We start from the raw sequence: 55,240 nt of genomic DNA on the forward strand, positions 1-55,240 counted from the left end.
CCGTCTCGAAATTCCCATGCGGGACCGTGAGGCGGTATTCCATGCGGTCCTTGCCGATCTCCAGCGTCGCGGAGCCGTTCAGCGACATCGGCACGACGCGTTCCAGCGCCACGCTGCCGAAGCGCTTCTCATTGCGCGGCGCGGCGCCAACCACCTCCGTCCAGATCAGCAAAAGGTTGGGCGCGATTCCGTTTTCGGCCTCGAGCCTGGCGCGAACCTCGACATGGCCGTCCGGCCGGGACAGCGCGCCATAGCTCACGGAATTCACGGCCAGCTCATGCATCGCCAGGCCGATATGCAGGGCGGCATTGGGGTTGAGATAAGGATTTTCGCCCGCGAACCGCAGGCTCTGGGCCAGATCGCTGCTGTAGCGGCCGACCTGGCCGGATACGAGCTCCTGCAGCGCCGCTCCTCGCCAGTTGGAGGATGTGACCAGATCCTGCGAGGACGCGAGCGATTGCAGCCGGCCGCGAAATCGCGCCAGGAACTCACTGAGCGTCTCCGTATAGCGTCCGGTCTGGGTGGCGATGCTCTGGATGATGGCGAGGAGATTTTTCGATCGATGGCTGACTTCGCGCAGCAATGCCTTAAGCGTCTGCTCGCGGCGTTTCTGCTCCGTCGTTTCCACCATCGTCGTGACGACGCCGAGGACGTCGCCGGCGTCGCCACGGTCGGCATCGATCCAAAGCTGGAACCAGCGCACGCCCTGGCTTCCCGGAATGCTGAGCTCAAGCTGGTCCGCGTCGCCGGATTCGATTACCTTGAGTTTGGCGGCCCTTATGCGTTCGGCCTGCGCCGGCGAGAGCAAGTCCTTGCCGTCGGCGGTTTCGGCCGCCCAGGGCGCGTTCATGTTGCGCGCCCAGACCGTCTTCATCTGCCGATCCTGGTAGAGAACCGAAATCCCGGCATTGTGCAGGGCGTGAAGCAAGGCACGCCCGACCTGCATCCCGCTTTCGGAAGGATGCATCGCGATCACTTCACTGTTCTCCTTCTCAACCCTGTCCTTCGTGGGACCCTTGGAAGGCATTGGAAACATCCCCCACTCGGTCCTTGAACGGCTCAATCCGCAACTGGTTCCGCACGGTCACCACCCCGATTGCAGGGCTCTCCAAAAACGGTCCGCCGGACGGTGCTCTTTTGAAGCTCCGCCCGGCGGTGGCTGGAAACCGTTTGAGGGGTGCGGCTTCCAGTGTTGCGGTCAGGCTCTCCGGAAGAGGCCTGCGATGAGCGAAATCACCAGGAAGGCGAGGAAGATGAAGAACAGGATCTGCGCGATGCCCGCCGATGTGCCGGCAATGCCGCCGAACCCAAGCGCGCCGGCGATGATCGCAACTACTAGAAATACGAGCGCCCAGTACAGCATGATGCGTCTCCTTCTTACGTCGGGAAAAGAACGTGGTTCGGTGTCGTTTGTTCCACCATTTGCTGAAAAAGACGATCCCCTCGATGGGCTTTTCAGTCCGCAAACGGCCAAGCGTCACGCGCGGCGCGAAGGCCTAGCATGACGCTCGAAGTCCCAAGCTTCGGAAGGGATCAGGCGGCGGCTTTGGCCTGACGATCGAAGAACAGGGCCTGGCTGATCAGAGCCTTGACCATGTCGGGATTGAACGGCTTGGTGACCAGGAAGGCCGGCTCGGGCCGTTCGCCGGTCAGCAGGCGTTCCGGGAAGGCGGTGATGAAGATCACCGGTACCGGCGTCGAGGACAAGATCTCGTTGACGGCTTCGATGCCCGAGCTGCCGTCGGCGAGCTGGATGTCGGCCAGAACCATTTTCGGCCGCGTCTTGCCGAACACGGCCACGGCCTCGGCATGCGTGCGCGCCGTGCCGACCACACGGTGGCCGAGGCTTTCGACCATCTCCTCGATGTCCATGGCGATCAGCGGCTCGTCCTCGATGATCAGCACGTCGGTCGCGACCTGCCGGGAAATCTCGTTGCTCGCCTGGGCAAGCAGCTCCGAGAACTCATCCTCGTCGACATCGAGGATCTCCGCCGCCTCGTCCTCGCTGAAGCCCTCGACGGCAACCAGAAGGAAAGCCTGCCTCGGCAAGGGCGCGAGCGCGTTAAGATTGGCCGCGGCCCGCTGCTCCCAGGCTGTCTGCGCCTGTTCCTGCGGCACGCGGATGGCCACGGACGTGAACAGCCTGGCGAAAACCTTGTAAAGCGCGATGCGGTCGCTCGAGGCTTCGGGGAAGATATTGGTGTCGGCGATGATGGCTTCCAGCATCGCGGCGACCAGCGCGTCACCGCTCTCCTGCGATCCCGATACCGCCCGCGAGAAGCGGCGCAGGAACGGAAGATGCGGAGCGATGGTAGCGGACAAACCCATTGTTGACGTCTCCCTCAGATGACGTTGCACGTTCAAGGCCGCACTGATTGCAAGCCCCGGAAATCAAACGCCGGCTTTCGGAAAAAGTTCCGCCGGCTGTGGAACTAAATTAGCAGGCGGGCGTTTCGGGGGTCGGGATGGGCAACCAGACGAAGGTTCCGCTTGCGTTGTGGTTTGAAGTCGAAGAGCGGTTCAGGCGCTGGAAACTAGGGCTACTATGAAAGAAATGACAAAGAAACAGATGGCTGATGCCGCAAGCAGGCATTGGAACGGGGACGGCAATCCGCTGGGGGCAAACTCCGAGATAGCCCGCAAGCTCAAGCAGTATTATGACGAGTTGGTCTCGGACCATGTCCCGGACCGTTTCGCTCAGTTGCTCAGCCAACTGGAACAGACCGAACCTGCCCAGAAAAAGGACTGAGGCATGGCGGCGGTATCCCAGAGCTTCAAGACCGAGCTGCTCGGTGCGATCCCGAGCCTGCGGGCCTTTGCCGTGTCGCTGACGCAGAATGCCGACCGGGCCGACGATCTCGTCCAGGAAACGCTGGTCAAGGCGTGGGACAAGCATGAAAGCTTCCAGCCAGGCACCAATCTGAAGGCCTGGCTGTTCACCATCCTGCGCAACGAATTCTATTCGCAGATGCGCAAGCGCGGCCGCGAGGTGCAGGACAGCGACGGCATCATGACGGCCAGGCTTGCCGTTCATCCGGCTCAGCATGGCCAGCTCGACCTCAAGGATTTCCGCGGCGCGCTCGAGCAACTGCCCGAGGATCAGCGCGAGGCCATCATCCTGATCGGCGCTTCCGGCTTCTCCTATGAAGAAGCCGCCGAGATCTGCGGCTGCGCGGTCGGCACGATCAAGAGCCGCGTCAGCCGGGCGCGCGCCAGGCTGCAGGAGATCCTCAAGATTTCCGGAGAGGACGAGTTCGGCCCCGACGCGATCTCTGCGCAGGTGACAGGTTCGAACGCAGCCTAGAGCAATTCCAAGAAAAGTGCGCAGCGGTTTTCTGTCCAGAATTGCGCAAGGAGTGAGAGCAGTTCAGCGATTCTATCAAACGCTGAACTGCTCTAAGCCGATCGCCAACGCTACCGATTGCAAGGATGGCCTCAGGCCGGGGCGACGCGGCCGCAGGCGATCGCCACGGCTTCGATCAGATCGTCGCCCGAGTAGGGCTTGGTGACCAGCCGGATGTCCGGGAACGAGCCCTTGATCTCGTCCGAATCCGAATAGCCCGAGGCGAACACGAACGGCACGCCCTCGCTGCGCAGCCGCGCGGCGAAATCCAAGGTCGAGACGCCACCGAGCATCAGATCGACCACCGCCGCGTCGAAGTTCGCAGGCAGCGCCTGCCCATCGATCTCGCCGAGCTCGCGCATGATCGTCACATCCGCGGCGCCGTGGTCGCGGCAAAGCTGCTCGACATCCATCGCGATCAGGAACTCGTCTTCGAGGACGAGAATGCGCAATCCGTCAAGCAATGCTGTCACTATCGATGTCTCCTTGGCAGGGGCGCACTGATGCGCGGAATCCATCACGATGTCATTTAAAAAAGACATGGGCGTGACGCTCCGCGGAACCCCTGCCTCTCTCGAACGTTTCCATGCGCCCATAAGGGCAGGGATTTCGAAGAGGGGTCGAAATGTCCAGCCAAAGCGCACGTCCGGCTGCCAGTCGTCAATATCCTTGCGAGAAGTGCCCGCTGCGGCCGTTGCCTGCCTTTCGCGAGTTCGACAAGCAGGAGTTGTCATTTATCAGCACCTTCAAGCGTGGCGAGCTCGCCGTCGACAAAGGCGCGACAGTCCTCGTCGAAGGCAGCCACAGCGCGCATCTCTACACCGTGCTGTCGGGCTGGGCGTTCCGCTACAAGCTTTTGTCCGACGGACGCCGGCAGATCCTCAATTTTTCCATGCCTGGCGACCTCATTGGCCTGCAGGGAAGCCTGATGGGTGAGATGCAGCATTCGGTCGAGGCCTTGTCGCCGATGCTGCTATGCGTCTTTGAACGCGACCAGTTGCAGGAGCTCTATCGCAACCATCCCGGCCTTGCCTATGACATCACCTGGATCGCATCGCGCGAGGAACGCATGCTGGACGAGAACCTGCTCAGCATCGGCCGCCGCACCGCGCTCGAACGAGCGGCCTATCTCATCGCCTTCATCGCCAGCCGCGCGCGCAGCGCCGGGCTCAACGGCAAGACGCCGGTGCAGATCCCGATCACGCAACAGCACATCGCCGACACGCTCGGCCTTTCGCTGGTCCATACCAACAAGACGATCCGCAAGCTGATGGATCGCAAGCTTGTCATGTGGCGGGATGGCGGCTGCGAGGTGATCGACTATGACGGACTGAAGAAGCTTGCCCGATGGGAGGGGCTTGGTGAAGAACGCCGACCGCTGATCTAGGCCTGACCTGAATCCCAACATCCTCTACAGTGCTTGGGCGGCCAGGCCCGGAACCATGGCGCTGAACGGGCGTTGAAACCAACGCAAACGCAAGGAGTTAGAGAATGGCAACCGCCGCAGGCAAATCCGCAACGGACCAAGCAACCACCGCCGATCTCGAAGCCGATATCGAGCAGCTGAAGGCGGACATCCAGAAACTCACCGAGCAACTCGCCAGGACCGGTCAGCACGGCTATGGCGCAGCCCGTCGCGCCGCGCAGGACGGCGTCGAGCAATTGCGCGCGCAGGGCGAAGCCGCGTTCGAGAGCATGCGCGGAAGTGCCGAGGACATCGAAGCGCAGCTGATAGCCAAAGTGCGCGAGAAGCCGGTGACGTCGCTGGCGATCGCGGCCGGCGTCGGCTTCCTCTTCGCCCTGCTTTCGCGCCGCTAGCCGCAGATGGGGGCGCTTGTCTCGCTGATCTCGGCCCTCGTCTCCGGCGAGGCCATGGCCGCTGTGCACAGGGCTCGGACGACGGCAATCCTTTACGGACTTGCCGCCGTTTTTGCCCTGTGCGGTGTCGGCTTCCTCATCGGCGCCGCCTATATCTGGCTGGCGGCGCGTTATGGACCGCTGGCGACCAGTCTTGGCTTCGGCATCGGCTTCCTGGTGCTTGCCGGGCTCGTCCTTGTCATTCACAAGCTGACGACCAGCATGCGCAGCAGGCGGCGCGCGCGGCGGCGGCAGGCCGACATGACCGCGCTGGGCGTTACCGCGGCGCTTGCCCTGCTACCGGCGCTCGCCAAGAGCAAGGGCGGGTTGGGCGCCGCCGTCATCGCGCCCGCCCTGGCGGTCGTCGCCTACGCCATCTATCGCGAGAACACCAGGCCACCAAAGCCGGACCCGGAGGAGATGCCGTAAGCGGTTCGGTCACGCACGGACCGTCCACGTCAAGGACGGCTCCAGCGGCACCGACATCCCGGCGAAGACGCCGCCGGGATGGGAGAATTCGTGGCCGACATCGCGGTCGATGACCTCGGCGGGGCGGTGGTTCGGGATAGAGCCAAAGCACGATCGCCGCATGCTGCTTGAACGTGCTCCCCCGACGCGGAACCTTCCCGAACAGGGCCCGTTACCGCCATGTCGCAGCTGAAGCCCGCCGCCGTGCAGCATGGAGGCCTATCGTGACCAAGATCGTACCCGAAGACAAAGCACGCCAGGGACATTGGGGCTGGCATGCGCTCAGGATCCTCATCGCCGGGCTCCTGCTCGCCTTCATCGCGTGGGGGGCGGTCGAGATTTACGGCGAGCTGATCAAATCGCCGACGACGCAGCAGACCGTACCGCAAGCGCCGCCCGCGGCGCAGAAATCCGTCCAGGGCGGTTGATTTCCGCATCACGCCGCCTTTGCCTGCGCATTGCTTGACGGGACGAGCACCTTCAGCGCGCCCGGGTGAATCTCGATCGTGGTTTCGCGCTCCAGCCTGATCAGTTCGCCATCCAGCACCGCGCTGAATTTCCTGGTGGGCGAACGGATTTTCAGCACGACCTTGCCAGCCTGATGAACTTCGACATGCGCGCTCTGGCGCAGCCTGCCGCGCAGCATGTCCAGCAACAGCTTCGCCAGATGATGACGCCGGCGCGCGACGCTGACATAGATGCCGAGCACGCCGCCGGCCGGATTGTCGGCATAGGGCAGGTGGCCTTCGCCGAACAGATTATTGGAGATGCCGATGCCGGTCGTGCGGGTGACGATCTCGGCCTCTCCGACGCTGAGGCTTACCTTCAATGCCGGCGGGTTCTTGATCGCCGCCCATGCCGCGCGCACGGATGCCTGCATCTTCCCAAGGCGCGAGCCGAAATCCATTTTCTCGCGCAACTGAACCATCTTGGCATGCATACCGACGGAGAACTGATGCACGAAGGGCCGGCCGTTGGCGCTGGCCATATCGACGGCGATGACCTCGCCATCGGCGAAGGACTGCAGCGCCGCCTCGAGTGTCTGCGGAATGCCCAGGCCCCGCGCGAAAAGGTTCATCGTACCGGCGGGCAAGATGGCCAGGGCCTTCTTCTTGTTCATCAGGAGGGACGCCGCGGTGGAAATGGTGCCGTCGCCGCCTCCGGCAAGAACGACATCGATGTTTCGCCTGGCGATGGCCTTTTCCAGCGCCGCGGCGATGTCGCGGCCGGCAACGATATCGACCTCGACCGAATGTCCCGCCGCTTCGAGCGTCTGACGCAGCTGTTCGGAAAATGCCTCAACGTCGATGGTGCGGAGCGTGCCGCCGTCCTGGTTCAGCACCGCAGCAAACCGCATACGCCACTCCATATCACCTTCGGGCCGGTTGAGCCGACAGACCTCCTCAGCCGCAAGCCGGAACGAAGATGCCGCCGCAATGGTTCCACTACAGGGTCTAAACCAGGCACTCGTGAACGCGTCGTGGTCGGAACAACACTCCGGTCACAACGTTGTGAACCTGTCGATACTGCCGCTCCCGACCCGCCGATCAGAGGCTGGCCGAGGGAGCGTCATGCACACAGATCAGGCACGAGGAGAGACCATGATGATCCGCACTCTTTTTGCAACGACCGCGATCGCGACGCTGCTCGCGACCGGCGCTTTTGCACAGACGACGCCCGCTCCGGCTCAACAGGCCCCGGCAGCCGAAAATCCGGCTCCGGTCATGCGCTCGGACGGCGCGCTCATGACCAACATCATCGGCGAGTCCGTCTACAACGGCACCGGCGACGACGCCCAGAACATCGGTAAGGTCGATGATGTCGTCTTCGATGCCGGCGGCAAGGCCAAGTCGGCCATAATCGGGGTCGGCGGGTTCCTTGGCGTCGGCAAGAAGGACGTCGCCTTCGATTACAGCAAGCTGGAATGGGCCGAGAAGAACGGCGACCGCTGGCTGGTCGCCAAGTCGACCAAAGACGAGTTGAGCGCTTTGCCGGCATTCGACCGCAAGCCGTATGATCCGGCACCGGCGCAGTCGGCCGACGCTACGCAGCCCGCCAACAACACGACGACAACCCAGGCCCCGGCGGCCGCACCGGTGAAGAAGGCGGATGGCAACCTCGCCAGCAACATCATGGGCGAGTCGGTCTATAACGGCACCGCTGACGACGCCCAGAAGATCGGCGACGTGAAGGATATCGTGCTCGCCAAGGACGGCAAGGCCGAGTCGCTGGTGATCGGCGTCGGCGGCTTCCTCGGCATCGGCACGAAGAACGTCGCCTACGACTTCGCCAAGGCCAAGTGGGCGGAGAAGAACGGCGACCGCTGGCTGGTGGCCGAGACGACGAAGGAGCAGTTGCAGGCCCAGCCCGAGTTCAACCGCAAGGCCTATGATCCAGCGCCGGGCTCGACGACGGCCGCGAACAACGCCCCCGCGGCGACCACGCCCGCGGTGGTGTCTTCGGATACGACCTCCGATAAGGGAGCGAAGCCGGCAGAGCCCGCCAAGTCGACGGCCGAGACCAAGCCTGCGGCGCCGGCTACGGCCACGGCTGAAAACAAGCCAGCCGACACCAGCGCCACCGACCAGACCAAGACCGCCTCCATCGACAAGTCGACGCTGACCGAGATGCCGATGGGCGATATTCGCGGCGGCGATTTGAAGGGCGCAACCGTCTATGGCGCGAATGACGCCAAGATCGGCGAGATCGGGGACGTGGTGCTGAAGGACAACAAGCCGGATGCGGTGATCATCGATGTCGGCGGCTTCCTCGGGATCGGCGCCAAGGAAGTGGCGCTCGGCATGGATAAGCTCAAATTCATGACCGACAAGAACGGCAAGAAATATCTCTACACCAACTTCACCAAGGAACAGCTGCAGGCGCAGACGGCCTATGACAAAGGCAGCTACGCCGAGAAGCGCGACCAGCAGAGGATGATTTTGAAATAGGGAGTGAGGGAGTAGGGGAGTAGGGGAGTAGGGGAGTAAGGAAGTATGGTTTGACGAGTGCCGTCGCGGCGCTTCGTCCCTACTCCCTACTCCCTACTCCCTACTCCCAGCGACATACCCGACCACGCCATCCTCCGTCAGCTCCGCCAATGCCAGCGACCGATCGAGATGCGCGGCGCGCCAGGCGAGCATGTCCTCGGCGAATTCGAGCCGCGTCGGCAGATAGGCCGGGTCGTTCGCCACGTTGTTCAGCTCTCCCGGGTCCTTCGACAGGTCGAAGAGAAGCGGCGGCAGGCCGCCGCCGAAATGGACATATTTGAAGTCCGCCGTGCGGATGACGGCGAGGTTGCAGGCGCTCGATCCGATACCGAAATGGCGTTCGGCTTCGCCTTTGGCGACCGTGCGGAAATCAAACTCCCAATGCGCGGCGTCGCGCCAGCTCTCCGGTCTCTTGCCCTCGATCCAGGGCGCGAGCGAACGGCCGTCGAGATGGCGCTGCGGCGCGGCGCCGATCAGGTCGAGCAAGGTCGGGAAGATGTCGACAGCCTCGGTGAAGCGGTCCACGGCCGCGCCAGCCGCGGCTCTGCGGCGCGGATCGCGGATGATCAGTGGGATATGATAGCTGGCGTCGAAGAAGCCGCCCTTGCCGAGCATGAAATGATCGCCCATCATCTCGGCGTGGTCGGAGGTCAACACGATCACGGTGTCGTCCCAGGCGCCCGCTGATTTGATCGCCTGCCAGATGCGGCCAAGTTGCGCGTCGACCTCGGAGATCATGCCGTAATAGATCGCGCGGATTAAGCGGAAGTTCTCCTCGCTCCAGTCCGGCACGTTGCCTTCGATGCCGGGAACGAATTTTGTGCGCTTCTGCCGGTCGAGATCATAGGCGAGATAGGGGTGGCTTTCCGCTTCGGTCCGCCAGCTTGCAGCGCGCCGGAAGGCCGGACCGTCGCCTGGATCATACATGGTGTTGTAGGGTTCCGGCACGATGAAGGGCGGGTGCGGGCTGATGAAGGAGATATGCGCGAACCACGGCGCGCCTTTCTCCTGCTCGCCGAGCCAGCGGATGAATTCGCCAGCGAGGAAAGCGGTCGGCGTCTGCTCCTTCGAATAGACCGGCGGCGCGTTGGTCACGTCCCCTTCCGTCTGTCCCTTGGCCGGGCGATGGATGCCGGGGCTGCCGGCGCCGGTGTCAATGCCCTGTGCCTTGAGCCATGACAGCCATTGCTTCTGATGCTCGGGCAGGGCCTGCCTAACGGTGAAGCCCGGCAACACGCCCTCGTAGCTGCGCAGGCGCGGATCCTCGGCCACAAGCTGGCGCGGATCGAGCGAGACATCGGTGTAGCCGAACAGGGTGGGATCGTAGCCCGCCGCGCGTGCCGAAAGCGCGATGTTGCCATGGCGCGCATCGAGCGGCGTGCCATTGCCGCAGACGCGGTTGTTCATCTGGTAGAGCCCGGTATAGAGGCTCGCGCGGGCGGGAGAACAGGGTGCTGCCCCGCCATAGTGACGCCGGAAAAGCACGCCTTCGGCGGCTAAAGCGTCCACATTCGGCGTCTGCACCAGCGGATGGCCGGCCGCCGACAGGCAGTCGCCACGCCACTGGTCGCAGGTGATGAGGAGAACATTCGGGCGGCTCGTCGGATTGTCCAAGATCGTTTCCTTGTGGAAGCGCCCAGATGGAACGGAAATCACCGGCGTTGCAAGTCGATGCCTGTGATGGATTGGTGAACAAATTTTGAACAGTCGTTCACTTTTATGACACAGTCCATTCTGTGTTTGCCCGCTTTGCCGCGGGCCCGCCTATCCTCATATTGGCGTGGACAGCGGCGAGGGCCGCACAAGGACAAGGAAGGAGCAACATCATGCTCGATCAGATCAAGGGCCTGCATCACGTCACCTCTATGGCGAGCGACGCACGCCGCAACAATGAGTTCTTCACGAAGAAGCTCGGCCTGCGCCGGGTGAAGAAGACCGTCAATTTCGACGCGCCGGACGTCTACCATCTCTACTATGCCGACGAGGTCGGCACGCCGGGTTCGGTGATGACCTATTTTCCGTTCCCCGATATCGGCAAGGGCCGGCATGGCGTCGGCGAGGTCGGCACCACGGTGTTCTCGGTACCGGAAGGCACGCTGGCCTATTGGGAAAAGCGCTTCGCCGACGACGGCGTGGGCAATGTCGCCCGCACGGATAGCTTTGGCGAGAAGCGGCTTACCTTCACCGGTCCCGACGGCGACAGTTTCGCGCTGGTCGAGGACAAGGCCGACAAGAGAGCGCCCTGGGTCAAGGGCGGGGTTCCAGGCGACGAGGCGATCCGCGGCTTTCATTCGGTCTCGCTCCGGCTGAAGGACGGAGGCGCCACCGAGGAGCTGTTGAAGTTCATGGGCTATGAGGAGGTCGACAAGTCCGGCAACATCCGCCGGATGGCGATCAAGAACGGCAATGGCGCCGATGTCGTCGACATCGAATCGCTGCCGGGCGCCGGCTTTGCCAATCTCGGCGCCGGCTCGGTGCACCACGTCGCCTTCGCGGTCGAGGATCGCGCCAAGCAGCTCGAGGTGCGCAAGGCGCTGGTCGACACGGGTTACGGCGTGACGCCGGTCATCGATCGTGATTACTTCTGGGCGATCTATTTCCGCACGCCGGGCGGCGTGCTGTTCGAGGTGGCCACCAACGAGCCGGGCTTCGACCGCGACGAGGACACCGCGCATCTCGGCGAGGCGCTGAAGCTGCCGATGCAGCATCAGCATCTGAGGCCTTACCTCGAAGAGCACCTGCAGAAGCTGGAAGGCTGAAGCCATGAGCAAGGACGCTTACATCCACAAGGTGCTGCCCGGTTCGCCGGGCAGCCCGCTGCTCTTCGTCTTCCACGGCACCGGCGCGGATGAGAACCAGCTTCTCGGTTTCGGCCGCGAGCTTGTGCCTTCGGCGACGATCATCTCGCCGCGCGGCGATGTCTCGGAGCAAGGTGCTGCCCGTTTCTTCCGCCGCACCGGCGAGGGCGTCTACGACATGGATGACCTGGCGCGCGCGACATCGAAGATGGCGGGCTTCGTCAAGGCGCATGTCGAGGCGGCGAAGCCTTCGGCGGTGCTCGGCCTCGGCTATTCCAACGGCGCCAACATCCTGGCTTCGGTGGTGTTTGCCGAGCCCAGCCTGTTCGATGCCGCGGCGCTGATGCATCCGCTGATCCCGTTCGAACCCCGCGTCCAGGGCAGCCTTGCCGGCCGCCATATCCTGATCACGGCCGGCAGGCGCGACCCGATCTGTCCGCCCAATTTGACGTCGCGGCTAGAGGCTTATTTGCGCGCCGACGGCGCCGATGTCACTGTGGAATGGCACGACGGCGGGCATGAGGTTCGGCCGAATGAAATCGAAGCGGCGCGGCGGCTGTTCGCGCTCGCGCCCGCTGAAGGAGGCAAGAACAATGGCTGACCAACTGCCCGAGATCGAACTTGAAGACCGCGGCTCCAAAGGGCGCTACGTGCTGCGCGGACCTGGCGGCGCCGAGGCTGAGATGACCTTCACCAAGATCGGCGAGCACCAGCTCATCATCGATCACACCGAGGTGCCGGATGTCTTTCGCGGCCAGGGCGCCGGGCTTCGGCTCGTCACCCGCGCGGTCGAGGATGCGCGCGCCGCCGGCAAGAAGATCATCCCACTCTGCCCCTTCGCCAACGCCCAGTTCCGGCGTCATCCGGAATGGGCGGATGTGCTGAAGCAGTAGCGCAGCGCTCCCTTCTCCCCTTGCGGGAGAAGGTGGATTGGCGCGCAGCGCCAAGACGGTTGAGGGGTGCTCCAGCGGAGTGAGACGCCGGCTTTCCCTGGAACACCCCTCATCCGTCGCCTTCGGCGACACCTTCTCCCACAAGGGGAGAAGGAAAAGCGCGCCTCTGACATTTGCACCGCCCGGCCATCTTGCCTAAGTTGACAGTTCGCTCGGACGAAACCTGTCGTCCCGCCTGTCACCGATTTGAATGGCTTCCCTGATGACCGATACCGACCTGATCCCCGTTTTCGACGGACATAACGACACGCTGCTTCGACTTTACCAGTCGAAGGAAGCCGACGTCGAAAAGCTGTTCATCGAGGGGACGCCGGGCGGCCATATCGACCTGCCGCGCGCCAGGAAGGGCGGCTTTGCGGGCGGCATGTTCGCGATCTTTCCGCCGCCGGTCGAAAAGTCGAAGCGCAGCGCGGTGCCGCCGGCGCCGAGCGACAACGAGCCGCTGCCGCCGGAACTGCCGCAGGCCGAGGCGATCACCTCGACCATCGGCATGGCCTCGATCCTGTTCCGGCTGGAGGGCGCGGGTGCACTCACCGTCTGCCGCAGCGCAGGCGATGTGCGGAACGCGATGGCCAAGGGCTCGATCGCGGCCGTGTTCCACATCGAAGGTGTCGAGGCGATCGATCCCGGGCTTGCCATGCTCGACGTGCTTTATGCCGCCGGGCTGCGTTCGCTGGGCATCGTCTGGAGCCGTCCGAACGCCTTCGGCAATGGTGTGCCGTTCCGCTTTCCGTCGTCGCCCGACACCGGGCCTGGCCTCACCGATGCCGGCAAGGCGCTGGTCAAGGCGTGCAACCAACTCAGGATCATGATCGACCTCTCGCATCTCAACGAGAAGGGTTTTCGCGATGTGGCCGAGCTCAGCGATGCGCCGCTGGTCGCCACCCATTCCAACGTGCATGCGATCTGCGGCCATTCGCGCAACCTGACTGACTGGCAGCTCGGCGCGATCCGCGAGTCGGGCGGCGTGGTCGGCCTCAACTTCGCCACCGGCTTCCTGCGCGAGGACGGCCGCATGAATGCCGACACCAGCATCGACATCATGGTGCGCCACATCGATTCGCTGCTGCAGGCTCTGGGCGAAGACGGCGTGGGTCTCGGCTCCGATTTCGACGGCGCCACGATCCCGGCCCCCATCGGCGACGTCGCCGGCCTGCCGAAGCTCATCGACGCGCTAGCGGCGCGCGGTTTCGGACGCGCGCTGATCGAGAAGATCGCTTATCGGAATTGGTTGAGCGTGCTTGAACGCACGATAGGTTAAGCGCGACTACTGGCCATAGCCCATGCGCTTCAGCCATTCCTTGCCGATGCCGCGGTCGCGGATGATCGGCAAGGGATTTTCCGCGTCGAGCCGGGCGCAGATGCGGTAGACCTCCAGCGTCTCGGCATTCATCTCGCTGCGCTTGAAGAAATACATCGCCGCCGCGTAGCGGGTGCGGCCGGACCACATCTCGCCGAGCGGCGTGTTGACGAGCTGCCACTGCTCGGCGGCTTCCGTTTCCGGGTCTTCCGCTTCGCTTGCCATGTCAGAAATCCGCCGGCGGGTTGGCGGTGCGGCGGTCGAGCTTGATGAAGGGCCGCGGCACCACCTTCGCCTTCTTCATCAGCTTCTGGTACTGCAGCTCGCGCATGGCGTAGATCTCGACCCAGAGGTCGTCGACGACCGTGTCGCCATAAGGCCGCTGCAGCGAGGCGAGCGCGATGTTGCGCTTGGCCATGGGCGACCACATCGCCGCGCTGACCAATCCGACCTCCTGGGTCTTGCGATAATAAACGATGGCATGTTCCGCCGGGATGTTGCCTTCGATCTCCAGCCCGACCAGCACGTGGCGCAGCCTCTTCTTCGAGCGGGCTTCGAGGATCGCGCGGCGGCCGTTGAAATGCCCTTTGTCCGGGTCGATCATGAAACCGAGGCCGATCTCGTCCGGCATGCGCAGGCGGTCGGTGCGGATGGCGTGCTCGGCAGCAGTGAAGTCGGCATTGGCTACGATCAGGCCAGCTTCGAGCCGGGCCCGGTTCAATGCCGTGTAGCCGATGGCGCGGACGCCGCGCAGCTCACCCGCCGCCATCAGCCGGTCCCACAGGCTCAGCGCCTTGTCCGCTGGCACGAACAGTTCGTAGCCGAGATCGCCGGTGAAGCCGGTGCGCGAGATGGTGACTTTGCCAGTTCCTTGGGGAGCGCCGTCATGCGCGAATTCGGCAAGGTCGAAGATTTTCAGCCGTTCGACGCCGGCAAAGCCCGCGTCGCGCAGGATGGCGAAGGAGGTCGGGCCTTGCAGCGCCAGTCCGGCGATCGCTTCGGTCTCTTCCTCGACGCTCACCTCATAGCCGATCGCGCTGTCAAGCAGCCAGGGCAGATGCCGCTCCTGCGAGCACAGCCGGAAGCGCGTCGGCGAGAGCCGGAACAGTGTGCCGTCGTCGAGTACGAAACCGTCGTCGCCGCACCAGGCGGTGTAGTGGACGCGGCCGGGCTTCAGCCTGGTCACGTCGCGCAGCGTAACGCGATCGAGATAGGCTTCGGCGTCCGGGCCCTCGATCCGGTACTTGGTCATCGGCGAGATGTCGAACAGCGCCGCCTGGCTGCGGATGGCGAAATACTCAAGCTCCTCGTCCCACAGCGAATGCGGCGCGCGGTATCCGGCCCAGCTGTACCAGTCCTGCTTCAGCCCCAGCGCGTCGATGCGCGGCTGGAACGGCGTACCGAGCCGCAGCGTGCGGAAGTGGGATTGCGCGAGGGTGCGGGCTGCGTCGATTTTCACATGACGATTCATGACGGCGTTCCTTCGCGCCCCTCTCTGTCCTGCCGGACATCTCCCCCTCTAGGGGGGAGATTGGCCGTCGCCTCGGCTTTCGCCAATCGCCAACGTTGCAGGAGGTAAGCCGGGCGCGCGGACAGCTGATCTCCCCCCAAGAGGGGGAGATGCCCGGCAGGGCAGAGAGGGGCGCCGTAGAGCGCGGCTTCAGCGATCTGCAAAAACATCCCTAGGCCCTCATCGCGATGATGCGGCGCGCAGCGTTTAGGCCGGGCCCGCCGGAAATGCCGCCGCCGGGATGCGAGCCGGCGCCGGCAAGGAAAAGCCCTTCGAGCGGCGTGTCGTAGCCCGACCAGCCGGAGACCGGTCGCGACATCAGCATCTGGTCGGCCTGCAATTCGCCATGGTGCCAGTGGCCGCCGGGCATGCGGTAGCGCGCCTCGATGTCGGCCGGCGTCAAAAGCTCGGCGTGGCGGACCGTCGCGCCGATGCCTGGCGCATGGGTTTCGAGCTGCGCCATGATTGCCTTGAGGAATTGCGGCTTGCCAGTGGCCCAGCCCTCTCTCAGCCCGTAGGGCGCGTATTGCACCACTGCCGACAGCACGCAGGTGCCGGTAGGCGCAAGCGATGGGTCGACGAGGCTGGGCAGCGTGATCTCCATCACCGGCTCGGACGAGAACTCACCATATTTCGACGGGTTGAAGGCGCGCTCGACATGGTCGGGCGATGGCGCAATGACGAGGCGCCCCTTGTGGCCGGCGGCATCGACGTCAGTGAATTGCGGCGGCCGGTCGAGCGCCAGATGGAGTTTTGCTGCGTCACCCTTCATGCGGATGTTCTTCATCTTGCGCACGAAGCCGGTATCGACCTCGCGCGGGCCGACGAGATCGAGGATCGTCGTGGCTGGATTGATGGCGGAAACGACGGTCTTGGCGCGCAGCGTCTCGCCGCTCTGCGTAACGACGCCGACGGCGCGGCCTTTGTCGACGATGACCTTGGCGACCGGCGAAGCCGGGCGGATCGAAACGCCCGCTTTCTCGGCCGCCGCGCGGATGGCGGCGACGACGGCGCCCATGCCGCCTTTGGGTTGGATCTGCGCGCCGGCCAGCCCCCCGATCTCACCGGCAAGCCGATAGTAGAGGCCGAGCAGCGAGGTCGGCGAGCGCGGTCCCAGATGCGAGCCCAGCGTCGCGTCGAAGGCAAGCAGGCCCTTCAGCCGGTCGTCCGAAAGCTGCTCGTCGAGCAGGTCGTAGACATTCATCAGAAGCACGCGCAGGAAGTCGCGCATGTCTTCCTTGCCGAGCCGCTTCAGGGCCAGCGCGGTCTGGCCGAGCCCGGTCAAGTCGGCGAGCGACATGTTGCCGAGGTCCGGCGGCCGGCGCGACAGGAAAGGCTTCAGCACGCCGGCATAGCGCAGCAGCTGCGCGCGCAATTCTTTCCACGCGGACTGCTCCGCCGAAGTTGCACCGGTCAGCACCTCGCCATAGGCGCCATGCAGCACGAGCGGACCGTCCTTCGACAGCGCGACCGACGGCACGAAATCGCCGCGCTCGACCGTTAGCCCGTGCCGCTCCAGCTCCAGCGTCTCCACCACATCGGGGTGCAGGCGGTTCAGCAGATGCGCGACCGCGGAGACGCGGAAACCCGGCGCGAATTCCTCGGTGCGCGCGGCGCCGCCGACCTCGCTGCCGGCTTCGAGCAGCAGCACCTTGCGGCCTGACTTCGCCAGCGTGGCGGCGGCGACGAGGCCGTTATGGCCGCCGCCGATGACGATGACGTCCCAGTTCAAATCAGATGACGTCATGGGCCGGGCTCATATGCAGGGTTGGCTTGGCGAGGTCGCGCAGGATCTCGGCGGCGGCGTTGCGTCCGGGCGCGCCCATGACGCCGCCGCCCGGATGGGTGGAGGAGCCGCACATATAGAGGCCACCTATCGGCGAACGATATTGCGCGTAGCCCGGCACCGGGCGGTTGAAGAGCAACTGGTCGAAGGTGAGCTCACCCTGGAAGATGTTGCCTTCGGTGAGGCCTACCTCGGCCTCGATCTCGCGCGGCGTGCGCACTTCGATGTGGACGATGCGGTCGCGGAAACCGGGCGAATATTCGGCGATCTGGGAAATCACGCTTTCGGCGAAGCCGGCGCGGTCGGCGTCGGTCCAGTCGCGGCCATTTATCTTGGGCGGCGCATATTGCACGAAGCAGCTCATGAAATGCTTGCCCGGCGGCGCCATGGTCGGGTCGAGCGTGGTCGGGATCATCATGTCGAGGAAGGGGTCGGCCGACCAGCGCCCGGCCTTCCAGTCGTCATAGGCGCGCTCCATGCGCTCGATGGAATCGGTGAAGTGCATGTCGGCGCGGTAGACTGGCGAATCCTTGGGCAGAGCCGGGAACTCGGGCAGAGAATCCAGCGCAATGTTGACCTTGCCGGAGGAGCCGCGGATTTTGAAATTGCGGACACGGCGCAGGAAGATGTCGGGCAATTCCTTTTCCTCGACCAACTTCAGGAAGGTGCGCTTGACGTCGGCATTGGAGATGACGAGCTTGCTGTAGATCTCCTCGCCGCCGGCAAGCACGACGCCCTTGGCCTTGCCGTTCCTGATCAGCACATGGTCGACCTCGGCGCCGATGCGGATGGTGCCACCGCTAGCCTTGAAGGAGGCGGCAAGCGCCCTGGTGACGGCGCCCATGCCGCCGCGCGCATAACCCCAGGCGCCGACCGAGCCATCGACCTCGCCCATATAATGGTGCAGCAGCACATAGGCTGTGCCGGGCGACATCGGCCCAAGCGCCGTGCCGATGATGCCGGAAAGCGCGAAATTCGCCTTGATGACGTCGGTCTCGAAATACTCGTCGAGGAAGTCGGAGATCGACATCGTCCAGAAGCGCAGGGTCAGCGCCATCTCCTCGGCGGTTAAGCCGGCGAATTTCCTGCCGAGATAGAGCAGCTCGCCGAGGTCGCGCGGCTTGAGGCTGGTCGGGTCGGGCGCCGTGCGCATCAACAGCGGCTGGATGAAGCGGCACTGTCTGGTGACGTCGCGCGAATAGCGGTCATAGGCTTCGGCGTCGCGCTTCGAAAAGCGTGCGAACTCGCGGCGATGCGCGTCATGGTCGCGGTAGTTGGCGAGGTAGTCGCCGTCGCGCGTGAACACCGCGCCGCCTTCATAGGAGATCACCTGCAGGCCGAAGCGCGGCAGTTCCAGGTCGCGCATGATCTCGGGCCGGAACAGCGAGCAGACATAGGAGCAGTTCGAATAGAGGAAGCCCGGCGTCAACTCGCGACTGGTGGCCGCGCCGCCGACCCAGTCATTCTTCTCGACCACCAGCACATCCAGGCCAGCGCGCTGCAGATAGCAGGCGTTGACCAGGCCGTTATGGCCGCCGCCGATGACGATCGCGTCCCATGCCTTCATGCGCGCCGAACCTCCATCCGGTTGCCCTATCGTCTTGTTTCCACGCAATTCCGGACGGAAAGTTACGGCGAAGTGGCCGAACCTAACCGCTTCACGCTTTTTCCTGGGATTGCTCGGTGCTTTTTGTTCCCCGATTGCGCGAATTTGGCACGGATCACAGTTTTTTGTCCAGTCATATTGAATGAATGTTCAACAAATGGTGTTGCGTTTTCCCGTTGATGCGCTAGGCTTTGCCAGCATTCTGACTGATCCACGTCGGCATTTGGGGTTGAGGATCCGATGATCGGGACGGCTGACGCCGAGCCGGAATATGACGACACCGCCATCCGCTTCCTCGAAGCGCTGTGGGGCGAGGGCTACCTGTCGCCGGGCGGTCCGGACGAGGTCGACCGGGTGGTCGAAGGCCTCTCGCTCAAGGGCAAGACGATCCTCGATATCGGCTGCGGCGCCGGCGGCATCACGCTGCATCTGGCCGCGCGGCATGGTGCGGCCAGGGCCACTGGCTTCGACGTCGAGAGGCCGGTGATCGAGACGGCGAGGCGGGGGGCGGTCCGGCAAGGTCTCGAGAATCGCGTCAGCTTCGTCCAGGCGCCGCCGGGGCCGCTGCCCTTCGCGGACGCGTCCTTCGACGTCGTCTTCTCCAAGGACGCGCTGCTGCATGTGCCGGACAAGGACGCGCTGTTCGCCGAGATCTTTCGGGTGCTGAAGCCCGGCGGGGTGTTCGCGGCGTCGAACTGGATGATCGGGCATGACGGCGAACCGTCGCCTCAGATGAAGGCCTATGTCGCGGCCGAAGGTCTCTCCTTCGCCATGGCCTCGCCGGCGCGCTATGCCGAAGCCATGCGCCGCGCCGGCTTCAGCGAGATCACGGTGCGCGACCGCAATCCCTGGTACCGTGAGGTCGCGCGAGAAGAGCTCGCCCGCCTCAAGGGACCGCTTTACGCGCAGGCCGCGGCAGCGGTCGGCGCGGCCTATGTCGACAAGAACATCAAGACCTGGGAGGCGATGCAGAAGGTGCTTGACAGTGGCGAGCACCGCCCCACTCATCTGCGCGGTTGGAAGCCGGTTGGATAGCCGGCGATGCTGGAGACCGTCACCCTTATGAAGACAGCAGATGCCACCGACAACGTCGCTGAATCGGGACGAAAAGGCGACGCCGAAAAGCGCGGCCGCAAGGCCTCGAAAGAGGTCAGGCAGCTGCAGCTGATCGAGGCGACGATCGATTCACTGGCCAAGCGCGGCTATGCCGAAACGACGATGGCGGACGTGGCCGATGGCGCGGGCCTGTCGCGCGGCATCGTCAACTTCCATTTCGAGAGCAAGGAAAAACTGCTGATCGCCACGCTGCAGCACATGTATGACGAGTATTCGGCGCATTGGCGCACAGCCTTGCAGAAGGCGGGCAACGATCCGGCGCGTCAGCTGCAGCATCTGGTGTGGGCGGATTTCGACCGCTCGATCTGCAACAAGCGCAAGCTCGCCGCATGGCTTGCCTTCTGGGGCGAGGCCAAGTCGCGGCCGACCTACCAGGCGCTGAGCAGCTCGCGCGACGCCTATTACCAGCAGGTCTTCATCGACCTCTGCACGACGCTCAAACAGAGCGGCGGCTACGCCTACGACCCTCAGGTCATCGCCCTGGCGCTCAGCGCCATGCTCGAAGGCCTGTGGCTGCGGCTGATGATGGGAACGGAGGATACGACCCGCGAAACAGCCCTGCAGTCGGCCAACGCATTCTTGGCCGCCGCCTTTCCGAAACACTATGCTAGCAAAAGATGGGGCTAGCAAAAGATGGGGCTAGCAAAAGCCGGGGTTAGCAACAGCCGGCCAAACAAGACCGGCAAAAACCAAAAGAGGATGGAACAGAATGAAGAAACTCAGCCGACGCCTGACACTGACATTGGCGCTTGGGAGCGCGATCGCGGCTTCGGCAGCAGCGTTCGCCGTCGCTGCCGACAAGGACCTGATCGTGTTCGACTGGTCCGGTTATGAGGATCCGAGCTTCCATGGCAAATATGTCGAGAAGAACGGCGCCTCGCCGACCTTCGCCTTCTTCGGCGACGAGGACGAGGCGTTCGAGAAGATCCGCTCCGGCTTCAAGTCCGATCTCGGCCATCCTTGTTCGCAGAGCGTGGTGAAATGGCGCGAGGCCGGGTTGCTGCAGCCGCTCGACACCTCGAAGATCGCCGGCTGGAAGGACCTCAACCCCGGCATCATGGCGATGAAGGATCTCGCCACGACGCCCGACGGCAAGGCCTGGTTCATGCCGTGGGACTGGGGCGATACCCAGCTCACCTACAATTCCGACAAGATCGCCGAAAAGGACGTGCAGTCGCTGAAGGTGTTCGCCGATCCGAAATATAAGGGAAGGGTGTCGATCGGCGACAATGTCGATGACGCCTATGCGCTGGCCAGCCTCGCCATCGGGCTGAAGGACTGGACCAAGATGACGGACGAACAGTTCAAGCAGGCGTCCGACTTCCTGCGCCAGGTGCACAAGAATGTGCGCTCCTACTGGACCGATACCACCGACATCGTGCAGTTGCTCTCCGGCGGCGAGGTCGATCTCGCCTGGGCCTGGAACGACGCGACGGTGCAGTCGGTCAAGGCCGGCGTGCCGATCAAGTCCAAGAAGGACACCGAGGAGGGCATGTCGACCTGGGTATGCGGTTACGTGCTGTTCAAGGACGCGCCGGGCAATATCGACAAGGCCTATGACTATCTCAACGCGGTCAACGACCCCGAAGTCGCCAAGACGCTGGTCAAGGACTGGGGCTACGGCCAGGCCAACGCCAAGGGCATGGCCGGCGTCGATCCGGCTATCCTGAAGGAAAAGGGCTACGACAATGTGGAGAAATGGGTCGACAAGACACTGTTCCAGCAGCCGCTGCCCTCGGAGCTCAAGCTCAAGATGATCGCCGAGTTCGAGAAGATCAAAGCCGGCTATTGAGCCTTGTGTTGGCGGTTGGCCAGGGCCTCGTTCCAGAGGCGGAGTTGCCCGTGACCCGCCTGCATGCATCCTCTTCCCGTGTTCGCGACGGGGAGAGTCGGTGCCGAGTTCAGCCATGTGACTTCGAGTCGGGCTCGCCAACGGCTTTGAATCCTCCTACCTTCCGCCAGTATTCGTGAAGACCAAGGCCGGCTATTGAGCAGCATCATCGAAAGAACCGACGTCGTCATCGTCGGCGCCGGCTTCACAGGACTGTCGGCCGCGCTCGATCTTCGGCGCGCCGGCATCGATTTCCTCTTGCTGGAGGCGCGCGACCGCGTCGGCGGCAGGGTGGAGGCCGTCCGCAACGGGCTCGGCGAGCGTATCGACAGCGGCGGCCAGTTCCTGTGCGTGGACATGCCCGAAGTGATGGCGCTGGCCAAGGCCCACGGCAAGGCCTTCGTCGAGACCTATGTCGACGGCGAATTCATCACCCATCCGTCGTTGACGCCGGCGCGGGCGGAGCGCACCTACCATGTCTCGATGGCCATCCGCGAGCGTATGAACCGGATCGATCCGGACGATCCGGCCATTGCCGGGCTGACCGTTGCCGATTGGCTGGGGCGCCAGGACGATGAGCCCGATGCCAAGGCCGCTTTCCGTTCGCTGGTCGAGGGCCTGTGGTGCCTGGCGGCGGACAAGGTGCCGCTCTGGTACCTGATCGACAATGATCGCCGCATCACCAACGAGGTGTTCGAGCTGCAGTATTTTCTGGGCGACACCATGCAATCGCTGGCCGAGGACCTGGCCGGCGAACTCGGCGACCGGGTGCGGCTGAACGAAGCGGTGACGCGTGTCGAACGTGGGCCGCAAGGCGTCCGCATCAGCACTGTTGCCGGCGTGATCGAAGCGCGCGACGTCCTGGTCGCGCTGCCGCCGGCGACAGCCGCGAAGCTCGATTTCGCGCCTGCCCTGCCGGCAGAGCTCGCAGGCGCGCTCGGCGTCTGGGAAAGCGGCGCGGTGATCAAGATCCTGGTGCGCTACGCCGAGCCGTTCTGGCGCGAGCAGGGCCTGTGCGGCATGGTGATGTGGCGCGACCTGCCGGGGCTGTTCGCCTGCGACGGCAGCAAGGATGCCGACCATGCCGCGCTTGTCGTCTTTGTCGGCGGGCCGCTGGCGCTGCGCTGGCATCCGCTCGACGAGGCGGCGTTGCAGGCGGAAATCACTGCCAGGCTTGTTCAGGCGCTCGGCCCGCGGGCGGCCGACGTCGTCGATTTCAGCGCGCGCGACTGGACGCATGATCGTTGGAGCGGCGGTGCCTATAGCGACCTTATCGTCGACGTGACGGCACGCAATGCCGAGCGCGTCATCCTTGCCGGCGCGCCGCCGGTCTATTTCGCTGCTTCGGAAGTCTCGCCGTCTTTCCCGGGCTATGTCGAGGGCGCGATCGTCGCCGGCCGCATCGCGGCTGCGAAGATTCAGTCGGCCATCGCGACCAGCGCCTCGGGATCGTAGGCGAGGCGGATCGGCGCGCCGACCGGAATGTCGTCGGCGCCGAAATCGTTGGTCTCGGTCACCGAAAGCGGCTTTTCCAGTCCGGAGATCTCGACGATCAGATGCGTGATCTCACCGAAATAGTGACGCTCGACAACCTTGCCCGCGACCTCGAACTTCGCCGAGGCGTTGTCCCATAAAACACGCAGCCGCTCCGGCCGTATGCCAAGCGTGGCCGCGCCGCCATTGCGCACGAAAGCCCTCGGCTTATCGGTCTTGACGCGGCCGAAGCCCAGCGTGTCGAGCACCAGGGAAGCGCCGTTCTCCTCGACGATCTCGGCTTTGACGAAGTTCATGCCGCCGAGGAAATCGGCGACCTGGCGGTTGACCGGGCGCTGGTAGATTTCTTTCGGCGAGGCGACCTGCGCGATGCGGCCGCCGAACATGACGGCGATGCGGTCCGACATGGCGAGCGCCTCATACTGGTCGTGCGTGACCAGCACGAAGGTGATGCCGACCGCCTGCTGCAGGCGGCGCAGTTCGACCTGCATCTGCTCGCGCAGCTTCTTGTCCAGCGCCGAAAGCGGCTCGTCGAGCAGCAGCACCTTGGGCCGCATGACCAGCGCGCGGGCCAAAGCCACGCGCTGGCGCTGGCCGCCGGAAAGCTCGGTGGCGCGACGCTTGCCGAGGCCGGTCAGCGACACTTGCGCCAGCGCTTCCTCGACGCGGCGCTTCTCCTCGCCGGCGCCGAGCTTCAGTCGCTTCAGCCCATAGGCGACATTCTGCTCGACATCGAGATGCGGGAAGATCGCGTAGCTCTGGAAGACCATGTTGGTCGGCCGGCGGTTGGCGGGGATGCCGTCCATCGGCTGGCCGTCGACGGCGATGGAGCCGCTGGTCGGCGTGTCGAAGCCGGCGATCATGCGCAAAAGCGTGGTCTTGCCGCAACCGGAAGGCCCGAGCAGCGAGAAGAATTCGCCCTCCCTGATCGCCAGCGAGGCATTGTCCAGCGCTTTGAACGATCCGTAGCTGCGCGTGACGTCGCGGATCTCGATCATGGTGCGGTCCGATTGCGTGCGCTCGGATTGGACCCGCTCAAGCATAGAGGCCTTCCTCGTTCTGGGTGCGTCTCGCCGCGCGGCGGCGCAGGATTTCGGCAATCGTCATCAGCAGGAAGGACGCGAACAACAGCAAGGTGCCGAGCGCCAGCACGCCGGGAAGCTTGGCCGAGAAGCGCAGCTGGCCCCAGATGTAGATCGGCAGTGTCGCCTCGGTGCCGGTGAGGAAAAAGGCGATGATGAATTCATCCAGCGAGATGGTGAAGCAGACGAGCAGGCTGGAGATGATCGCCGGCGCCACCATCGGCAGAGTCACCCGCCGGAAGGTGCCGAAGGCGCTCTCGCCGAGATCGGCGGAGGCTTCCTCGAGGCTGCGGTCGAAACCTTCGAAGCCGGAGGTCAGCACGGTCATCGAATAGGGGATGCAGACCAGCACATGGCCGAGCACGACGGTGAACAGCGACAGGCTGAGGCCGAGCTGCAGCATGACCAGCAGCATCGAGATAGCGACGATCACTTCGGGAAGCACCAGCGGCGCCATGATCAGCCCGTTGATGGCACGGCGTCCCGGGTAACGGTAGCGGGTGATGGAGCGGGCGGCGAGGATGCCCAGCACCGTCGACAGGATCGAGGCGGAGACGCCGACGATCAGGCTGTTCCAGGTGGCGTCGATCAGCGCCGGTGTGCGCGGCAAGTCCTCATACCAGTGCAGCGTGACGCCCGAGAGCGGGAATTTCGGCGTCGCTGCCGTATTGATCGAGAAGATCGGCAGGAAGATCACCGGCAGATAGAGGAAAAGCAGATAGAGGATGGCGTAACTCGACAGCCAGCCGGGCAGGAAACGTCTTATCGCCGTCATCGTGCCAGCCTCTGCAGGGCGCGGAAGACCAGCACCGAGGCGCCGGCCATCAGCGAGACGATGATCATGGTGGTGACGGAGAGCGCGGCACCCAGGGGCCAGTTCGACGCCTTGCCAAACTGCGCCTGGATTGCGTTGGCGATCATCACGCCGTCCTTGCCGCCGACCAGCTTGGGCGTGACATAGTCGCCGACCGTCGGGATCATGACGATGAGCGCCGCCGAGATGACGCCGGGCGCCGACAGCGGCAGTGTGATGCGCAGGAAGGAGCGCAGCGGCCCGTCGCCGAGGTCGGTAGCCGCCTCGACCAGGGTACGGTCGACCTTCTCCAGCGAAACGAAGATCGGCAGGATGGCGAAGGTCGCCCAGGCATGCGTCAGCGTGATGATGACGGCGGTGGAATTGTAAAGCAGAGCCGTCGACGGCTCGTCGATGATGCCGAGGCCCATCAGGCCGGAATTGAGCACGCCATTATAGCCAAGGATCACCTTCCACGACATCACGCGCAGCAGATAGCTGGTCCAGAACGGGATGGTGATGAGGAACAGCCACAGGCTCTTGTGGCGGCCGCCATGGAAGGAAATGAAATAGGCGATCGGGTAGGCAAGCGCCACGGTCAGCAGGCTGACCGTCAGCGAGATGTAGAGCGAGCGCCAGAGCAGGTCGCGGTAGATCGGCTCGGTCAGCGCGATCCGGTAGTTCTCCAGCGTGAATGTGTGGTCGATGGTGAGATAGTTCTGCGTCCAGAAGGAATGCGCGATGACGACCAGGATCGGCAGGACGAGAAGAATAAGGGCATAAACGAAGGTCGGACTGATCAGGGCAAAGCCCTGGACGGCTTCCGATTGCAGAAGGGGACTTCGTCTCGATCCCGCCACGCGCAGCGGGGGCGACCTTTCCGCCGCCGCCGTCATTGCAGCGCTCCGGGCGTGATCTCAGTAGCTGGCTCGGACTGTCCCGCCATGCGGCCTTCCCATTCGCTCACGCCGACTGCCCGTTCCCATTTTATGCGTGGAGCGCGTGGCTCCGTAGGCTTGCCGGCTTTCTTTAATGAAGAGCGCATCCGCTGATTGAAATCAAGCGCTATTTCTGCAATATTGATTGAACGGATATTCAAAATGAAGTGATGAAAAGCCGAATTTCCACGGTTTTCCACGTCGTTTGATACCCGGCGAAAATTCAGCAATCCTGGCAATGCGAGGCGAAGATGGCGGCTCAAAGCAAGATCAAGGCAGGCGAACTCATCGAGCCCGGCGATAGCGATGTGGTCGAGCTCGCCAAGCGCCATCTCGTGCAGCCCTGGCCCTATGCCGGCTCGGTCGGCAACGAGGCGCGCGCGCTGATCGGCGAGGGCGACGGCATCTACATCACCGACGGTTCCGGCAAGCGCCTGATCGACGGCCCGGCCGGCATGTGGTGCATCAATCTCGGCCATCGCCGCGAGGAGCTGGCCAAGGTGATGTACGACCAGGCGATGGCGCTCTCCTACAACACGCCCTGGTACACGATGAACGCGCCCTCGGCCGAGCTTGCCCGGCGCATCGCCGATGCCGCACCCGGCGACCTCAGCCACACCTTCTTCACAACCGGCGGCTCTTCGGCGGTGGAGACGGCGCTGCGCTTCATGCAGTTCTACAACAATGTGCGCGGACGGCCGGAGAAGAAGCTTATCCTCAGCCGCGGCGGCGCCTATCACGGCTCGACCTATCTGTCGGCCTCGCTCAACGGGCGTCCGCGCGACCGCGACTGGATGGACGGCGCCGACGAGCTGGTGGTGAAGCTGTCCTCGCCCGATCCGTTCCGGCGCCCGAAAGGCATGAGCATCGCCGCCTTCTCCGATTTCCTTGTCGACCAGTTCCGCGACACGATCGCGCGTGTCGGCGCCGACCGGATCGGCGCCTTTATCGGCGAGCCGGTGCAGGCTTCCGGAGGCGTCGTCGTGCCGCCCGACGGGTATCTGAAGCGCATCCGCGAGATCTGCCGCGACAACGATATCCTCTATGTCTCGGACGAGGTGGTGACCGGCTTCGGGCGGCTCGGCCGCGTCTTTGCCTCGGGCGACGTGTTCGGTATCGACCCGGACATGATCACCTTCGCCAAGGGCGTCACATCGGGCTATTTCCCGCTCGGCGGCGTCATCATCTCGGAGCGGCTGCTGGAAGAGCTGCGCCGCTCCAACCACCCGGATGCGCTGTTCGGCCATGGGCTGACCTACACCAGCCATCCGATCGGCTGCGCGGTGGCGCTCGCGAATCTCGACCTGCTGGAAGAGGGCGTGCTTGCCCATACGCGCGAGATCGCGCCCTATTTCCAGGCGCGGCTGAAGACGCTGGAGGAGCTGCCGCTGGTCGGCGAGGTGCGCGGCTTGGGCCTGATGGCTTGCGTCGAATGCGTCGCCGATCGCGAAAGCAAGGATCCGCTGCAGCTCGACAAGAATGTCGGCAAACGCATCGACGCGCATTGCCACGAGCTCGGCCTTCTGGTGCGGCCGCTGATCAACATGTGCGTGATGTCGCCGCCGCTGATCATCACCAAAGAGCAGGTCGACGACATGGTGGCGATCCTGCGCGAAGGCATTTCTCGGACCATGGATGATTTGCGGAAGGAAGGGGTCTGGCGGGGATGAGAGCGCTCCTCTCCCCGTTCAACGGGGAGAGGATGCCGGCAGGCAGGTGAGGGGCAGCGCCGGCTTGCGAGATTTGGTCCAGCGCGCCAGGCCGCAGCCAATAGCAAGCCGCTGGCGCCGCCCCTCATCCGCCCTTCGGGCACCTTCTCCCCGTGGAACGGGGAGAAGGAAGAGGGCTACCCCCTCGACCGCAGCGCGTCGTTCAATCCCCACATGTCCTTTTCCTCGGGCGCCGTCTCGAGGTTCAGCACCGGGACCTGCTTGCGCAGATGGTCGTGGTGGGTGCGCACGCCATATTCGAGGTCGGAGAGATAAAAACCCTCGAAAGCTTCCGACAGCATGGATTCGTTCGACCACACGGAAAGCTGGACGTCCTCGCTCATCGTGTCGCGGTCGATACGGTAGGCGAGGTAGCGCGCCGCCGCCTGCTCGCGCGTCTCGTCCCTGTATCGGTAGATGGCGCCGCGCAGCAGCGTCTCGCCGGTCGACAGCGGGAACTCCTGATAGAACTGGACGGATTCCGGCATGATCGACAGCGCGTTGTTGGGGAAGATGCCGTAATAGATCCAGGCCTTGCGCAGATGCTCCGGCAGATGCGTCGGCTCGGGCGAGAGCTTGATGTACTGGTTGACACTCCAGCGCCGACCGGCATGTGGATTGTAGGTCGCGAAGGAGCGCGACACGCCGTTGATGAAAGGCTCGTCGAAATAGGTCGCGCCATAGAGGTCCTGCAGCGCCGGATGCGCCATGGCGACGTGATAGCCTTCATTGTCGACGTCGCGTACCGACTTCCAGTTGACCGGCGATTTCTGGGTCCAGATGCCCCAGGACGGCACCATGTCGGCGATGTTGTAATGCGCCATCTCGGCTTCGATCGGCTTCAAGAGCTCGGCCACCGAAGGCTGCGGGCCGCCTTTGCGGAAGCGGATGAAGATGAAGCCCATCCAGATTTCGAGGTCGAGCGGCATCAGCCCGAATTCGGTCTTGTCGAGCTCGGGGAAGGAGCGCGGACGGGCGGCACCTCGTAGCGTGCCGTCGAGATTGTAGACCCAGCCATGGAACGGGCACACCAGCGCGTTCTTGCAGGTGCCCTGGCTGTCGGCGACGACGCGGCTGCCGCGATGGCGGCACATGTTGTTGAAGGCGCGCACGACGCCGTCCCTGCCGCGCACGATCAGCGCGCGCTCGCCGATGACGTCCATGGTCAGATAGTCACCGGAATTGGGCACGTCGGAGACATGGCCGGCGATCTGCCAGTGATTGCGGAAGACGTGTTCCTTCTCGAGCTCGAGAAGGGCGTTGGAATGGTAACTCCACCCCGGCAAACCCCGCCGGTCCCAACCGTTGGGGATCGCCACGTCACGGAGGTGCGGGTTCATGGGAATGCTCTTCTTTTTGTTGAATACTCATTCAACATAGACATATTTTTCTTTGAAATGCAATGGCTTGCGGAAATTCGGAAATTCCGTGACGGCAAGTTCGTCTCCGCCGGAGCCGGAAAAATCCCGGAAAATCCGGGTGTTAATCGAGGAAGCGGAACAGCGGTTTGCGAGCGCCGACACCTGCCTCGGAGAGGGCATGTCTCGATTGATCTCGAGCGTGCTGCAGACAACGGCGGGGCGCTCGATTTCAGGCATTTCTGTGTGAGGCTGTTTACAGTCCGCCGGGCGCGGCGGGCGCATATTTTAGCCCAACCAGCTTCGATGTCCGGTCGAATGGCCGCGGATTGGGAATGCCGCCGTGTCCGGCGCCTGTTTCAATCCTGTTACACAGGCAATCACCGCCGATCATCCGGCCGTTACGTGGTGCGATTATGTTCGTTTCATAGCAAAAAGAAAGATAACGAAGGGAACAACGATGTTTGCGAAAGCTCGTGCCGCCGATGCCAATCGCCGCCTGGATGGGCCGGAACGCAATGACCGCAGGCCGAAGCTTGCGCTGCGCCAGCGCGCCAGCGACCATCCGATGGCGATGTTCATGCTGCTCGGTGCCTGCGCCTTTGTCGGCATGCTGGCCGCACCTGCCTCAGGTCCGGCTTTCGCCTCGATCAATCCGCCCGCCAATGTCGTCGAGGGCGCCCAGACCACGCTCAAGACCGCCCGCCTGCCGGAACCTTCGATAGATTTTGCCTGCAAGGGCCAAAATTGGGGCGCCGAGAGCATCGACTGCCTGCGCGCCATCGCTGAGCAGTCGGGCCAGCACAGGGAGCGCGCGGTGCGCATGATCGCCAACGCCGCGCCGCTCACCAACACGCCGAACGTTTTTTAAGACCTCCCCTGAGCGCACCCTCCGCGCTCGAGTCAGGCTCCCGCCGCTACGTCGGTCGGGAGCCTCTTTTTTTCGGATCCGGCGATATTCAGGTGAAGCCGGCCTGCGAGTGGCGGCTTCCTACGCTTCCGGTGCTCACGTACTATAAGTACGCTCCGCTCCGGTTCTCGGAAACCATCACTCTCGGCTCGGCTTGACCTGAATCTCGCCAGATCCTGCGGCGGTGCGGTTCGGCTCAGATGTGCGCGCTGTTGTCGGCGGCGGCTTCGTCGGCAACGGTCGAGAGGATGCCGCGGACGTCGAGCGTCGAAAACGGCTTCTCCAGGATTTGCGGGCGCTGCTGCGGCGGCAGCGCTTCGATCTCCGCCTTGGCGCCGATCAGATCGCCGGTCACGAGCACAAAGCGCTTCGCCAGCACCGGCTTCTCGGCCAGCAGTTCGCGATAGATCGACATGCCGCTGGTGCCCGGCATGCGCAGGTCGGAAAAGACAATGTCGGGCGGCATATAGCCGTTCAGCACGTCGGCGGCGGACGTCCAGCTTGCCACAATGCGCGACTTCAGGCCCATCAGTTCCAATATATCCGAAAGCGAACCGGCGACGTCGGGTTCGTCGTCGATGATCAAGGCATGGCGCAGTCCGCTCGAGCGTACGGCACTCTCACCGGCCTTTGCCGCCTCACCGGCGATCGCCGGCAACTGCACGACGAAGCGCGCGCCGTGCGGCTCGACTTCCTCGAACCAGATATTGCCGTGGTGGCGCTCGACGATCGATTTCGAGATGGACAGGCCGATGCCGGTGCCCACGCCGACCGGCTTGGTGGTGAAATAGGATTCGAAGATGCGCGCGCGGATCGCCTCGGGAATGCCCGGGCCGTTGTCCTCGACGGAAAAGCCCGGATTGCCGTGCTCGTTGCGGAACGTCCGCACCTTGATGGTCCGCTCGCCGGTGACGCCGGCCAGCGCATGCTGGCTGTTGATGAGGAAGTTCGCCGCCACCTGCGTGATGTGGTCGGCGTCGGCCATGGCAAGCAGCGGTCCGCTGGCGAAGTCGGTGTCGATGATGATGCCGCTGGAGCGCGCGCCATAGGCAGTGACTTCGAGCGCCGAGCGCATCACCTGGTTGAGATCGGTCTCGGCCTGCTCGGTCGGGTGCAGCCTGACCATCGACAGGAAGCTCTTGACGATGCGGCCGCAGCGCTCGGCGGCGGCGCGCACCTTTTCGGCACGCACCTTGGTCTGCGGATCGCTGGCGAATTCGTGCAGCAGCGTCGACTGCGCCACCACCACCGCCAGCGGGTTGTTGAGCTCATGCGAGACGCCGGCAAGCAGCGAGCCCATCGCCGCCATCTTCTCGTTCTGGTGCAGCTTCTCGCGCTGGCGGTTGATCTCCTCCTCGGCCTGCAGCTTCTCGCGCAGATCGCGGATCGAGCCGAAGATCAGGCGGCGGTCGGCGACGCGCATCTCGGTCGCCGTCAGTTCGATCGGGAAAATCTCGCCGGCGGCGTTCTGGGTGACGGTCTCCAGCCGCTGGCCGACCATCGGCGCGCCGCGGCCGGCCATGTATTCGGCGCCCGAGGCATAGCCCTTGCGGTAGTAAATCGGAACGATGGTATCGAGCAGGTCCTTGCCAAGGATGGCGCTGCGCTGGAAGCCGAACATCTTCTCGGCGGCCGGATTGAACTCGATGATCGAACCCGTCTCGTCGATGACGATGATGGCGTCGAGCGAGGCCTGCAGCATGGTGCGGCGGATCACTTCGCTGGCATGCGCCTCGGACGGCGAGCGCTCGATGGCGTCGCCGATCGCCAAGGCGATGATGTGCAGGGTCGCTTCTTCCTCATCCGTCCATTCGCGCTCGGCGACGCAGTCGTTGACGGCCAGCGTGCCCCAGAGATGGCCATGCGCGAAGACTGAAACAGAGAGGAACGACTTGATATTCTGCTTGTCGAAATCGGCCCGCAGGAACCCGTCGAGGTCGCGCGTGTGGCCGGAGAAAATCTTGCCTTGCCGCTCATCCTCCTGCAACTGCTCCAGCAGCGAGTCCGAGTTGATGATCGACTGCATGATCACCGTGGGCGAGGCCAGCTCGCCGCCGAAGTTCGGGTCGATCCAGTAGGCGGCGACGGACTGGGCGAAGCCTTCGCCCGGCAATTCACGCAGGCGGAAGAGAATGCCGCGCTGGCATTCCATCTTGCGGCACATCGTTCCCAATATATCGTCCATCTCGCGCTGCCAGTCGCCTGCCTCGCGCAGGCGGCGCACGACATGGACGGCCGCCATCGCGGCGCCGCCCGGACGCGAGCCATGCATATCGGTGCGTGCTGCATCAGCAGTCATGGTCATTCCAGGCCCGGATGTCGGTCGTTCAGGGCGTCCCTCCGTCCCATGGAAACGGCCAACCGCTCTATCGCTTTGTTTTGACGCAATTCCGGACGGAAGGCTACGGCGAAGTGCCGAGCCTACCGCCCCACTTTTCCTGGACTTGCTCTCGTGCTTTTCACCGTTTCACGGAAACGGCGAAACGCCCTATCTCTTTGTTTTGACGCAATTCCGGACGGAAAACCGCCCACACTTTTCCTGGAATTGCTCTATTTGGCGTCGCCGCTCGGCAGCGAGAAGATATAGCCTTCGCCGCGCACCGTGCGCAGGAATTTCGGATTGGCGGGATCAGCCTCGATCTTCTTTCGCAATCGCATGATGCGGATGTCGACCGCGCGCGAGGATTCCGGATCCTCGACGAAGCCGATGGCTTCCGAAATCGCCGCTCGCGTCAGAAGCCGGTTGGCGCGGGTGAGGAAAACCTCGAGCACGTCGAACTCGCTCTTGGCCATCTCGATGACCGCGCCATTGGCGCCGATGACCAGTCGGCCGTCGAAATCGGCCTGGAAGCCGCCGAAATTCATGAAGCGGCGGTTGCCGGTTTCGGCCTTCTGGGCCTGCGGCTCGGCCGGCTGCGGCACGCGGCGCAGCACGCTGCGCACCCGCGCCAGCACCTCGCGCAATTCGTATGGCTTGACGATGTAATCGTCGGCGCCGAGCTCCAGCCCGACGATGCGGTCGAGCGCGGTGCCGGCGGCGGTGGCGTAGATGATGCCGATCTGCGTTTTCGAGCGCAGCCAGCGGCCGAGCGACAGCCCGTCCTCGCCGGGCATGGCGATGTCGAGGATGGCGAGGTGGAAGGACTGCGCCTCGAACAGCGCGCGCGCCGCCACGGCATTCCCGGCCGTGACGACGTCATAGCCGCTGGCGCCGAGATACTCGGCCACCGCCTCCCTCAGATCCGGCTCGTCCTCGACGACGATGATGCGTGCCTTCACGACGCGCTCGCTCCCGCTTTCAGCGGAAAGTAGATTGGGTATAAACATGATGTCCAGCACTCATCTCGAGTTGTCTGTGGCGGGGTGAAGAAAATGGCCGCACGATCCGTCATCGCGCTTGTGTCCGTCGCCGAGGTGGTGGCGGGCGCTCTCGCCAATCATCTTGACCGGCGCGGTCACGACGTGCGCCAGGCGCGCCAACCCTGGGAGGCGGAGACGCTGCTTTCGGCCGGCGGTATCGATGTCGTGATCGTCGGCGACGGCGTCACCCAGGCCGAGAGCCGCGAACTGCTCAAGCGTTATAGCGGCCAAGGCGGTGGCGGCGAGGGCGGCCCCGACTTCATCCTGATCTGCCGGCCGGGCGACCTCGTCGACAAGGTCCTGGCGCTCGAGCTCGGTGCCTCCGACGTCATCGAAAGCCCGCTCAACGTGCGCGAGCTCGCCGCGCGCATCGGCGGCCTGTTGATGAGACGCGGCAGGGCCCCTGGGGAACTGATCGTGCTGGAAAACGCCACCGTCGACCTGCGGTCGGCCATGGTGATGCATCGTTCGGGTACCGAGGATCAGCTTTCTCCGGGGCAGGTGGCGCTGCTCAAGCTGTTCCTGGCAAGCCCGCGCAAGGTGCTGACGCGCGACGACATCATTGCCGCGGCTCCGGCCGAGAATGCCGACGCTTTCGACCGTTCGATCGACTCGCGCATCGTGCGGCTGCGGCGCAAGCTCGACACCGAGACCATCACCACCATCAGGGGCGCCGGCTATCGCTTCGATCCGCCGGTTCCGCGCAACGAGTAGGCTTTCGAGCATCGGATTTCCCAAAGCGATGGTCATTCTGGGTCCGACGCCTGGCGCTCAGCGCACCACGATAACCGAGGGTCCGGTTGGAAGGTCGGCGCTGGCGGTTATCTCGGCCCTGGCGCGCTCCTTGAGCAGCACCGTCGCCAGCGCGGCGAAGCCGAGCAGACCCTGCGCGTAGAGCAGCGCGGAAAGCACGGAAGCGGCAAATTTCGTCTTCATCTCGATAATCCCCTAACTCGAAATTGTGGTGCTTCAGGAAACTCCCGAAGCGCCCGCGCCGCTGACGGAGCCCCCCGCTGCGGCGCGGGCCTTCGGTCCTCTCGGCAGCAAGTAGCCGGAGGGGCCGCGTGTCCTCATCAGCCGAAGGCCGACCCGCCAGAGGGCCTTCAACCGGTGGACGCGCAGGCTGGAAACAATCCAGACCGTGGCGATGAACAGAGCCATGTGCAGTGTCGAAACCTCGCCGGAGCTCATCGCCGCCAGCGTCGTCGCCGGGTTGCCGGCCACCGAGCCGGCGCCGCCGAGCACGATCGCCGCGACGCTGATCCTGAGAAGCCAGGAGCGGAGTTTCGATTTCCTGTCCATTTTCGTTTGCAGATGTCTGTTCCCGTTGCGTCAAATCTGACGCCGGCCTGTATCCAGATCATGCCGCCGTGGCTGCACTTTGTTGCAGATTGGTTTCGAAAATGGCTCCGCCTCTTTCATATACATGTGAAATGAACTTTCGTTTCCAGTCTGAGCCTATTGTCCGGCGCTGGATCGCTTACTCTTGGAAAGGTCTGGCAGAATCCGCCGACGGGACGTCCTGTTAATTTTTGGAAACGAATTCGAAACAGAAACGAGCATCAAGCGAAATAGGTCTGAAACGGTCGGGCACGATAAGGGCCCATCGAAATTGAAGCCGGACACAACGGCAAAAAACAGAGGGACCGTCATGCACACCGCCATTTCCGCCAAGCTCATCAACATCACCGCCGCCGCGCTCACGGGTGCTGCGCTGCTCTTCGGCGCCGGCAATGCCGCGCATGCCAACCAGATCGTCGCCAAGGTCTCGCTGTCGCACCAGATCATGGAAGTCACGGTCGACGGCCGCCCGACCTACACCTGGAAGGTGTCGACCGGCGCCAGGGGGCACATCACGCCAACCGGCTCGTTCAAGCCGACCCGCCTGCATGAGATGTGGTACTCGAAGAAATACGACAACGCGCCGATGCCGCATTCGGTGTTCTTCAGCGGCGGCTACGCCGTTCACGCCACCTACGCCATCAGCCGTCTCGGCCGTCCCGCCTCGCATGGCTGCGTGCGGCTGCATCCCGATGCGGCGGCCGATTTCTATCAGTTGGTCGAGGCCTTCGGCCCTGCCAACACCAGCATCGTGATCGTCAAGTAACGGGCTGGGCAAAGTAGCAGGCGGGCTGCCGCCTTCGGAAATAGCGCCGAAGCCGTGGGGCAACCGCCAAAAAAAGAGGCCGGAATTTCCGGCCTCTTTTCGTTCCGGAGCGAGTAGGGAGTAGCGAATAGCGAGTAGGAGACGCGCCGTCGCACGAACGCCATTCTCTCCTATTCGCTACTCCCTATTCGCTATTCGCTATTGCTTCAACTCGGCAGCGCCGGCATCAGCTTCGGATCGGGCTTCTCGGCGAGATGCGGCAGGTCCTTGCTGGCGATGAAGGTGTAGAACATCGGCACGACGAAGAGCGTGAACATGGTGCCGACGAGGATGCCGGTGAAGATGACCAGGCCCATCGAATAACGCGCGGCCGCACCCGCGCCGCTGGAGACGATCAGCGGCACGACGCCGAGCGCCATGGCGGCCGTCGTCATCAGGATCGGCCGCAGGCGCACCTTGGCCGAAGCGATGATGGCGTCGCGGCGCCGCATGCCGTGCATTTCACGTTGCTGGTTGGCGAATTCCACCAAAAGGATGCCGTGCTTGGTGATCAGGCCGATCAGCGTGATCAGGCCGACCTGGGTGTAGATGTTGAGCGTTCCCAGGCCGATGTTGAGCGGCACGATCGCGCCGAAGATCGACAGCGGCACCGCCATCATGATGATCAGCGGATCGCGGAAGCTCTCGAACTGGGCCGCCAGCACCAGGTAGATCACGACCACCGCCGCCGCGAAGGCGATCAGGATGGTGTTGCCCTGTTCCTTCTCCTGTCGCGACTGGCCGGAATAATCGATGAAGAAGGTGTCGGGCAGGGTCTCCTTGGCGAGGTTCTCCAGCACCTGCAAGCCGTCGCCGGTGGTTACACCCGGCAGCGGCAGGGCCGAAATCGTCGAGGAGTTCAGCTGGTTGAACTGCTCGATGGCCGCCGGCGAGGCGTTGGTCGAGATCTTCACGACCGCCGACAGCGGCACCATCTTGCCGTCGACGCTGCGAACGAAATATTCGCCGAGCTTTGCGGGATTGTCGCGGAACTCCTGCGGCACCTGCGGGATGATGTCGTAGCTGTTGGAATCGCGGTCGAACTGCGCCACCTCGGCACCGCCGACAAGCAGCGTCAAGGTGTTGCCGATATCGGCAATCGGCAGGTTCAACGCCGCCGCGCGCTCGCGGTCGATGGTGACGGTCACCTGCGGCGCATCGTAAGCCATCGAGTTCTGCACGACGATGAAGCGGCCCGAGGCCTGCGCCTTGCTCTTGATCTTCTCGGCCTGCTCGAACACTTCCGAGGGGTCGCCGGTGGAGCGCACGACCATGGAAATCGGCAGGCCGCCGCCGGAACCGGGCAGCGTCGGCGGCGCGAAGACGAAGGCCTGAACGCCGGCGACCTTGGCGAGCCGTGCGGTGATGTCGGCCTGTAGTTCCTTCGAATTGCGCTTGCGGTCCGCCCAATCCTTGAAGGCGAAACCGACAAAGGCGCTGTTGGTGGCGCCGCCAAAGGCAACGGCCGAGAACTGCGCCCTGGTCTCGGGAATATCCTTCACGAGGCCGAGGATCTGGTTGACATAGGTCTCGGTGTAATCCGACGTCGCATAGCGCGGCGCGGTCACGATCGAGAGGAGGAAGCCCTGGTCTTCTTCCGGCGCGAGTTCGGTCGAAGTCTTGGTGAACATGAAGCCGGTGAGGGCGACAAGCGCGACGACGATGATCAGCGTCACCGGCCGGTTCCTGAGCGAAGCGGTGACGGCCCGTTCATAGACGCGCTCGACGCGGCTGAAGGTCCCATCGACGATGCGCTGGAAGCGGCCGTGCTGGCCCGCCTTCAGCAAACGCGCCGACATCATCGGCGTGATCGTCATGGCGATCAGGCCCGACAACACCACGGAGCCGGCCAGCGTCACCGCGAATTCGCGAAACAGCGCGCCGGTCAGGCCGCCGGTGAAGGCAAGCGGGGCGAACACGGCGGCGAGCGTGATGGTCATCGCCACGATGGCCGTCGCGATCTCGCGCATGCCGTTGAAGGCCGCCTGCATCGGCGACATGTGATCTTCCTCCATGTGGCGGTGGATGTTCTCCACCACCACGATGGCGTCGTCGACGACAAGGCCGATCGCCAGCACCATGGCCAGCAGCGACAGAAGGTTGATCGAGTAGCCGACCGAAAACAGAATGAAACAGACACCGATCAGTGACAGTGGGATGGTGACGATCGGCATCATCACCGAGCGGAACGAGCCCAGGAACAGAAGGATGACCACGATGACGATGGCGACGGCCTCGCCGATGGTCTTGAACACCTCCTCGATGGAGGCGCTGATCTGGCCGGTGGCGTCGTAGACGACCTCGATCGTCATGCCTTTCGGCAGCGTTTCCTGGATCACCGGCACGAGCTTGGTGACCGCGGCCGCGGTCGTCAGCGGGTTAGCGGCAGGCGTCGGGAAGATGGCAAGGAAGGTGCCTGGCTTGCCGTTGAAGCTCACCCTGGTGTCGGTGTTGGCCGCGCCGAGCTCGACACGCGCGACATCCCGCAGGCGCACCACCTGCCCGTCCGTCGAGCGGATCGGCAACTGGGCGAAGGCCTCGGGCGTCTGCAGGGTCGAATGCACGGCGATCGAGGAGACCACATACTCGTTCTGGGTGTTGCCGGGCGCCGACAGGAAGTTCGAGTTGTTGATCGCGGTCAGCACGTCCACGGCCGTTGCGCCACGGGCGGCAAGCCGGATCGGATCGATCCAGATGCGCATGGAATATTCCTGGGCGCCGAAGATCTGAACGTCGGCGACACCTTCCACGGTCGAGATGCGAGGCCGGATGACGCGCTCGATATATTCGGTGAGCTGCTCCTTCGTCATGTTCGGGTTCTGCATCGAGATGTACATCATCGCGAACTGCTGCCCGGTGCCCTTGACGATCACCGGATCCTTCGAGGCGGTCGGCAAGGTGCCGCGCACGCCCTGGACCTTGGACAACACCTCGGCCAGCGCCACGTCAGGATTGGAGCCCAGCTTCATCTGCACCGTCACCGTGCTCGAGGACGGACGGCTGGACGAGGTCACGTAGTCGATGTTTTCGGTAGAGGCGACGGCGCGCGCGATCGGGGCCGATATGAAGCCCTGGATCAGGTCGGCGCTGGCGCCGGGATAGGCCGTGGTGACGGTGATCGCCGTCTCGTCCACCTTGGGATACTGGCGGATCGACAGGCCGAAGATGCCCTGGAAGCCCAGAAGCAGGATCATGCAGGCCAGCACCGTCGAGAGCACCGGCCGGCGAATGAAGAGGTCGGAAAAGCTCATTGCTGAACCTGCTTGTTCGCCGATTTGCTGGGATCGATGGTGTTGTCGACGGCAACCGACATGCCGTTGAAGAGCCGGTTCTGGCCGGCCGTGACGACCTGGTCGCCTTCCTTGAGGCCTTCGGCGATCTCGACCATGCCGTTGTTGCGGCGGCCGAGCTTCACGAACACCTGCGAGATGGTGAGCGCAGGCTGCTGCGCGGCCTCGGCCGGCTTGGCGGCGTCGGCTGGCTTGGCGGCGTCGCCGGCCGCCTTGTCTGCCGGCTTCGTGTCCGCCGACTTTGCTGCGTTGTCCGCAGGCTTGGCGGCGTCGGCCTTCTGCTCATCCGGCTTCGCCGGCGCGGCAGCGGCACCCTCGGCAGGCTTCGCCGGCTCGACCACGAAGACATAATCGCCATAAAGGCTGGTCGTCACCGCCGTCTGCGGCACGGAAATGACATTGTTTTCCTGCGGCAGCTCGACACGGACCTGCACGAACTGGCCAGGCGTCAGCTTGCCTTCCGGATTGGCGACCTCGCCACGTATCGAGACCAGCCGGCTTGCCGGGTCGATCTTGGGGTCGATGCCACGAATGGAGCCGGCAAAGGTCATGTCGACGAGGTTGCTGCCGAGCTTGACGGTCTGGCCGATCTTGAGCAGCGGCAGCTGCTGCTCGGGAACGGTAAAGTCGACCCGCATCGTGTCGAGATCCTGGATCGTCACGACCGAGTTGCCTGGGGCCAGGTACTGGCCGACGTCGATCTTCGGAATGCCGACAGTGCCGCCGAAGGGCGCGGACAATTGCTTCTGGTCGAGCACGGCCTGCATCTTGTTGACCTGCGCGGCCGAGGCGTCCGCCGCGGCACGCGCGGCATCGAGCGTCGCGTCCGTGCCGACGCCGCGCCGCTGCAATTCGATCGCGCGGGTCAGCGCCGCCTGGTCCGAGGCGGCCTGGGCCTTCTGGGCCACCAGATCGGCCTTCTCGACCGCATCATCCAGCTGCAAGAGCACCGCGTCGGCGGCAACCTTCTGGTTGGCGTGGAAGAGGATGTCCTTGACGATGCCGCTCGTTTCGACGGTAAGGTCGACACCGCGCACGGCATTGACGGTGCCGATCGCCTCTACGCCGGGCGTCCATTCGGCCGGCTTGACGATCACGGTCGAGACCGTCGCGGCCGGCGGTTTCATGGTGGCAAAGAATTGTTTGATGCCGGCATCGCGCATGAAGTTGAAACCAACGATGCCGACGCACACCAAGGCGAGCAGCAGCAAGAATCCGGCGATGATAAAAAAGCGCTTCACGGATGGTCCCCTCGAGCCGGCAACCGGCAAAACAATCGATTGCGGGACACATATCGACGATAAGTCCCGATTTCAAATGGCTTACTGTACCGGCTGGACGGTCTTGTCAATTCCGCCTAAGCTAATGTAGGGGGAAGCGCGATGAGACCACGCAGGGCAAACTCACGCGAGAAGATACTTGCCGCCGCCGCCGACGTGGCGCGCGAGGCCGGTCCTGGAAGCCTGTCGCTCGAGGCGGTCGCCAGCCGCGCCGGAGTGTCGAAAGGCGGCCTGCTCTACAACTTCCCGACCAAGGCCAAGCTGATGCAGGGGCTGGTCGAAAGCTATCTCAGCGACTTCCAGAAGGCGCTGGAGGCACGCGCCGCCGAGGCCGGCCACGAAAGCGTGCTTTCGGCCTATATCAAGCTGTCGGCCGACGACTGCGAGCGGCCGAAACCCTCTGCGACCTGGATGTTCTCGGCGATCGCCGAGGATCCCGATTTCCTGACGCCGATAAAGGCCTTCAAGCACCAACTGCTCGAACGCCTGAAGGCGGAGACGGACGACCTCGGCTCGCTGCTGGTCTGCTTTCTCGCCATCGAGGGGATGCGCAGCATGAATCTGTTCGATTCAGACGTGCTGTCCGAAGACGAGCGCAAGCTTCTGGTGTCCTCGCTCCTGAAGATAGCCGGATAGGTCACCAAAGGCTTTGGTAGTGACCAAACGGTTTGGTGGTGACCAAACCCTTTGGTGGTGACCAAACGGTTAAGGGCGTCACACCAGCTTCATCCTGGGGACATAGCGTCCCTCCCGGTTCTTTGCTGCAATGCAAAAGGAGTGGGACAATGGTGGACGTAGTTTCCAGTGAGGCGGGGATCCCGAGACCGGATCATCCCCTGGATCAATCGGGCGGCGCCAAATGGTTCCTGCCGGCTTTCGGCGTGCTGGTGCTCGTCGGCATCATTTATGTCGGCTATGCGCTCAGCCAGGATCTGGCCATCGCCAAGACGGTGCCGTGGATCCTGCTCGGCATCGCGCTTCTGATTGCGCTGGGCTTTGAGTTCGTCAACGGCTTCCACGACACCGCCAACGCGGTGGCCACCGTTATCTACACGCGGTCGCTGCCGGCCGAATTCGCCGTCATGTGGTCGGGCGTCTTCAACTTCCTCGGCGTCTTGACCTCGAGCGGCGCGGTGGCCTTCGGCATCCTGTCGCTGCTGCCGGTCGAGCTCATCCTGCAGGTCGGGTCGTCGTCCGGTTTCGCCATGGTGTTTGCCCTGCTGGTCGCCGCCATCCTGTGGAACCTGGGCACCTGGTTCCTCGGTCTGCCGGCATCGAGCTCGCACACGATGGTCGGCTCGATCATCGGCGTCGGCCTCGCCAACCAGTTCATGGCTCCGGCCGGCAGCGCTACCAGCGGCGTCGACTGGGGCCAGGCGACCAATGTCGGCACCACCTTGCTGGTTTCGCCGATCGTCGGCTTCTTCGCCGCCGCCATCCTGCTCTATGTGATGAAGCTGCTGGTGCGCAACCCGGCGCTCTATGAGGCGCCAAAGGGCAACGCGCCGCCGCCATGGTGGATTCGCGCGCTGCTGATCTTCACCTGTACCGGCGTCAGCTTCGCGCATGGCTCCAATGACGGCCAGAAGGGCATGGGCCTGATCATGCTGATCCTGATCGGCGTCGTGCCGACCGCCTATGCGCTCAACCGCACGCCCGACATCAACTATCTCGACGCCTACAAGGCGGCCTCCGTCAGCGTCGAGACGGCGCTGGGCAAATACGTCAAGCCGGGCGTCACCGTTGCCGATGCCAATGCTGCCAAGGCGGCCGTTCAGGAAGCCGTGCGCAGCAAGAGCTGGACCGACCAGACTACGCTCGCGCTGCAGACTTATATCCACAACACGACCGCCGAGCTGCAGCCCTATGCGACGGTCGACAAGGTGCCGACCGATCTGGTCAGCAACGCGCGCAACGACATCTACCTGATCGGCGAAGCGCTGAAGCTGATCGACAAGAAGCAGCTGCTGCCGATGCAGGCTGCCGACCTCAAGGCGGTCACCGACTATCACAAGGCGGTCGACAATGCGACGAAGTTCATCCCGCTCTGGGTGAAGGTCGCGGTCGCGCTGGCGCTTGGCCTCGGCACCATGGTCGGCTGGAAGCGCATCGTCGTCACCGTCGGCGAAAAGATCGGCAAGAGCCACCTGACCTATGGCCAGGGCGCCGCCGCCGAGCTGGTGGCGATGATCACCATCGGCATGGCCGATCGCCTCGGCCTGCCGGTGTCGACCACCCATGTGCTGTCGTCCGGCGTCGCCGGCACGATGGCGGCCAACGGATCCGGCCTGCAATGGTCGACCGTGCGCAACCTTCTGCTGGCCTGGGTGCTGACGCTGCCCTGCTCGATCGCGCTGGCCTTCGTGCTGTTCGTGATCTTCCGCCAGGTTTTCTGAGCGGCCGGGACGGATTGGCCCAACTGCCCGACTGACGAGACGGCGCCGTTCGCGGCGCCGTCTTCTTTTCGCGCCGGGTTCAGCCGATAGCGAGCTTTGGCAATGCAAAAAGAGCCGCCGCCCTGGGGCGGCAGCAGACTTCGTTGGGGCAGGGTATCAGAAAGTCAAGTCGGATCTTCGCGGTGCAGGTCGTGGATGGTGACGCCGTCGGCATTGTCGGGCAGCATCAGCCACTTCTTGTGGCGCAGCGTGCGCTCGGTGTCTTCCAGGCCCATCTCCCAGTGCTCGCGCATCGAGGTGCCGGAAAACTCATAGTCCTTGGCGTGGCCTTCATAGCCTTTGTGCTGGTAGATCAGGTGGACGATGTTGACCACGCCGGCGTCGGAATAGTCGGCAATCAGTTCCTTCTCGCCGTCTTTGAGCTGGTCCGGCGGCACGCGCTTCAGCGCATCGAGCAGCTTCATCTTGAGCGCATGGATGCGCTGGAAGTTGTCGGTGTTCTGGCGCGTGCGGCTGGAATACATGATGTCCTTGTGGCGCGACAGAACGTCGGCCATGCCGCGCGGCAGCACGCCGCGCGCGCTAAACAGATCGACCTGGAACACCAGCGAGGAGCGGTCTTCTTCCTGATCGAGCAGATATTGCAGCGGCGTGTTGGAGACGATGCCGCCATCCCAATAGTACTCGCCCTCGATGCGGATGGAGGGGAAGGCCGGCGGCAGCGCGCCGCTCGCCATGATGTGCTCCGGCTCGATGCGCACCTTGTCGGTGTCGAAATAGACGAAGTTGCCGGTCCGGACATTGACCGCGCCGACGCTCAAGCGCTTCTTGCCGTCGTTCAGCACGTCGAAGTCGATCAGGCTTTCCAGCGTGTCCTTGAGCTCGGCGGTGTCGTAGAAGCTGGTGGCGCCTTCGGCTCCCGCCAGGTGGAACCAGGGGTTGGGACTGCGCGGCTTGAAGAAGCCGGGCTGGCCCATGGTCATGGTCATCAATGACGAGGTCTGGTTGCGGATGTCGCGATAGAGGTCGCCTTCGGGCGTGTAGGCCCAGATCTTGCGGCCCGAGATCGTCTGCCAGAACTGCTCCAGCCGCTGCAGGCGGCGGCTCGGCTCGTTGCCGGCGATGATCGAGGCGTTGATGGCGCCGATCGACACGCCTGACAGCCAGGTCGGCTCGCAGCCGGCATCGGCAAGTGCCTGATAGACCCCCGCCTGATAGGCGCCGAGCGCGCCGCCGCCCTGGAAGACCAGAGCGATGCGGTCATATTGCGCCGTGATTTCCTGGATGGTGGCGGCAGCTGCCTTGCTGCGGTTACGCTCAAGCACCGGTCTTCTCCAGTTCCTTCGCGCCGGCAGCCGATCGGCCGTGGTCCGCGAGGTAATCATGCACGACTTCGCCCAGGCCGAGCGTCAGATCGGCGGTGAAGTGAACGGCCGAGACGATGTCGAGCACCGGCAGCTTGGCGACGTCGGCCATGACATGCGGGCGAAGGTCGAGCGCGGCGGGCGCGGTCCAGGCTTCCTTCAGCGTGATGTCGGTGAGGTAGTAGCGGACCAGCTCGCAGATGCGCGGGTTGCCGTCGACATGCGGGATGATCTTGATCAGGAAATTGGGCGCGGCGAGCGAGGCGAGCACCTGGTCGTGGTCGGCCTCGCGGTGCTTGTAGCCCATGGTGCCGGTGGCGCACAGAACGCTGCCATAATGCAGCGTGCCGACCACCACTTCGCCTTCGTGGACGATCTTGGGGCTGGCGAGCTTCTTAGGGAAACCCCAGAGCTCGCGGCCGCCGGCGATCGGCGCGTCGTCGTCGAGATACATGGAATGGACATAGCCGCCATGCTGGCCCTTGTAGCGCACCGGGATGACCTGGCCGGTCTCGGTATAGTCGCCGAAGCCGGTGGAGTCGGGCATGCGGATGAATTCGTATTTGACCAGCGGCTCGTCGATCTCGAGCGGCGCCGGCACAACCGCTTCCAGCGCCTCGCGCGTCGTGCGGTAGGTGATGATGATGTATTCGCGGTCGAAGAAGCGATAAGGGCCGGGCGGGAAGGACGGGTTGGTGAGCGGCATGGCATAGGCGCGCTTCACGACGTCGGCGATTTCCATGGCTGGTGCCCCAAACAGGTTTGAAATGACCCCGCGCGAATGCGCTGGCAAATATGTTGCACGGCAGCGTGACAGTGCCGTGTCAGCGCCAAGACGGCGCTCCCGGGAGCCGGCAAAACGCCGCGCCGCAGCTGTAATAGCGCCGACATATGGGTGTGGCATTGTGATGCTGCGGCGCACAAATTATGTGCCTTCCCGGCTGTCTGTCTCCATACTCTTCCCTCCTGTCCTCCTCTTGCGAGATCTCCCATGGGTTCCCTGTCTTCGAAGAATGCGCTCGTCACCGGCTCGACCAGCGGCATCGGCCTCGCAATCGCCCGTGCCTTCGCCGCCGAGGGCGCCAACGTCACCATCAACGGCCTGGGCGACGCCGCGGCGATCGAGCAGGAGCTGGCCGGCATCGAAAAGGATTTCGGCGTCAAGTGCCGCTACTCGGGCGCCAACATGATGGACGGCGCCGCCGTTACCGCCATGGTCCATGAGGCCGAGGCGGCGTTCGGCAGCCTGGACATCCTGGTCAACAATGCCGGCATCCAGCATGTCGCGCCGATCGAGGAATTTCCCGACGACAAATGGGAAGCCATCATCCGCATCAACCTTTTGGCCGCCTTCTACGCCATCAAGGCGGTGGTGCCCGGCATGAAGAGCCGCAAATGGGGCCGCATCATCAACACGGCTTCGGCGCATGCGCTGGTCGCCTCGCCGTTCAAGTCGGCCTATGTCTCGGCCAAGCACGGCATTGCCGGCCTGACCAAGACCGTGGCGCTGGAAGTGGCGCAGGACGGCATCACCGTGAATGCGATCGCGCCCGGCTATGTCTGGACGCCGCTGGTCGAAAAGCAGATCCCCGATACGATGAAGGCGCGCGGCATGACCGAGGAGCAGGTCAAGCACGACGTGCTGCTCGCGGCGCAGCCGACCAAGGAGTTCGTCACCGTCGAGGAACTTGCGGCGCTGACCCTGTTCCTCTGCTCGGACGCCGCCAGACAGATCACCGGCACGACGCTGCCGATGGATGGCGGCTGGACGGCGCAGTAAGGGCAAGCGCCGTTTCAGGGAAGGGCGGGGCGGAGCTCCCGTTCTCCCTGGCAATTGAATTCTTGACAATCGTGGGGGAGCGTTCCAGCATTCCTGGCAAGGGGTTCCCCGCGACGACCCCGTGAGGCGTCAGCCCAACGATCGCGTCCAGACTCTCTTTGTTCAGGAGGTGGACGCCATGCCATCAACAACCGCAATTACCGTTCCGCAGCTTTCCCGTCTCGTCGGCCTGCCCGATGCGCCGGTTCTCATCGATGTGCGCACCGACGAGGATTATGAAGCCGATCCGCGCCTGTTGCCGGCCTCATGCCGGCGCGATTTCAGGACGGTCTCGACCTGGGCGTCGGAATTTTCCGGACGCAGGGTCGTCGTCATCTGCCAGAGGGGACAGAAACTCTCGCAAGGCGTTGCCGCCTGGCTGCGCCACGAAGGCATTCCGGCGGAATCGCTTGAAGGCGGCTTCGAGGCCTGGGCCGACGCCAGGGCGCCGTTGGTCGCGGCCGGCGCGATCCCGCCCCGCGACGTGAGGGGCCGCACCCTATGGGTCACGCGGTCCCGGCCAAAGGTCGACCGCATCGCCTGTCCCTGGCTGATCCGCCGCTTCGTCGATCCCGACGCCGTGTTCCTGTTCGTCGATCCGGCCGAGGTGCCGCTGGTGGCGGACCGCTTCGCCGCGGTTCCCTTCGACATCGAAGGCGTGTTCTGGAGCCATCGTGGCGATCGCTGCAGCTTCGACACGATGATCGAGGAATTCGGCTTGCGAGTCGATGCGCTCGACCGCCTGGCGCTGATCGTGCGCGCCGCCGATACGGCGCGGCTCGACCTCGTGCCGCAGGCGGCCGGGTTCCTCGCCGCGTCGCTCGGCCTGTCGCGCATGTTCCGCGACGATCTCGAGCAGCTTGAAGCCGGCATGCTGCTCTACGATGCTTTCTTCCGCTGGTGCCGCGACGCAGCGGACGAGACGCACAACTGGCCCGTCGGAGGCAAGGCGCAATGACGGCGCTCGCCAAGGACGGCGCCAAACGGCCGGTGGAGGCCCCGGCCGTGCCGAGCTTCCGCGAAGCGACGCGGCTGTGGGCAAAGATCGGCCTGCTCTCCTTCGGCGGGCCGGCGGGGCAGATCGCGCTGATGCACAAGGAACTGGTCGAGGAGCGCCGCTGGATCGGCGAGGAACGCTTCCTGCATGCGCTCAACTACTGCATGCTCCTGCCGGGCCCGGAGGCGCAGCAGCTCGCCGTCTATATCGGCTGGCTGCTGCACCGGACGGCCGGCGGCCTCGTCGCCGGCACATTGTTCGTGCTGCCCGGCGCGCTGGTCATGCTGGGTCTCAGCAGCTTCTACATGCTCTACAATGACGCGCCGATCGTCGAGGCGCTGTTCTTCGGCATCAAGGCGGCGGTGCTGGCCGTCGTCGTCGAGGCGGTGATCCGCATCGGCAAAAGGGCGCTGAAGAACCGTGCGATGGTGGCGATCGCCGTGGCGGCCTTCCTGGCCATCTATGTCGCAAGGGTGCCGTTCCCGCTGATCGTGCTCGCGGCCGGGCTGATCGGCTGGGCCGGCAACCGCTTCGCGCCGGCCCTGTTTTCCGGCTCGGCGCATGGCAAGACGGCTGCCGGCACCGAGACCAGGGGCGCGGTCGACCTGATGTTCGAACGCGGCGAGCTCGGCCACGCCATGCCGAAGCGAGGGCATGCTCTCCGCACCGTCGCCATCTGGTTGCCGCTCTGGCTCGGCCCGGTGGCGCTGATCGTCGTGCTGGCGGGCCCGGGGAGCGTGTGGGCGCAGATCGGCGGCTTCTTCAGCCTGATGGCCGTCGTCACCTTCGGCGGCGCCTATGCCGTTCTGGCCTATGTCGCGCAGGCAGCGGTGACCTCGTTCGGCTGGCTTTCGCCTGGACAGATGGTCGATGGGCTCGGGCTTGCCGAAACGACGCCGGGGCCATTGATCCTGGTGCTGCAATTCGTCGGCTTCACTGCTGCCTATCGTCATGCCGGCTTTGCCAACCCGCTGCTGGCTGGATCGCTCGGTTCGGTGCTGACGCTTTGGGTCACCTTCGTTCCCTGCTTCTTCTGGATATTCCTCGGCGCGCCCTACATCGAGCAATTGCGGCGGAACAAGGCGCTGGCGGCAGCTCTCGGCGCGATCACCGCGGCGGTGGTCGGCGTCATCATGAACCTCGCGCTGTGGTTTGCGCTGCATGTCGTCTTCGGCAAGGTCGCAAGCGTCGGCTGGGGCGTGGAAGTACCGGTCCCGTCCTCGCTCGACTGGCGCGCCGCGCTGCTGTCGGCGGCGGCGATGGTCGCGATGTTCAGACTGAAACTCGGCATGCTGCCGACGCTGGCGGGATCGGCGCTGGCGGGACTTGCGCTGCTGTCGTTGTGAGGCGGCGCCGGTTTCGTCGCGCTATATCTTCAGTTCAGCATTTCTGCGGTTTCGACGCCGAATTGTACTGCCCCGTCGAAGCGTTGGCGGTGCTATGCGTCTGCTTCTTGTAGGGCGCAGGACCGCCATGGCATTTCGCGGCGCCGCCGCCCTCGGTTGACGCAGACGCCGGCGGTGGCGGCGCGGACGCGGTTTTGACGCAATAGCCCTGTTCGACGTGCCAGCCGTTGTGGCACTTCGGCGTGCAGGCATAGGGTATGGGTTGGCCCTTCGTCGCTCCACCTGCTCCGACGATGCCATATTGTCCTGACGGGCACCCACTTGGCGGCCACGCCAGCGCGGCCCGAGGGCCGGGCACCAGCAGCGTCATCAGACCGGTCGCGGCAAGGGCCGCCAGAAAGAGCTTGCGCATCGAACGCTCCTGAAACGCAGTTTCGATCGTCGATGCTAGCCTTGCGGGGTGAGGCACGCCTCTCCTGTTTGGGAGAGGCGTGCCCAAGTCGATCCGCCCTAAAATCGGATCGGCTGGTATCGATACCGGGCCAGGTCAGCGCGGAGCCATGCTATGCGACGACTGATTTTCCTCGCGGTGTCGTTAGTCCCCTGGGTTGTCGCGGGGGCGCCGACGGCGACGCTTGCCGGCGATTTCGACCGGATCGAGATTCCGCGCGATCCCAACGGCGCCATCGAGTTCCACACACCGTCCGACAACATCGCCTGCGGCCTCTCGGAGAGCGGCAGCGATGGATCAGGCGCCCCCGAGCTTGCCTGCGACCGCTTGGCGCCCGTCTATCTGCGCTTCATCCTGCCGGCGCGTGGAAAGGCCACGATCCTGCGCGATGTCGGAGACCAGTGGTGCTGCGGCGGCTACAATGAATTGCCTTACGGCCGCGAATGGCAGAGCGGGCCGTTCACCTGCGATTCGACGGCCTCGGGGCTGACCTGTGAGAACCAGCAGGGCCACGGCTTCTTCATCAGCAAGGCAAAGGTCAAGGCTTACTGAGAACGGCGAATTCGCCGGCCGCCATCGAGCAGCAGCGAGACCAGCGAGGCCTGGCTGTTGACGCCGGTCTTGCCGAAAATACCCTTGAGGTGGCTGCGGATCGTGCCCATGCCGATGTTGAGGCTGGGCGCGATCTCGGCGAGGCTTTTTCCCACCGCAAGTTCAACCGCGATGCGCGCTTCGCGGCCGGTCAAGCCGAAGCGACCGGCGATCTCGGCCTCCATAATCGGCGCGAACGCGTCAGCCTGCTGGATGACGACGGCGACGCGCGCGGCGCGCACGCCTCTGGGTGTATATCCCGGCAGCGGGCCGCGGGAGACGGTGACCAGCATATCGGGCGCGCCGCCCTGTTGGGCCACGCGCAAGGTCGATGAAGTCGGGGCAGCCGTCTCGTCCAGCGCGAACGTCATCATCCGGGCAAGCGACCGGGTGGCGCTCGCGGTTTGCAGGACCAGCCCGTCCGAACCCAGTCGGAAGGGTCCGTCAAGGGCGGTGAGTGCCTGGGCCGCGTTGTTCATATACACAGGCCGGCGCCACGCATCGAAGAGGAAGACGGCATCGGACAGTCCATCGATTGCCTGTTCCAGCGTTTCGACATGAACCGAGAGTTCCTGCAGCCGCCACTGCCAGGAGAGGATCGAGTTCAGCCTGTGCGTGGTTTCCTGCAGGTGGTCCAGTTCGCCGGCGTGATAGAGCCCGGCTGACCGCTCCCGGCAGACATTGACGTGAAAGGAAAGATCGCCGGCCTTCATCTGGATCACGGCGCCATAGAAGCAGCCGGTCGGCCGGATGATCTCATTGTAGAAGTCGAGCCGTTCGAACGCGCGGTCGGTCAGGATGTCGTGCGAGGCCTCAGCCCGGCCGGGTGTCAGCGCCATCTGCCAGGGGACCGACAGCTCTTTGGCGCGCTGCGACGAGAATCGGGCGGCCGCGCTGTCGTCAAGGCCGGCGATGACCACGAACGGCATGCTAGTCCGGCTCGCGCCATTGGTGGCGATCATGGTGTGGTGGGCATTGAACCCGCGCCTGAGCAAATCCATTGCCGCCGCCCAGCCACCGGGCGCGGCAGCCGCTTCCAAGACGTCGTGGCCGGCAAAGCCAGTCATCCACCTCACCCCCCGGGATTGTCAGCCTTCGCTCGAATTCCGTCGGTGGAAGCTAATGAAACGCCGGGCTCAGGTCGAGGGAGCCGGCGTCGCTGCCGCTGCGCCTGCACTGCTGCTCACGCTTATGTGATCGAGATCGGGAATAAACCGACGGGTTAGCCGGTCTTCAGGGCATGCACCGCGTGTGCGCAACGGCAGGAGACCACCATGAGGCGGCGTGAAGATAAAAGCGCGAGGACCGAAGACGGCGAAGGCATCAGCCGCTCCCGGCCCTTGGAGCGTTGGAGCTGGGCGCATCTGTTCTGGGCGATACCGCCCCGCCGCCGGCCCTGATCCGTGCCGATCGCAACCATCGAGACCCACGACCATGACGGCGAGCATCTCATTGCAGCCAGCGATGCGCCGTCCCCTTCCGAGGCGCCCCTTGCTTCCGAGACACTTGACTCCGGTGACACCAATGCCTTCTCCTCCCTCGAAGCAGGCGCCATCGCCTGCGGTCGCGATCTTCACCCGCACGAGCAGGGACAGATCATCGCCTCCCGCTGAGGGCGGCAGACCCATGGCGGGAGCGCCCGACGGCGGAACGGTGTTGAGCGAAAAGATGCTGGCCGCGCGTTTTGCCGAAGTGGTGCTGCCGCATCTTGGCGATGCGCTGTCGCTCGCCCGCTGGCTGACCGGCAATCAGGCCGATGCCGAGGATGTGGTGCAGGAGGCTTGCCTCAAGGCGCATGCGGGCATCGCCGGGTTCGCTGGGGGAAACCCCCGCGCGTGGCTGCTCACCATCGTGCGCAACGCCTCTTATACCTGGATGGCGCGCAACCGTCCGCGTAGCGTGGTTGCGGTCGGCGACCTCGCCGATCTCGACGACGTCTCGCCGCCGCCGGACAACGATGCCGACAGCCCGGAAGCCGCGCTGATCGCCAAGGCGAATTCGGCGGCGGTGGAGGCGGCGATCGCCAGGCTGCCGCAAGCCTTCCGCGAAACGGTGGTGCTGCGCGACATCAACGGTCTCAGCTACCGCGAGATCGCCGCCATGCTCGGCGTGCCGCAAGGTACGGTGATGTCGCGGCTGGCGCGGGCCCGCGGCCTCTTGATGACCGAACTTGGAGGGCGCCATGAGCCCGCATGAAACTAGCCCGCGCGAGGATGGATTGCCGCAAGACCCGCAGGATATGAAGCTGATGATCCACGCCCTTGTCGATGGCGAGCTCGATGCCGCGGCCGCTTTGGCGGTCGAGCGCCGCATGGCCGCCGATCCGGAGCTTGCCGCCGAACATGCGCGCCTGGTGGCGTTGCGCGGCGCTGTCGCCAACCTGCCGCGGCCGAGCGTCAGCGACGATTTCCTGGCGCGCATTGCGGCTATCGCCGAGGTCAAGGATGCCGGGGATACCGTGGCTGTCCAGCCCGCGACGGCGGAGCAGCCGCCGCAACAGCAGCAAGGCAATGTCGTGGCGATGCGACCGCGCGCGGCACGCTGGTTCAACTCCTTCGACTGGCGCCAGATGGCGGCCTCGATCGCGCTCACGGCTGTTCTCGCCAGCGGCGCGACGCAATGGATGACGACGGCGGACAATGGCTCCGACAGCTTCGCCGTGGCCGTCGCCAACGGCCATCGCCGCAGCCTGCTTGCGGCGACGCCGGTCGACATCGTCTCGTCCGACCGCCATACGGTGAAGCCATGGCTCGACGGCCGCATCGGCGTGTCGCCGGCGGCGCCCGACATGGCCAAGGACGGCTACGCGCTGCTCGGCGGACGCGTCGAAGTGATCGGCGACAGGCCGATGCCGGCGCTGGTCTACCGCCACCACGAGCATCTGATCACGCTGGTGGCGGCGCCGCGGCAGAACGAAGCCAAGTCGATGCCGGTGGCGGACGATCTCTCGGCGGGCGGCTTCCTGCTCGTCCACTGGACCGACGACGCCTTTTCCTATTGGGCGATCTCGGACGCCGAGCGCCCGGCGCTCGACGATTTCGTCGCCCGCTTCCGGGCTGCGATCGTCGCCAATCCGGCGGCGGGAAGTCCCGGCTGAATTACTCCACCATGAAGCGCGAGCTGAAAGGAAGGCCCGCCGCTCCCACCGCCTTGGGCGAGCGGTCGATGTTGCCGGCCATGGCGCTTATGCCCGGCATGGCCTGTTCGAGCTCGCGGCAAATCGCCTTGCAGACCGCCTGGGGCGCGTAGGAAGACAGGACGACCGAGGTGATCGGAACGAACTGCTTCAACGCCGCGATCGACGATTTCATTTGGCTCACCAACTCGCGCTGCCATGCGATCTCGGCCTCGCCAAATGACGGCCAGTCCGCGCCTCTTTCCCAGAGTTCGGAAGTCTGCCTTCCTTGTTTGGTGATCTCTTGTTCGAGCCGCAGGATGCCGACGTCGAAGCTTACCGCGGCTGCTGCGTTGTAGATCTGATGGTTGAGGACCAGGCGGCTGTGCAGGCGTGCGCCGAGATAGAAGAAAAGATAGTCCGAAAGGTGCTTCGCCACGCCGAACATGCTTTCGCCCCCGGCCGCCGCGGTGATGTCGTTCTGGACGTAGACGGGGTAACCGATCTCCCGTTCGACCTCCTCCTGTAGCGCGTCGAACCGCTCGCGGGTCGCTTTGGGGGTCAGCTCGAGCTCCACCTCGTCGCCCGGCAGGGCAAGGCCGATGCCGGCGATGCGCGGGTGGAGATGCCGGGGCAGATCGGCGAGGGCCTTGGCGATGGCGCTCATGAATTGCGGATGGTTGGTGTCCTGCGCGGCGGCCGAGAACGGCAGCACCGCATGGGAGCGGATCGAGCCCACGAAGTCGACCAGCACGACCTCAACCTGCCGGTGGCCGACGCTAATGCCGACGGAATAGGCGCCCTCGGGGTTGAGCGAGATCGGCACTGTGGGCGGCCCGACGCGGCCGCGCTGGGCTTCGCCCTTGGCGATCAGCCCCTCCTGTTCGAGCGAGCGGACGATGACGGACACCGTCTGCGCCGACAGGCCGGTCCGCTCGCCGATCTCGAGACGGGTGATATCCTTGCTCTGGAGCAGCAGCGACAGCACGAGGCGCTCGTTGTAGCCGCGCACGCTGACGGCGTTGAGGCCGCTCGCGCGGTCCGCAATTCGCAGCGGGTTGGGCGGCGCAAAGCGCATGTCAGGCATGGTGCGTCCTCTCGCAATCGGTCGCGGGGGACACCCGTATGTCGCGTCTATCTCTCATCCGGCCACCCGATTGCTTCGATTTCCCGGGCCAGAGCACGGCCAAGCGACGCATGCGCCTGTCCGTTGATGTGGAATCCGTCGAGCGGATCGCAGGTCACGACCGAGCCCGCATCGAAGAAATGCACTTCGAGCGAATCGGCGATGATCTCGAATTCAAGCGCCAACTGCCGCGACTTCTCCGGCGCGCCGGCGAAGATCGATCGCCATTCCTTGATGTCGTCCAGCATCGGCGGCGGAGACACGATCATGATCTCGGGCACGCTGCCGCCCGGGCCGGGCTTCAGCTCCTTGATGTCGTAGACGAGGCAGCCCATGGCCATGGCGACTTCCGAGGCCGGCTGGTTGAAGCGCGCCTTGAGGTCGTTGGTGCCCAGCATGATGATGACGAGATCGAGAACGGCATGGCTCTGGAGGCAAGGCCTGAGATAGGTACGCCCGTTCTTGTGGGCGCCCTCGATGGGATCGTCGCGCACCGTCGTGCGGCCGCTGAGGCCTTCCTCGATGACATGCCAGCCGTCGCCCAGCTCGCTTGCCATGATACCGGGCCACCGCTCGGCCGGGCCGTAGCGGTCAAGCGGTGTGCCGCCAGGCACTTGTCCATGCGTGTTGGAGTCGCCGTAGCACAAGACCGATCGCATGCTCCTCCCCGATCCAGCCAAGGTTCTGATTTGCAGAAATTATCGGACGAGAGTCGACCGTCCGTGTCCAGCGACCCTGCCATCTGGGGGAAAGATAGCGCAAGCAGCAAAGATAATCCATCACTCTGAATAATTATTGACAGCTCGCCGGATCGATGGTTGAACTGAGCCTGGGAGGAATGCCCCGAACCTTTTGCGCCGACCGGCTGCCATGGATCCATGGCGGCACCGCTGGACCTTTGTCTCCAGCGGCCATGCGCGCGGGTTGAGCAATGAACTGAAGCAGTGCCGGGCCCGCCCCGGCAGGTGCGGCGTTTTGGCCATGGCCGAACGCCGATCGGGAAGTCGTGACCCTGGTCACCAGGGTTCGTGGAGCTTGAGAAGGAGGATGGCTCAGTGAGACGGATTATCCAATCAATCGCAGCAGCAGTGATCGCGACCACCATGTGGTGCGCACCCTCGTTCGCCGACGACGCAGCGCTGCTCGACGGGGTTACCGCCCGAGGCGGCGACAATCCGACGGTCGAAGCGGGGAAATTCAAGAAGGATCCGCCCTGGGTCATCGGCATGAGCCATTTCGGCGTCAACGCGAACACCTGGACGGTGCAGGTTGCGCATGAGGCCGAGGCTGCCGCCGCCAAGGACAAGCGCATCAGCAAATTCATCCTGCTCGACGCCGGCTTCGACCAGAAGAAGCAGGTCGCCGACATCGAGGACCTGATCGCCCAGAAGGTCGACGCCATCATCGTCCAGCCGGTCACCTCGACCTCGGCGGACGCCAGCATCGCCAAGGCCGTGGCGGCGGGCATTCCGGTCATCGTGCACACCGGCCGCATCGAGAGCGACGCCTTCACCACCGAAATCCAGGGCGGCGCCGAGCATTTCGGCAAGGTGATGGGTGACTTCCTGGTCAAGGAGCTTGGTGGCAAGGGCAACATCTGGGTGCTGCGCGGGCTCGCCGGCCATCCAGAGGACACCAACCGCTACAACGGCCTGCTGCAGGCGCTGAAGGGAACCGACGTCAAGATCATCGCCGAGGAGCATGGCGACTGGCAGTACGACAAGGCCAAGAAGCTCTGCGAGACGCTCTACCTGAACAACCCGGAGGTCGACGGCATCTGGTCTTCCGGCGCCGACATGACGCGCGCCTGCGTCGACGTCTTCAAGCAGTTCGGCGCCAAGATCCCGCCGATCACCGGCGAGGGCAACAACGGCTTCTTCGGCCAGTGGATCGCAGACGGCTTCAAGTCGATCTCTGCTGAATACAGCCCGGCACAGGGCGCGGCCGGCATCCGCGCCGCCGTTGCCCTGCTGGAAGGCAAGGAACTGAAGAAGCACTACGACTACAACCCGGCCGGCTGGGACATCGAGAAGGTCAAGAAATACTATCGCGACGATCTCTCGGCCAATGTCTGGTGGCCGTCGGACCTGCCCGAAGACAAGCTCAAGGAATTCTACGCC

Annotated in this window: 57 protein-coding genes (2 of these 57 only partly in view); 29 read left to right on the forward strand and 28 right to left on the reverse strand. The window is 64.2% G+C overall.

Annotation, left to right across the window (positions count from 1 at the left end; all coding sequences use genetic code 11):
• From AC0YKC_RS09280 to AC0YKC_RS09290, 3 genes are all read right to left on the reverse strand, one after another.
• Positions 1-967, reverse strand: the 5' portion of a protein-coding gene (locus AC0YKC_RS09280; protein WP_488510967.1) for a sensor histidine kinase. It extends 5 nt beyond the left edge of the window; the window shows 967 of its 972 coding nt (coding positions 1-967); the start codon lies at positions 965-967; the stop codon falls past the left edge of the window.
• Positions 968-1,198: 231 nt separating this feature from the next.
• Positions 1,199-1,363 carry a DUF1328 domain-containing protein gene (locus AC0YKC_RS09285; RefSeq protein WP_018429836.1) on the reverse strand — a complete coding sequence of 55 codons (165 nt, stop codon included), beginning with the start codon at positions 1,361-1,363 and terminating at the stop codon, positions 1,199-1,201.
• 170 nt (positions 1,364-1,533) lie between these two features.
• Positions 1,534-2,328 (reverse strand): response regulator, encoded by a 795-nt coding sequence (locus tag AC0YKC_RS09290; RefSeq protein ID WP_320296574.1) that lies wholly within the window; start codon positions 2,326-2,328, stop codon positions 1,534-1,536.
• A gap of 217 nt (positions 2,329-2,545) precedes the next feature.
• On the opposite strand from AC0YKC_RS09290, the gene AC0YKC_RS09295 reads away from it, so the two are divergent.
• Together AC0YKC_RS09295 and AC0YKC_RS09300 are read left to right on the forward strand one after the other, a co-directional pair.
• Positions 2,546-2,749 (forward strand): NepR family anti-sigma factor, encoded by a 204-nt coding sequence (locus tag AC0YKC_RS09295; protein WP_320296575.1) that lies wholly within the window; start codon positions 2,546-2,548, stop codon positions 2,747-2,749.
• 3 nt (positions 2,750-2,752) lie between these two features.
• On the forward strand, positions 2,753-3,304 hold the full coding sequence (locus tag AC0YKC_RS09300; RefSeq protein ID WP_040985057.1) for an RNA polymerase sigma factor: 552 nt from the start codon (positions 2,753-2,755) through the stop codon (positions 3,302-3,304).
• A 131-nt stretch (positions 3,305-3,435) separates the two neighbouring features.
• Here the strand turns inward: AC0YKC_RS09300 and AC0YKC_RS09305 are convergent, their stop codons facing one another.
• On the reverse strand, positions 3,436-3,816 hold the full coding sequence (locus AC0YKC_RS09305; RefSeq protein ID WP_320296576.1) for a response regulator: 381 nt from the start codon (positions 3,814-3,816) through the stop codon (positions 3,436-3,438).
• Between the two features lie 152 nt (positions 3,817-3,968).
• Between AC0YKC_RS09305 and AC0YKC_RS09310 the strand changes: the two genes are divergently transcribed.
• From AC0YKC_RS09310 to AC0YKC_RS09325, 4 genes are all read left to right on the forward strand, one after another.
• Complete coding sequence (locus AC0YKC_RS09310; protein WP_320296577.1) at positions 3,969-4,730, forward strand: Crp/Fnr family transcriptional regulator; 762 nt, start codon at positions 3,969-3,971, stop codon at positions 4,728-4,730.
• Between the two features lie 104 nt (positions 4,731-4,834).
• Entirely contained in the window at positions 4,835-5,161 is a 327-nt protein-coding gene (locus AC0YKC_RS09315) for an ElaB/YgaM/YqjD family protein (protein WP_320296578.1), read from the forward strand.
• Between the two features lie 6 nt (positions 5,162-5,167).
• A complete protein-coding gene (locus tag AC0YKC_RS09320; protein WP_434724266.1) occupies positions 5,168-5,629 on the forward strand; it encodes a hypothetical protein in 462 nt (153 codons plus the stop codon).
• 263 nt (positions 5,630-5,892) lie between these two features.
• Positions 5,893-6,096: a hypothetical protein gene (locus AC0YKC_RS09325; protein WP_320296581.1), complete on the forward strand. Its 204-nt coding sequence runs from the start codon at positions 5,893-5,895 to the stop codon at positions 6,094-6,096.
• Positions 6,097-6,104: 8 nt separating this feature from the next.
• Here AC0YKC_RS09325 and AC0YKC_RS09330 read toward each other — a convergent pair whose 3' ends face one another.
• On the reverse strand, positions 6,105-7,025 hold the full coding sequence (locus AC0YKC_RS09330) for a diacylglycerol/lipid kinase family protein (RefSeq protein WP_320296582.1): 921 nt from the start codon (positions 7,023-7,025) through the stop codon (positions 6,105-6,107).
• 247 nt (positions 7,026-7,272) lie between these two features.
• Here AC0YKC_RS09330 and AC0YKC_RS09335 point away from each other — a divergent pair, with 247 nt between their 5' ends.
• Positions 7,273-8,616: a PRC-barrel domain-containing protein gene (locus tag AC0YKC_RS09335; RefSeq protein ID WP_488510968.1), complete on the forward strand. Its 1,344-nt coding sequence runs from the start codon at positions 7,273-7,275 to the stop codon at positions 8,614-8,616.
• 93 nt (positions 8,617-8,709) lie between these two features.
• Here AC0YKC_RS09335 and AC0YKC_RS09340 read toward each other — a convergent pair whose 3' ends face one another.
• Positions 8,710-10,269, reverse strand: coding sequence for an alkaline phosphatase family protein (locus tag AC0YKC_RS09340; protein ID WP_488510877.1), 1,560 nt, complete (start codon positions 10,267-10,269; stop codon positions 8,710-8,712).
• 212 nt (positions 10,270-10,481) lie between these two features.
• On the opposite strand from AC0YKC_RS09340, the gene AC0YKC_RS09345 reads away from it, so the two are divergent.
• From AC0YKC_RS09345 to AC0YKC_RS09360, 4 genes are all read left to right on the forward strand, one after another.
• Entirely contained in the window at positions 10,482-11,414 is a 933-nt protein-coding gene (locus AC0YKC_RS09345; RefSeq protein WP_434724261.1) for a VOC family protein, read from the forward strand.
• Positions 11,415-11,418: 4 nt separating this feature from the next.
• Positions 11,419-12,054, forward strand: coding sequence for an alpha/beta hydrolase (locus tag AC0YKC_RS09350; protein WP_320296585.1), 636 nt, complete (start codon positions 11,419-11,421; stop codon positions 12,052-12,054).
• Positions 12,047-12,346 carry a GNAT family N-acetyltransferase gene (locus AC0YKC_RS09355; RefSeq protein WP_027166574.1) on the forward strand — a complete coding sequence of 100 codons (300 nt, stop codon included), beginning with the start codon at positions 12,047-12,049 and terminating at the stop codon, positions 12,344-12,346. Before AC0YKC_RS09350 ends, AC0YKC_RS09355 begins: the two co-directional genes overlap by 8 nt.
• A 262-nt stretch (positions 12,347-12,608) precedes the next feature.
• Positions 12,609-13,667: a dipeptidase gene (locus AC0YKC_RS09360; protein WP_488510878.1), complete on the forward strand. Its 1,059-nt coding sequence runs from the start codon at positions 12,609-12,611 to the stop codon at positions 13,665-13,667.
• A gap of 6 nt (positions 13,668-13,673) precedes the next feature.
• Here AC0YKC_RS09360 and AC0YKC_RS09365 read toward each other — a convergent pair whose 3' ends face one another.
• The 4 genes from AC0YKC_RS09365 to AC0YKC_RS09380 all read right to left on the reverse strand — a co-directional run bounded on the left by AC0YKC_RS09365 (position 13,674) and on the right by AC0YKC_RS09380 (position 18,569).
• Positions 13,674-13,931 carry a hypothetical protein gene (locus tag AC0YKC_RS09365; RefSeq protein WP_488510879.1) on the reverse strand — a complete coding sequence of 86 codons (258 nt, stop codon included), beginning with the start codon at positions 13,929-13,931 and terminating at the stop codon, positions 13,674-13,676.
• A 1-nt stretch (position 13,932) separates the two neighbouring features.
• On the reverse strand, positions 13,933-15,177 hold the full coding sequence (locus AC0YKC_RS09370; protein ID WP_488510880.1) for an aminomethyl transferase family protein: 1,245 nt from the start codon (positions 15,175-15,177) through the stop codon (positions 13,933-13,935).
• Between the two features lie 211 nt (positions 15,178-15,388).
• Positions 15,389-16,963, reverse strand: a complete 1,575-nt coding sequence (locus tag AC0YKC_RS09375; protein WP_488510881.1) for a phytoene desaturase family protein — start codon at positions 16,961-16,963, stop codon at positions 15,389-15,391.
• Complete coding sequence (locus AC0YKC_RS09380; protein ID WP_488510882.1) at positions 16,950-18,569, reverse strand: phytoene desaturase family protein; 1,620 nt, start codon at positions 18,567-18,569, stop codon at positions 16,950-16,952. The genes AC0YKC_RS09375 and AC0YKC_RS09380 overlap by 14 nt, the downstream gene beginning before the upstream one ends.
• Before the next feature lie 279 nt (positions 18,570-18,848).
• Here AC0YKC_RS09380 and AC0YKC_RS09385 point away from each other — a divergent pair, with 279 nt between their 5' ends.
• From AC0YKC_RS09385 to AC0YKC_RS09400, 4 genes are all read left to right on the forward strand, one after another.
• Positions 18,849-19,643, forward strand: a complete 795-nt coding sequence (locus AC0YKC_RS09385; RefSeq protein WP_488510883.1) for a class I SAM-dependent methyltransferase — start codon at positions 18,849-18,851, stop codon at positions 19,641-19,643.
• 6 nt (positions 19,644-19,649) lie between these two features.
• Positions 19,650-20,351, forward strand: a complete 702-nt coding sequence (gene betI / locus AC0YKC_RS09390) for a transcriptional regulator BetI (RefSeq protein ID WP_488510884.1) — start codon at positions 19,650-19,652, stop codon at positions 20,349-20,351.
• Positions 20,352-20,433: 82 nt separating this feature from the next.
• Positions 20,434-21,516, forward strand: a complete 1,083-nt coding sequence (locus AC0YKC_RS09395) for an ABC transporter substrate-binding protein (RefSeq protein ID WP_488510885.1) — start codon at positions 20,434-20,436, stop codon at positions 21,514-21,516.
• 195 nt (positions 21,517-21,711) lie between these two features.
• Entirely contained in the window at positions 21,712-23,010 is a 1,299-nt protein-coding gene (locus AC0YKC_RS09400; protein ID WP_488510886.1) for a flavin monoamine oxidase family protein, read from the forward strand.
• Here the strand turns inward: AC0YKC_RS09400 and AC0YKC_RS09405 are convergent.
• From AC0YKC_RS09405 to AC0YKC_RS09420, 4 genes are read right to left on the reverse strand one after another with little or no spacing between them, the layout of a single operon-like run.
• The gene (locus AC0YKC_RS09405; protein WP_488510969.1) at positions 22,974-24,047 is read right to left on the reverse strand and encodes an ABC transporter ATP-binding protein; all 1,074 of its coding nucleotides are present in this window, start codon (positions 24,045-24,047) and stop codon (positions 22,974-22,976) included. The genes AC0YKC_RS09400 and AC0YKC_RS09405 overlap by 37 nt on opposite strands.
• A 37-nt stretch (positions 24,048-24,084) precedes the next feature.
• Positions 24,085-24,906 carry an ABC transporter permease gene (locus AC0YKC_RS09410; RefSeq protein WP_488510887.1) on the reverse strand — a complete coding sequence of 274 codons (822 nt, stop codon included), beginning with the start codon at positions 24,904-24,906 and terminating at the stop codon, positions 24,085-24,087.
• Positions 24,903-25,820 carry an ABC transporter permease gene (locus AC0YKC_RS09415; protein ID WP_488510889.1) on the reverse strand — a complete coding sequence of 306 codons (918 nt, stop codon included), beginning with the start codon at positions 25,818-25,820 and terminating at the stop codon, positions 24,903-24,905. The genes AC0YKC_RS09410 and AC0YKC_RS09415 overlap by 4 nt, the downstream gene beginning before the upstream one ends.
• Positions 25,817-26,125: a hypothetical protein gene (locus AC0YKC_RS09420; protein ID WP_488510890.1), complete on the reverse strand. Its 309-nt coding sequence runs from the start codon at positions 26,123-26,125 to the stop codon at positions 25,817-25,819. Before AC0YKC_RS09420 ends, AC0YKC_RS09415 begins: the two co-directional genes overlap by 4 nt.
• Here AC0YKC_RS09420 and AC0YKC_RS09425 point away from each other — a divergent pair.
• Complete coding sequence (locus AC0YKC_RS09425) at positions 26,114-27,532, forward strand: aminotransferase (RefSeq protein WP_488510891.1); 1,419 nt, start codon at positions 26,114-26,116, stop codon at positions 27,530-27,532. The genes AC0YKC_RS09420 and AC0YKC_RS09425 overlap by 12 nt on opposite strands.
• A 176-nt stretch (positions 27,533-27,708) precedes the next feature.
• Here the strand turns inward: AC0YKC_RS09425 and AC0YKC_RS09430 are convergent, their stop codons facing one another.
• Together AC0YKC_RS09430 and AC0YKC_RS09435 are read right to left on the reverse strand one after the other, a co-directional pair.
• A complete protein-coding gene (locus AC0YKC_RS09430) occupies positions 27,709-28,911 on the reverse strand; it encodes an aromatic ring-hydroxylating oxygenase subunit alpha (protein ID WP_320296598.1) in 1,203 nt (400 codons plus the stop codon).
• Positions 28,912-28,938: 27 nt separating this feature from the next.
• Complete coding sequence (locus AC0YKC_RS09435; protein ID WP_488510892.1) at positions 28,939-29,169, reverse strand: hypothetical protein; 231 nt, start codon at positions 29,167-29,169, stop codon at positions 28,939-28,941.
• Positions 29,170-29,389: 220 nt separating this feature from the next.
• On the opposite strand from AC0YKC_RS09435, the gene AC0YKC_RS09440 reads away from it, so the two are divergent.
• Complete coding sequence (locus AC0YKC_RS09440; protein WP_488510893.1) at positions 29,390-29,800, forward strand: hypothetical protein; 411 nt, start codon at positions 29,390-29,392, stop codon at positions 29,798-29,800.
• A 235-nt stretch (positions 29,801-30,035) separates the two neighbouring features.
• Here AC0YKC_RS09440 and AC0YKC_RS09445 read toward each other — a convergent pair whose 3' ends face one another.
• Positions 30,036-32,138, reverse strand: a complete 2,103-nt coding sequence (locus tag AC0YKC_RS09445) for an ATP-binding protein (protein WP_488510894.1) — start codon at positions 32,136-32,138, stop codon at positions 30,036-30,038.
• Positions 32,139-32,389: 251 nt separating this feature from the next.
• A complete protein-coding gene (locus AC0YKC_RS09450; RefSeq protein ID WP_488510895.1) occupies positions 32,390-33,166 on the reverse strand; it encodes a response regulator in 777 nt (258 codons plus the stop codon).
• Between the two features lie 45 nt (positions 33,167-33,211).
• Here AC0YKC_RS09450 and AC0YKC_RS09455 point away from each other — a divergent pair, with 45 nt between their 5' ends.
• Positions 33,212-33,913: a winged helix-turn-helix domain-containing protein gene (locus AC0YKC_RS09455; protein ID WP_488510896.1), complete on the forward strand. Its 702-nt coding sequence runs from the start codon at positions 33,212-33,214 to the stop codon at positions 33,911-33,913.
• 57 nt (positions 33,914-33,970) lie between these two features.
• On the opposite strand, the gene AC0YKC_RS09460 is transcribed toward AC0YKC_RS09455, so the two are convergent.
• A complete protein-coding gene (locus tag AC0YKC_RS09460) occupies positions 33,971-34,135 on the reverse strand; it encodes a hypothetical protein (protein WP_434724243.1) in 165 nt (54 codons plus the stop codon).
• Positions 34,136-34,168: 33 nt separating this feature from the next.
• Positions 34,169-34,501, reverse strand: coding sequence for a hypothetical protein (locus tag AC0YKC_RS09465; protein ID WP_434724242.1), 333 nt, complete (start codon positions 34,499-34,501; stop codon positions 34,169-34,171).
• A 349-nt stretch (positions 34,502-34,850) separates the two neighbouring features.
• On the opposite strand from AC0YKC_RS09465, the gene AC0YKC_RS09470 reads away from it, so the two are divergent.
• Positions 34,851-35,306, forward strand: a complete 456-nt coding sequence (locus tag AC0YKC_RS09470) for a L,D-transpeptidase (RefSeq protein WP_488510897.1) — start codon at positions 34,851-34,853, stop codon at positions 35,304-35,306.
• Positions 35,307-35,512: 206 nt separating this feature from the next.
• On the opposite strand, the gene AC0YKC_RS09475 is transcribed toward AC0YKC_RS09470, so the two are convergent.
• Together AC0YKC_RS09475 and AC0YKC_RS09480 are read right to left on the reverse strand one after the other, a co-directional pair.
• The gene (locus tag AC0YKC_RS09475) at positions 35,513-38,596 is read right to left on the reverse strand and encodes an efflux RND transporter permease subunit (RefSeq protein WP_320296607.1); all 3,084 of its coding nucleotides are present in this window, start codon (positions 38,594-38,596) and stop codon (positions 35,513-35,515) included.
• Positions 38,593-39,876, reverse strand: coding sequence for an efflux RND transporter periplasmic adaptor subunit (locus AC0YKC_RS09480; RefSeq protein WP_434724241.1), 1,284 nt, complete (start codon positions 39,874-39,876; stop codon positions 38,593-38,595). The genes AC0YKC_RS09475 and AC0YKC_RS09480 overlap by 4 nt, the downstream gene beginning before the upstream one ends.
• Positions 39,877-40,017: 141 nt before the next feature.
• On the opposite strand from AC0YKC_RS09480, the gene AC0YKC_RS09485 reads away from it, so the two are divergent.
• A complete protein-coding gene (locus AC0YKC_RS09485; RefSeq protein ID WP_488510898.1) occupies positions 40,018-40,551 on the forward strand; it encodes a TetR/AcrR family transcriptional regulator in 534 nt (177 codons plus the stop codon).
• A 149-nt stretch (positions 40,552-40,700) separates the two neighbouring features.
• A complete protein-coding gene (locus tag AC0YKC_RS09490; RefSeq protein WP_488510899.1) occupies positions 40,701-42,311 on the forward strand; it encodes an inorganic phosphate transporter in 1,611 nt (536 codons plus the stop codon).
• Positions 42,312-42,475: 164 nt separating this feature from the next.
• Here the strand turns inward: AC0YKC_RS09490 and AC0YKC_RS09495 are convergent, their stop codons facing one another.
• A complete protein-coding gene (locus AC0YKC_RS09495; RefSeq protein WP_488510900.1) occupies positions 42,476-43,636 on the reverse strand; it encodes a patatin-like phospholipase family protein in 1,161 nt (386 codons plus the stop codon).
• Complete coding sequence (locus AC0YKC_RS09500) at positions 43,629-44,417, reverse strand: acetoacetate decarboxylase (protein WP_434724238.1); 789 nt, start codon at positions 44,415-44,417, stop codon at positions 43,629-43,631. Before AC0YKC_RS09500 ends, AC0YKC_RS09495 begins: the two co-directional genes overlap by 8 nt.
• Before the next feature lie 249 nt (positions 44,418-44,666).
• Between AC0YKC_RS09500 and AC0YKC_RS09505 the strand changes: the two genes are divergently transcribed.
• The 3 genes from AC0YKC_RS09505 (at position 44,667) to chrA (ending at position 47,837) form a co-directional block, all read left to right on the forward strand.
• Positions 44,667-45,455: a 3-hydroxybutyrate dehydrogenase gene (locus AC0YKC_RS09505; protein WP_488510901.1), complete on the forward strand. Its 789-nt coding sequence runs from the start codon at positions 44,667-44,669 to the stop codon at positions 45,453-45,455.
• 178 nt (positions 45,456-45,633) lie between these two features.
• The gene (locus AC0YKC_RS09510) at positions 45,634-46,452 is read left to right on the forward strand and encodes a chromate resistance protein ChrB domain-containing protein (protein ID WP_488510902.1); all 819 of its coding nucleotides are present in this window, start codon (positions 45,634-45,636) and stop codon (positions 46,450-46,452) included.
• Positions 46,449-47,837, forward strand: coding sequence for a chromate efflux transporter (gene chrA, locus AC0YKC_RS09515; protein WP_488510903.1), 1,389 nt, complete (start codon positions 46,449-46,451; stop codon positions 47,835-47,837). The genes AC0YKC_RS09510 and chrA overlap by 4 nt, the downstream gene beginning before the upstream one ends.
• Positions 47,838-47,871: 34 nt before the next feature.
• Here the strand turns inward: chrA and AC0YKC_RS09520 are convergent, their stop codons facing one another.
• On the reverse strand, positions 47,872-48,249 hold the full coding sequence (locus AC0YKC_RS09520; RefSeq protein WP_488510904.1) for a hypothetical protein: 378 nt from the start codon (positions 48,247-48,249) through the stop codon (positions 47,872-47,874).
• A gap of 153 nt (positions 48,250-48,402) precedes the next feature.
• Here AC0YKC_RS09520 and AC0YKC_RS09525 point away from each other — a divergent pair, with 153 nt between their 5' ends.
• Positions 48,403-48,840, forward strand: a complete 438-nt coding sequence (locus AC0YKC_RS09525) for a hypothetical protein (protein ID WP_488510905.1) — start codon at positions 48,403-48,405, stop codon at positions 48,838-48,840.
• On the opposite strand, the gene AC0YKC_RS09530 is transcribed toward AC0YKC_RS09525, so the two are convergent.
• A complete protein-coding gene (locus tag AC0YKC_RS09530; protein ID WP_488510906.1) occupies positions 48,834-49,841 on the reverse strand; it encodes a helix-turn-helix transcriptional regulator in 1,008 nt (335 codons plus the stop codon). The genes AC0YKC_RS09525 and AC0YKC_RS09530 overlap by 7 nt on opposite strands.
• Positions 49,842-50,282: 441 nt before the next feature.
• On the opposite strand from AC0YKC_RS09530, the gene AC0YKC_RS09535 reads away from it, so the two are divergent.
• Genes AC0YKC_RS09535 through AC0YKC_RS09545 form a run of 3 tightly spaced genes read left to right on the forward strand, consistent with a single transcriptional unit; the run spans position 50,283 to position 51,976 of the window.
• On the forward strand, positions 50,283-50,492 hold the full coding sequence (locus AC0YKC_RS09535; RefSeq protein ID WP_488510907.1) for a hypothetical protein: 210 nt from the start codon (positions 50,283-50,285) through the stop codon (positions 50,490-50,492).
• A 13-nt stretch (positions 50,493-50,505) separates the two neighbouring features.
• On the forward strand, positions 50,506-51,075 hold the full coding sequence (locus AC0YKC_RS09540) for a sigma-70 family RNA polymerase sigma factor (protein ID WP_488510908.1): 570 nt from the start codon (positions 50,506-50,508) through the stop codon (positions 51,073-51,075).
• The gene (locus AC0YKC_RS09545; RefSeq protein WP_488510909.1) at positions 51,062-51,976 is read left to right on the forward strand and encodes an anti-sigma factor family protein; all 915 of its coding nucleotides are present in this window, start codon (positions 51,062-51,064) and stop codon (positions 51,974-51,976) included. The genes AC0YKC_RS09540 and AC0YKC_RS09545 overlap by 14 nt, the downstream gene beginning before the upstream one ends.
• Before the next feature lies 1 nt (position 51,977).
• Here AC0YKC_RS09545 and AC0YKC_RS09550 read toward each other — a convergent pair whose 3' ends face one another.
• Both AC0YKC_RS09550 and AC0YKC_RS09555 read right to left on the reverse strand, forming a co-directional pair.
• Positions 51,978-53,081: an ROK family transcriptional regulator gene (locus tag AC0YKC_RS09550; protein ID WP_320296632.1), complete on the reverse strand. Its 1,104-nt coding sequence runs from the start codon at positions 53,079-53,081 to the stop codon at positions 51,978-51,980.
• A 47-nt stretch (positions 53,082-53,128) separates the two neighbouring features.
• Positions 53,129-53,779: an SGNH/GDSL hydrolase family protein gene (locus tag AC0YKC_RS09555; RefSeq protein ID WP_320296633.1), complete on the reverse strand. Its 651-nt coding sequence runs from the start codon at positions 53,777-53,779 to the stop codon at positions 53,129-53,131.
• Between the two features lie 444 nt (positions 53,780-54,223).
• Here AC0YKC_RS09555 and AC0YKC_RS09560 point away from each other — a divergent pair, with 444 nt between their 5' ends.
• Positions 54,224-55,240: the 5' portion of a substrate-binding domain-containing protein gene (locus tag AC0YKC_RS09560; RefSeq protein WP_488510970.1), read on the forward strand. The gene runs 9 nt beyond the window's last position; 1,017 of the gene's 1,026 nt are visible here — the first part of the coding sequence; it begins with the start codon at positions 54,224-54,226; the stop codon falls past the right edge of the window.

This window comes from Mesorhizobium sp. CNPSo 4661 (assembly GCF_057784215.1).

Coding starts and splice junctions, on each gene's coding strand:
- AC0YKC_RS09365 (WP_488510879.1), bottom strand. CDS start 13,931: ATGGCAAGCGAAGCGGAAGACCCGGAAACGGAAGCCGCCGAGCAGTGG.
- AC0YKC_RS09490 (WP_488510899.1), top strand. CDS start 40,701: ATGGTGGACGTAGTTTCCAGTGAGGCGGGGATCCCGAGACCGGATCAT.
- AC0YKC_RS09500 (WP_434724238.1), bottom strand. CDS start 44,417: ATGGAAATCGCCGACGTCGTGAAGCGCGCCTATGCCATGCCGCTCACC.
- AC0YKC_RS09330 (WP_320296582.1), bottom strand. CDS start 7,025: ATGCGGTTTGCTGCGGTGCTGAACCAGGACGGCGGCACGCTCCGCACC.
- AC0YKC_RS09450 (WP_488510895.1), bottom strand. CDS start 33,166: ATGTTTATACCCAATCTACTTTCCGCTGAAAGCGGGAGCGAGCGCGTC.
- AC0YKC_RS09505 (WP_488510901.1), top strand. CDS start 44,667: ATGGGTTCCCTGTCTTCGAAGAATGCGCTCGTCACCGGCTCGACCAGC.
- AC0YKC_RS09380 (WP_488510882.1), bottom strand. CDS start 18,569: ATGAAGGCATGGGACGCGATCGTCATCGGCGGCGGCCATAACGGCCTG.
- AC0YKC_RS09375 (WP_488510881.1), bottom strand. CDS start 16,963: ATGACGTCATCTGATTTGAACTGGGACGTCATCGTCATCGGCGGCGGC.
- AC0YKC_RS09555 (WP_320296633.1), bottom strand. CDS start 53,779: ATGCGATCGGTCTTGTGCTACGGCGACTCCAACACGCATGGACAAGTG.
- AC0YKC_RS09315 (WP_320296578.1), top strand. CDS start 4,835: ATGGCAACCGCCGCAGGCAAATCCGCAACGGACCAAGCAACCACCGCC.
- AC0YKC_RS09410 (WP_488510887.1), bottom strand. CDS start 24,906: ATGACGGCGATAAGACGTTTCCTGCCCGGCTGGCTGTCGAGTTACGCC.
- AC0YKC_RS09370 (WP_488510880.1), bottom strand. CDS start 15,177: ATGAATCGTCATGTGAAAATCGACGCAGCCCGCACCCTCGCGCAATCC.
- AC0YKC_RS09430 (WP_320296598.1), bottom strand. CDS start 28,911: ATGAACCCGCACCTCCGTGACGTGGCGATCCCCAACGGTTGGGACCGG.
- AC0YKC_RS09475 (WP_320296607.1), bottom strand. CDS start 38,596: ATGAGCTTTTCCGACCTCTTCATTCGCCGGCCGGTGCTCTCGACGGTG.
- AC0YKC_RS09425 (WP_488510891.1), top strand. CDS start 26,114: ATGGCGGCTCAAAGCAAGATCAAGGCAGGCGAACTCATCGAGCCCGGC.
- AC0YKC_RS09355 (WP_027166574.1), top strand. CDS start 12,047: ATGGCTGACCAACTGCCCGAGATCGAACTTGAAGACCGCGGCTCCAAA.
- AC0YKC_RS09300 (WP_040985057.1), top strand. CDS start 2,753: ATGGCGGCGGTATCCCAGAGCTTCAAGACCGAGCTGCTCGGTGCGATC.
- betI (WP_488510884.1), top strand. CDS start 19,650: ATGCTGGAGACCGTCACCCTTATGAAGACAGCAGATGCCACCGACAAC.
- AC0YKC_RS09470 (WP_488510897.1), top strand. CDS start 34,851: ATGCACACCGCCATTTCCGCCAAGCTCATCAACATCACCGCCGCCGCG.
- AC0YKC_RS09385 (WP_488510883.1), top strand. CDS start 18,849: ATGATCGGGACGGCTGACGCCGAGCCGGAATATGACGACACCGCCATC.
- AC0YKC_RS09455 (WP_488510896.1), top strand. CDS start 33,212: ATGGCCGCACGATCCGTCATCGCGCTTGTGTCCGTCGCCGAGGTGGTG.
- AC0YKC_RS09540 (WP_488510908.1), top strand. CDS start 50,506: ATGGCGGGAGCGCCCGACGGCGGAACGGTGTTGAGCGAAAAGATGCTG.
- AC0YKC_RS09345 (WP_434724261.1), top strand. CDS start 10,482: ATGCTCGATCAGATCAAGGGCCTGCATCACGTCACCTCTATGGCGAGC.
- AC0YKC_RS09550 (WP_320296632.1), bottom strand. CDS start 53,081: ATGCCTGACATGCGCTTTGCGCCGCCCAACCCGCTGCGAATTGCGGAC.
- AC0YKC_RS09465 (WP_434724242.1), bottom strand. CDS start 34,501: ATGGACAGGAAATCGAAACTCCGCTCCTGGCTTCTCAGGATCAGCGTC.
- AC0YKC_RS09525 (WP_488510905.1), top strand. CDS start 48,403: ATGCGACGACTGATTTTCCTCGCGGTGTCGTTAGTCCCCTGGGTTGTC.
- AC0YKC_RS09295 (WP_320296575.1), top strand. CDS start 2,546: ATGAAAGAAATGACAAAGAAACAGATGGCTGATGCCGCAAGCAGGCAT.
- AC0YKC_RS09285 (WP_018429836.1), bottom strand. CDS start 1,363: ATGCTGTACTGGGCGCTCGTATTTCTAGTAGTTGCGATCATCGCCGGC.
- AC0YKC_RS09440 (WP_488510893.1), top strand. CDS start 29,390: ATGTTTGCGAAAGCTCGTGCCGCCGATGCCAATCGCCGCCTGGATGGG.
- AC0YKC_RS09290 (WP_320296574.1), bottom strand. CDS start 2,328: ATGGGTTTGTCCGCTACCATCGCTCCGCATCTTCCGTTCCTGCGCCGC.
- AC0YKC_RS09520 (WP_488510904.1), bottom strand. CDS start 48,249: ATGCGCAAGCTCTTTCTGGCGGCCCTTGCCGCGACCGGTCTGATGACG.
- AC0YKC_RS09405 (WP_488510969.1), bottom strand. CDS start 24,047: ATGATCGAGATCCGCGACGTCACGCGCAGCTACGGATCGTTCAAAGCG.
- AC0YKC_RS09335 (WP_488510968.1), top strand. CDS start 7,273: ATGATCCGCACTCTTTTTGCAACGACCGCGATCGCGACGCTGCTCGCG.
- AC0YKC_RS09530 (WP_488510906.1), bottom strand. CDS start 49,841: ATGATCGCCACCAATGGCGCGAGCCGGACTAGCATGCCGTTCGTGGTC.
- AC0YKC_RS09320 (WP_434724266.1), top strand. CDS start 5,168: ATGGGGGCGCTTGTCTCGCTGATCTCGGCCCTCGTCTCCGGCGAGGCC.
- AC0YKC_RS09510 (WP_488510902.1), top strand. CDS start 45,634: ATGCCATCAACAACCGCAATTACCGTTCCGCAGCTTTCCCGTCTCGTC.
- AC0YKC_RS09395 (WP_488510885.1), top strand. CDS start 20,434: ATGAAGAAACTCAGCCGACGCCTGACACTGACATTGGCGCTTGGGAGC.
- AC0YKC_RS09360 (WP_488510878.1), top strand. CDS start 12,609: ATGACCGATACCGACCTGATCCCCGTTTTCGACGGACATAACGACACG.
- AC0YKC_RS09310 (WP_320296577.1), top strand. CDS start 3,969: ATGTCCAGCCAAAGCGCACGTCCGGCTGCCAGTCGTCAATATCCTTGC.
- AC0YKC_RS09445 (WP_488510894.1), bottom strand. CDS start 32,138: ATGACTGCTGATGCAGCACGCACCGATATGCATGGCTCGCGTCCGGGC.
- AC0YKC_RS09415 (WP_488510889.1), bottom strand. CDS start 25,820: ATGACGGCGGCGGCGGAAAGGTCGCCCCCGCTGCGCGTGGCGGGATCG.
- AC0YKC_RS09460 (WP_434724243.1), bottom strand. CDS start 34,135: ATGAAGACGAAATTTGCCGCTTCCGTGCTTTCCGCGCTGCTCTACGCG.
- AC0YKC_RS09435 (WP_488510892.1), bottom strand. CDS start 29,169: ATGCCTGAAATCGAGCGCCCCGCCGTTGTCTGCAGCACGCTCGAGATC.
- chrA (WP_488510903.1), top strand. CDS start 46,449: ATGACGGCGCTCGCCAAGGACGGCGCCAAACGGCCGGTGGAGGCCCCG.
- AC0YKC_RS09485 (WP_488510898.1), top strand. CDS start 40,018: ATGAGACCACGCAGGGCAAACTCACGCGAGAAGATACTTGCCGCCGCC.
- AC0YKC_RS09545 (WP_488510909.1), top strand. CDS start 51,062: ATGAGCCCGCATGAAACTAGCCCGCGCGAGGATGGATTGCCGCAAGAC.
- AC0YKC_RS09350 (WP_320296585.1), top strand. CDS start 11,419: ATGAGCAAGGACGCTTACATCCACAAGGTGCTGCCCGGTTCGCCGGGC.